Here is a 57,671-nt window from a genome sequence, read left to right as displayed (position 1 = left end):
GGTTTGAAGAATACTCTTGACTGACGTTTCTACCTGTTCATTCTGCTGAGCCGAACGGTGAATGACGCCATTTAAGAACCGAGAAAAATTTTTGTCTTGATGTGAAATGATGTTCATATTGCGTTAAGACAGCCTTTTTTTATAGCACTTTCCTCTTGCATCGTCATCACCTCTCACATAACACTCCACATGACAGAGAACAATCATCTGCCGCAGGAGACTGTGGAATCGTGAAATACGCTATGGTCGACTTTTTTTGAGTCGCTCAATCAGTTCAGTGATCGCCGCATGCTTCATTTTGAGACTTGCCCGATTCACAATCACCCGTGCAGATGACCATGCGATGACTTCAGTTTCCACAAGGTTATGGGCCCTGAGAGTCCGGCCAGTTGAAACGAGATCGACAATGCGCTCGGTCAATCCGACAAGGGGCGCTAATTCAATGGAACCATAGAGTTTAATGATTTCAATTGGGATTCCCAATTGATTGAAATGCTTTTCCGTAATATTGGGGTACTTAGTCGCAACACGGAGCTTTGACGATAAACGATTGGGAAAGGTCTTCCCTTTCGGCATGGCCACAACAAGCTTACAGGTCCCCATCCGTAAATCAAGAGGTTCATACACATCCGGCTTTTGCTCAAGTAACACATCTTTTCCGACCACCCCAACATCAGCAGCTCCATATTCCACATAGGTTGGCACATCACTCGGCCTGACGATGAGTAAGGTATGACCGTCCTCCGGACAATCCCAGACTAACCGACGATCATCAATATTACGATTATGTCCCTTATACCCAGCCTGACGAAAGAGGTCTAAGGTGGGCGTCAGTAATGTCCCCTTTGAAAGGGCAATGGTAACCATATCGCTCATCATCCCTCCGACACACGTTGCACATTAGCACCTAACCCTTGCAGCTTCTGCTCAAACCTCTCGTATCCTCGATCTAAATGATAGACGCGCGAGACGGTGGTTTCACCCTCAGCCGCTAAACCAGCAAGTATCAGTCCGGCACTGGCTCGGAGATCAGAAGCCATGACTGGCGCACCGGTGAGAACAGGCGTGCCTTGAATGACCGCATGGTGTCCATCAACCTCAATCGTGGCTCCCATTCGATGCAATTCCGGCACATGCAAAAACCGTCCCTCAAATACGGTTTCAGACACGACGCTTGTTCCGCTTGAGACACACATCAACGCCATAACCTGAGCTTGTAAGTCCGTTGGAAATCCAGGATAGACTAACGTTTTAATTTCTAGCGGTCGTAATTGTTGTGGTGCCGTCAATCGCACTCCATGTTGCTCTTCGTGAACAACACACCCAGCTTCTTGCAGTTTACTGAGAACCGCACTTAAATGCCCTGGGATACATTGATCGACTAACACATCGCCTTGCGTAACAGCTCCAGCCATTAAATACGTCCCGGCTTCGACCCGATCAGGAATGACAGAATACTCGGCACCATGAAGTCCTGTGACACCTTCAATCGTGATGGCATCGGTGCCAGCACCAAAAATTTTTGCGCCCCGCTTGACGAGAAAATCAGCTAAATCAACAATCTCTGGTTCTTTGGCTGCATTATGGAGCACCGTGGTTCCATCAGCGAGGCAGGCCGCCATCAAAAGGTTTTCTGTTCCCGTGACAGTCGGAAAATCTAATTCAATCCGTCCACCCTTAAGCTTTGACGCTTTAGCATGAATATAGCCATGCTCAACATAGACATCCGCACCCAAGGTCACTAACCCCTTCAAATGCAGATTGACCGGCCTCGTGCCAATTGCACACCCGCCTGGAAGCGAAACTGTCGCCTCGCCAAACCTGGCGAGCAATGGCCCTAGGACCAAGACAGAGGCTCGCATGGTTTTCACTAAATCGTAGGGAGCCTCGGTAGCATGAACATCCGTTGCATTGAGAGTCACACAGGACCCTTCAGATTTGCAGCTAACCCCAAGAAGGTGAAGGAGCTTGACCATCGTCGACACATCCTTCACTTGAGGAAGGTTGGAGACGACACAGTCACCACCACTTAATAAGGTAGAAGCCAAGATTGGCAGAGCGGCATTTTTCGCGCCACCAATCGTCACCTCTCCCTTTAAACAGCGCCCACCTGAAATAACGACTTGATCCAAAGCTTTTGACGAAAGGCGTTACCCTGTTCGCTCTAAACAGACGACTCGTTGAATTCCCAACGAGTCATGAATAATTTCATGGACACGAAAGCGTCCCCCCGCACAGGCTTCGTCACAGAGACGACTGGCTTGGCCTTGACCGACTTCGACCACGAGATGCCCATCGGGAGCTAAAATGTTTTCGGCTTCAGGAAGCAAGCGCCGATAGACGGCAAGACCATCAGCACCCCCATCTAAGGCAAGCTTCGGTTCAAAATCACGAACATCACGGGAGAGGGAGGCCAACTCCGTTTCGCTAATATACGGGAGATTGGCTACAATCGCCGTCACTTTACCTAGGAAGCTAGCTGATGACAAGGGGGCCAAGAGATCGCCAACACAAAATCTTACCTGGCCATTTTGGCCATGAAATTCGGCATTGCGCACGGCTATATGTAGCGCTTGAAGAGAGCGATCTACTGCCACAATCATGGCATAAGGGCACTCTGCGCTCAACGCAATAGCCAGACAACCCGAACCGGTACCGACATCGACAATGATTGGACAAGAAAAGGCTTCGAGACGTACCATCATCGCCTGAACCAACAACTCCGTCTCCGGCCGCGGAATCAGGACATGGTTTGAAACCATAAACTCCATCCCCCAAAACTCTTGAGTTCCCAAGATATATTGAAGCGGTTCACCAGTTGACCGTCGCTCGATACTTTTCCACGCTCGACGTTGATCGTCATTAGTCAGAAGGCAATCCGGTGATGTATGAATCATCAAGCGTGTCACACCAATTGTCTGCTCAAGAATCCATGCCGCTTCATTGAGGGAATTGGTCACGCCACATGCAGAAAGCCTATGCACCGCCTCTCGATATAATTGCGAATACGACATGAGTCGACTCATGACACAAAGGTTCAGCCTTCTAAAGATAGTGAGGGTTCGAATATTGTCTAAAGATTTGGGATAGCAACCACACGAGTGTGCGGTAATGCTTACTGAACGCTTAATGCGTCAATAAGATCATCAAGGTCTCCCTCAAGCACACGTTCGAGCTTGTGAAGAGAGAGGCCGATACGATGATCAGTGACGCGATTTTGCGGAAAGTTGTATGTTCGAATTTTCTCACTACGATCCCCTGTCCCGACCTGAGAACGACGGTTTTCAGCAATGGACGCATCCTGTTTTTCACGTTCGGCATCGCCAATACGCGTGCGAAGAGTTCGCATCGCCTTATTACGATTTTTCAGCTGCGATCGTTCATCCTGACAGGTCACCACTACGCCAGTGGGAATATGCGTGATCCGTATAGCGGAATAGGTCGTATTAACGCTTTGTCCTCCGGCTCCAGACGAACAATACGTGTCAATCCGTAAGTCTTTGGGGTCAATGTGGACATCCACTTCCTCAACTTCAGGCATCACTGCTACCGTCGCTGTCGACGTGTGAATACGACCATTTGCCTCAGTTGTCGGCACTCGCTGCACTCGATGGACACCACTTTCATGCTTAAAGAACCCATAAGCGCCTTTCCCTTCCACTAAGAGCGAGGCATCTTTGTATCCACCAATTCCGGTTTCATGTGCCTCCACCAATTCAGCGTGCAAACCTTTGGCCTCAGAAAATTTCACATACATCCTAAGCAGTTCCCCAGCAAATAACGCGGCCTCACTCCCACCGGCTCCTGCACGAATTTCGATAAATGTATTTTTGTCGGCTCCCGCATCACGAGGACGCATCAACTCTTGAGCCTGTTGCTCCATGTCCTCACGACGCGCCTGAAGCGCCGTTAATTCCTCTTCAGCGAGCGTACGGAGCTCAACATCCTGACCAACGTCTTCAAGCATTCGCTGTGTATTGGTGATTTCTGTAAGAACTGATTGGTAGGAGAGATATAAATGAGCGGTTTCCTCAATTTCAGACCGTTCTTTATTGAGAGAAACAAGCAGCGACGGTTGGCTCAGAATGGCGGGGTCAGCAAATTGATCATTGAGCGTTTCATATCGATTGGCAATCGTTTCCCACTTTGTTAAGAACGACCCTTCGGACGTGTCCAGTTTTCCTTGTTCTGCCATGGGAGGAGTATTTCTAGAGACACCAAAACGTTTGCCCTTACACTACACTGAGTTCAGCTGATGTCAGTCTCGTCTTGAGAAATTAATTAAGACTTTGTTTTGGAAGCCTTTGGATTCTTTGCATACTTTTTCTTAAACCGTTCCACACGCCCTTCAGCATCTACAATTTTCTGTGTGCCGGTAAAAAATGGGTGACAACTTGAGCAGATGTCAACTTTCAAATCTCCAACCGTCGTGCGTGTCTCAAACTTCATTCCACACGCACAACTCACTGTCGCCATTTCATACGTCGGATGAATATCTTTTTTCATGGTGCCCTCCGAATTAATCTGATGTTGTGTTTTCCCGTTTGGCACGTATATAGAATTGCTCTAGTACACGATAATTCCAGGTTTAATTACCCTTTGATTATGGCTCATTTGCCGGATAAGGGCTTTGGCATACAGCGTTGCCATTATAGGTGTACTAGTATGCAAGAGTTACGGGTTTGGATTCAATACCCAGGAAAAACTCTCTAAAACGTCTTACCGATTCATCGACTGCAAGAACTCTTGATTGTTTTTGGTGCCTCCGATTTTATCCATCAAAAACTCCATCGCCTCCATGGTCCCCAAGGGACTCAGCACTTTCCGAAGAATCCACATCTTATTGAGACGATCTCGATCAACCAAGAGTTCTTCTTTTCGCGTACCAGATTGATTAATATCAATGGCCGGGAACAACCGTTTATCTGCAAGACGACGATCAAGGTGGACTTCCATATTTCCGGTTCCCTTGAACTCTTCGAAAATGACATCATCCATACGGCTTCCCGTATCGACCAACGAGGTGGCTAAAATGGTCAGACTCCCACCGTGCTCAATGTTTCTTGCTGCTCCAAAAAACCGCTTTGGACGTTGAAGCGCATTCGAATCTAATCCACCGGACAGCACCTTACCGCTGGGAGGAGCAATTGTATTGTATGCCCGAGCCAGCCGTGTAATGCTATCGAGAAGAATCACGACATCACGTTTATGCTCGACAAGTCTTTTAGCTTTTTCCATCACAATTTCGGCAACTTGAGCATGACGCTGAGCCGGTTCATCAAAGGTTGAGCTAATCACTTCAGCGGATTTCACTTGCCGCTGCCAATCGGTAACTTCCTCAGGACGTTCATCAATCAACAACACAATGAGCGTAATTTCTGAATGATTACTCAAGATCGCCCGGGCCATTGCCTGAAGAAGCATGGTTTTCCCGGTTCGTGGAGCGGCAACAATCAGACCGCGCTGTCCTTTTCCAATGGGCGTTGTCAGCTCCAACACTCGTGTACAGTACTCTTCCTGATCAAATTCAAGGTTAATCCGTTCTTCTGGGTAGAGTGGAGTTAAGTTATCAAACAGAATTTTGTCTCGTTGAACTTCAGGATCGTCATAATTAATCTTCTCGACTTTCAGGAGGGCAAAATACCGCTCGCCCTCCTTCGGAGGTCGAATCTGGCCTGAGACGATATCGCCTGTTCGTAAATTAAATCGACGAATTTGAGATGGCGAGATATAAATATCATCAGGACCAGGCAAATAGTTTGAGTCCGGAGCACGAAGAAACCCGAAACCATCAGAAAGGGTCTCAAGGACACCTTCCCCAAAAATCACTCCGTTTTTCTCTGTTTGCCCCTGAAGGATGGAGAATATTAGCTCTTGCTTTCGAAGATTCGGCGCCCCATCTATTTTCAGTTCACGGGCAAGATCATTGAGTTCACCAATTGATTTCTGCTTCAGTTCAGCCAAGTGCATAATATTCTCCATTAAGGGTCAAGTTTCTGGACATTCATCATTCAGACTATCCCATGAGCTTAAGGTGACATTAATAAAAAGAATAAAAACGCTATGTCATAGTGTGGACAATACAACAGAAAGAAGGACACGTGTTGGGATCAATTCTTCTGGTTACGTATGTCTAGGTGTATTGGAAGACTAATTAGAGAAACTGAGAGGCCACTATCTGAATCCTGACTAAGAACTTGTTTTTCAGCCCAGAGCTTTGAATGAACGTTGGTAGATCCGGGTAGCTACGCAGGCAGAAATGATTTCCAAAGAGTCGGGAAGGTGTATTCAATTTTGTATCTTACGGATGATCATAATGTCAATAGTCTTTGTCGGTAAATTTTTGCTTAAACTTAAATCAAAATAAAGGTAATGATAAAAACAAAGAAGATACAAGCAGTTACAAGCAAACCTCTGAACGATTCCACCAGGCCTGCAAAAAGAATGCAGCGATAAAGATCGGAGGCGTGATTGCGCCCGGATACAGGTTGTGATAAATGAAGGATAAAGCTCAACACAGACTCATACCCGTTTTTCATCATGCACAATCAAGAAGATCCACAAGAAAACGAACGAATTTTCACACTCGATGAGGCCAATGAACTTATCCCTCAGCTCGAACAGCTCTGGGCGCTGATTAAACAAGGGAAAACCGTTCTTGTTCAGACTCGGGACGAAATTAAAAAAGCCAGCGCCAACGCTCACCTAGGCGGAGGCAGTATCGCCGGCCCCAAATATATTCAAGCACTCAAAGACATTAATGAAAGCCTACACACCATTCATGAGTTAGGAATCATTGTCAAAGACGTCGACTTAGGATTATGTGACTTTCCTTACCTTCTTGATGGAAAAATCGTGTATCTGTGCTGGAAACTCGGAGAGGATAGAATCACGTGGTGGCACGAAATCAGTAGCGGCTATTCCGGTCGTCAGGTCTTACCAGAGAGCACGAGTTGATAATATTGACCATACACAAGATTGGCATCCCTGCATATCTACGAGATCAAGACCACATTCAGTCGACATTCGCTTGATGAATTTCCCTATAGCTGATTCAGTTATACCGAAACGGTAAAGCGCCAAAATGTTGAAATCCAATACGTGAGATAACACGTCAATCATTATCAGTAAATTCAAGCGGGTATAACCTCCCGATGTTTGAAGTAGTGCCCACGCTGAGCTACTGGGATACCTGAACCGAAAATTCTTTGGATTCGCTATAGGCACCACCTTCAAGAAAACACTCGCTTATGAAATTTGCCATTATTGGCCATGATGGGCCTGAAGGACCAACGAAGCGCCCTATTTATCGGCCTTCCCATTTACAGCGACTCAAAACATTAGACAAGCAAGGACGCCTGATTCTCGCCGGCCCTTTTGCCGACCAATCAGGTAGCCTCATGGTCATCGATGCTGACTCTCTAGCAGAAGCCGAAGCCTTTGCTCAAGAAGACCCGTACACCATCCACGGCGTCTTTCAGCATGTGGAGGTTCATCCGTTCACACAAGTACTTCCTGAATCATCACCTGATACATAGCCTGTACGTATTGTGAACAGCCGCAACTCAACAATTACTCGTCACTCCGGTTTGCCTTACAATGTGTTTCCGGCAAGTCGCAGAATAGCCTTCCATTCAAGGGCGCGTACCGGTTGCACCGATAACCGAGAGCCTTTTCGAAGAAGTTCCATTTGACGCAATTCAGGAACGTCCCTCAAGAAAGAAAGCGGGAGCTCGGAAGAAAATTTCTTCACAAACTTGACATCAACCATAAACCACCTGGATGCATCTGGTGTGCTTTTCGCATCATAATACCGGCTCTTCGAATCAAACGCATAATGATCTGGATACGACTCTTTGACAATTTCAACGAGACCCGCAATGGCAGGAGGATCGGCATTACTGTGGTAGAACAACGCCTGTTCACCGCGTTTCATCGCACATAAAAAGTTTCGAGCTTGGTAGTTTCGTACACCTTCCCAGCAAGTCGTTTGACGTGGGGATGAGGCGAGGTCATCGACAGAAAAGGTCCGTGGTTCGGATTTTAATAACCAATATTGAGACATGAGACTTGGAGTTTTCGTGCGATGCGGATTTGAAGTATTTGCCCTGAACGCATCAATGTACCTGGCGAGGTATAGGATGTCCATAGCCGTGAATACGATCAAGATGATCAGCCCGATATGGTAAGGATATTCCACCAGCTCATCCAACTCAGCATCGACTAATGATTGATCAACTCGTACAATTCGCCGAATCATGGATATCGAAGGAAGCCTGGGTAGGTCTTTTTGCATTTTCGGTTATTGCCTTTATCGGCACTCTTCTCGCTATCCCAGCGATCCTCATTCGGATGCCTCCTGATTATTTCCAAAACCATCACCACAAACCCTGGTTTGCGAATCATCATCCTGTGGTACGAATTCTCGGCCTCTTCGTCAAAAATATTATCGGGATGATTTTTCTTCTTGCGGGAATTGCCATGTTGGTCTTACCAGGACAAGGGCTACTCACGATGCTTCTCGGCATTCTCTTTATCGATTTCCCGGGCAAACATCGACTGGAGAAAAAACTCGTTCAACATCCAACCATTTTGAAGACCATCAATGCGCTCCGGAAAAAGGTCGACAAGCCACCGTTTACATTTGACTGAATCCGTGGAATCCGAACACGGCGCACAATCACCCATGCCAGTCCCAACAATTTACTCCCTGCGAATCCATTGCTAGGATATCCTTCGATGCGTACGCTCCAGACATTCGGCTGGATGAGCCTTGCGATCCTTTGTGCGATCGCATTCGGACATGTGGTCGGCTTCGTCAACCCATCAGAAAAAGTTAATGGTCTGTGGTTAGTCGTGGCCGCTTCGTGTTTTTATGTATTGGCCTACCGATTCTATGGACGGTTTTTGGCTCAACGGGTCATGAACCTTGACAACCAACGACGCACGCCTGCCCATCGTCTTGAAGACGGCACCAACTTCTATCCAGCCAATAAATATATTCTCTTTGGTCATCACTTTGCTGCAATTGCAGGAGCCGGGCCACTTCTTGGGCCTGTGCTAGCGGCCCAATTTGGGTACATTCCAGGCTTTCTTTGGATTGTCGTTGGTGCAGTACTGGCCGGAGCCGTACAAGACTTTGTCATTCTCGTCGCCTCCATGCGCCGAAACGGCCGTTCGCTTCCAGAAATTGCTCATGCCGAAATAGGATCGGTTACCGGAATGGCAACAGCCATTGCCGTACTCTTTATCGTCATCGTGGCGCTAGCTGGATTGGGACTTGCTGTTGTCAATGCGTTATATGAGAATGCTTGGGGAGTCTTTACCATTACGATGACAATTCCGATTGCCTTCGTCATGGGTATGTACTTGCAGAAAGTTCGTCCAGGCCGAATCGGAGAAATGTCGCTGATCGGCGTTGGCTTACTGACAATAGCCATCATTGCTGGAAGAGCTGTGGCCCTGTCTGATTGGGCTGACTGGTTCCTTCTTGACCGAAATACCCTCGTTTGGGGCTTGGCTATGTATGGCTTTTTCGCCTCGGTGCTTCCTGTCTGGATGCTCTTAGTGCCTCGTGATTACCTTTCAACGTTTATGAAACTGGGGGTTATCGCCCTGCTCGGTGCCGGTGTCATCGTGCTCGCGCCGGTCATTGAAATGCCACGCACCACTGAATTTATTCATGGAAATGGTCCGATCATCCCAGGTACGCTGTTTCCGTTCTTGTTCATCACGATTGCCTGCGGTGCCATTTCCGGGTTCCATTCCTTAGTATCTTCCGGCACAACCCCGAAGCTCATCAGCCAAGAATCTCAGGCCATCGTAGGATACGGCGCGATGTTACTGGAAAGTTTTGTGGGGGTCATCGCGCTCATCGCAGCTTGCCTCCTTATCCCAGGAGATTACTTTGTCATCAATACTCATCTTTCCATCGAAACGCTCGCATCTATGGGATTTCCTGTCTCAAAGATTCATGAGCTTTCTCACATGGTCGAGGTGGATGTTTCTGGCAGGCCTGGTGGTGCCGTATCGCTTGCCGTCGGGATGGCTTCGATTTTTTCAGCCCTTCCAGGCATGTCCGGGCTCATGGCTTACTGGTATCAATTTGCTCTTTTGTTTGAAGCTCTCTTTATCTTAACCACGATTGATGCAGGGACCAGAGTCGCACGATACCTTGTGCAGGAACTTGGAGGACATGCCTACGAACCGCTCAAGCAGATTAACTGGTGGCCTGGAGTCATTGGATGTAGCGGACTTGTCGTCGGAGCTTGGGGGTATTTAATCGGCACTGGATCCATCTCGACTATTTGGCCCATGTTCGGAGCGGCCAATCAGTTGCTGGGGATGTTAGCTCTGTGCATCGCCACGACCGTCTTAATCAAGATGAACAAAGCTCAGTATCTTTGGGTCACCGTCATGCCAATGATCTTTGTGGGAATCATTACCTTGGCCGGATGTTACGAGCTGTTCCACCTTTTCCTCCAGCGAGCATTGACTGGCCCAAGCACACAGGTCTTCACCATGTGGGTAAACACCACTCTCGTGGGAGTTGTTGCGACGTTGGCAATCGTCGTCCTCATCGATAGCGTTATGAAGTGGTATGGGTACCTCATTTTAAAACGGCCGTACACGAACAGTGAAGTGACGGAGGGCGAAGGTATTCAGCTGCCAGCGGGACGCTGCTGTTAGACCATGTGAGGAAAAGAACGTATAACGTATCGCGTGCCTGCGCGCTGTTGCGCTTTCAGCCTTCGTAGCCACTTCGGCGAAGTAGGCCCGGCGCGCAAGCGTGAAGCGTATCTCGTAAAAAACAGAAACACTTTTCCCTCGAAATACGAGCAACGAGCAACTATTCAGGAAAATGCCACTGGTAGGCGTCATTGAGCATTCACAGAAAGGAACGGTATGGCTAATCAATACTCATTTGATATCGTCTCAAAAATTGACATGCAGGAAATGAAGAACGCGGTTGACCAAACAGACAAAGAAATCAGCCAGCGATTTGATTTCAAAGGATCAAAAACAGAGTTGACCCTGAAAGAGAAAGAGCGAGAACTGGAAATTGTCTCCGATGACGAATACAAGCTCAATGCGGTCATTGATATTTTGAAAGGCAAATGTATTAAAAGAAATATTTCTTTAAAAGGTCTCGCATTTGGCAAAATGGAGGATGCCTTAGGAAGTACCGTCCGCCAAAAGGTTGGGATTCAGAGCGGAATTCCTGAGGATAAGGCGAAAATTATTACGAAAGCCATTAAAGAACAAAAGTTAAAAGCTCAAGCACAAATCCAAGGAGACCAAATTCGCGTTCAAAGCAAGAGTAAAGACGAACTCCAAACGGTGATGAGCTTTCTTAGACAGGAAGACTTTGAAATTGAACTCACATTTGAAAATTATCGCTAAGCTTTTTCGTTACCTTCTTGAGCGATCAGTCCGAGAGACATCCGCTCGTGAAGTCTTGAAGTGCGTCATCTAAGGCCTGTTGTGCGCTATTCGCGCGAAGAAGATCCAGCGCCTCCTCAAGCGTTCCCTGACCCTGGCCTATGGGAACCTTCAGGCGATCCATCCGTTCGGTGGCGGTCTTTTCCACTTGAAAGGTGACGAGTTCTTGTGCGACATCAATGACCCCAAGTTCGACCAAGGCCACATTGAATGTCGTCGTTCCCGGCATTTGCGTCATCATCCGGCTTTCTCCGAAGGTGCCCACATGTGTCGATTCCGTGCTTGAAAATAACGCAACAATCAATGCATCGATATGATGTGGCTTGGCCGCGTTGAGAAGAGCTGAAAACTCGTCCCCTTCTTGGATTCCATCTCTTGGAATACGTTTCACTTCAGAAACACCACAATGTTGTCCAAGATAAACCTGTATTCTCTGTGAAAGCTTGGATAGCAGAGGCAACGAAATAGGGGGAGCCGCCTCTCGACCAGTGGCATCAGAATGGATGGCTAGCCCAAATATCCGATCTTTTGACCAGAGACCTACCGGTTTCGAGCTCAGGGCCATTCTGTCTACAGACAGCCCAAGAACCGCTGGCATTCGCGGCCTTAGAGTCGAAACACACCCACATATACTTATCACAAGAACACCAATAATGACTCCAAGACCAAGTTGTTTTTGATAATGTCTCATGACGACGGCTGCTTCCTCCACGCCTCTTGAAAATGCATCAGTGCTTGCTTCATCGCATCATGGGCCGAAACGGCACGAAGTGAGTCATACGCGGTCTCTTCTGTCGGATAGATTGGCGGTTGGGTCACATCACGACGAACCACAGGGTAGACATTAGATTCAAGCGGCACGTTGAGACGTTCAAGGACTGACCAAGCAGAACCATTCGCATGAACAACGGGTAGGCCGGTCGTGCCATCGATTAAAGCCAACTCAACAAGCGCGTAGTTTTCAGCGCGAACGCCAACAAGAAGCCCTCCCCGAGCTCCTGAACCCTGTAGAGTGCCCTGTAACGGGAAACGATCGGAGACCTCTTTTTCAGTACTCGAAAGCACGGCAAAAAGGAGATAGTCCAACCTTTCCTGTTGGGCAAGACGAACAAACTGGGAAACATTCTCCCCCTGCGTGAGGTGATCAGAGTCAATCACGCTCACAACGGTGAGGGGAAACTGTTCGTCAAGATTCGCTTTTAAACGATGAGTAAACCTGTCAAACTCGCCATCAGAAAGTGCAGGAGCTGACTGTGGTGCCGTCGTATCATTCACGGCCAAGAGACCGGCTTTTAAACGACCGGCAGGGATAGAATCTGTTGGAAAATTTGACCATCGTTTATTGTCGACACCGAAATAGACTGGAAGCCGTTCGGGTAAAGACTGCGTCATACAACTACTTACGATCAGGGAAGTTACCGCAAGGCTCATAATGAGAATAGCGTGCATGGTGCTCCTTTCTTGTGGATGATCGAACAGGCAACGATAATCAATTTGAGAATATTGAATATTGTCCATCTCCACATCGAATGACGTCAAGAAAGTTCACTCTTCGACCCAAGAGTATATTGCATCTCCCGAGGTCATAGGGTAGGTTACCAGTATGTCGAGTCCAACGCAGAAATGGTTGCATATGTTTTTCTGGGTCTTATTCGTGGGATCGCTCACCGCATGCGATAAGATCTCCATCCCTCGCCTGTCGTTCGATGAAAAACCCGAGTCCAAGCTCCCCATATCCGTTATCTATCGATTTGATCCCTCGCTGGTCCAACATACCCAAGTCGTTGATGCCTGCGGCTTGCCCCATACGATCAAATCCGGCGAAATCATTACTAAAACCTTTCTCAAGGTGGGACAAGAACATTTTGCATCGGTTGGCACTCAGCCCACAGTCTCAGCTGGCTCCACCAACTCGCTAAACGAAATCACCATTGACCTAAAGTTTGTTCAGATGAATTTTGAACCAGTCGGCCGTTCAGGCGAAGAAGATCGGTATCATGCCAATGTTGGGCTCCAGCTCCAAGCCGTCTATCAAGACTCCCAGGGCAAGGCCTTAGCTCAAACCCCGCTTGACTACAAAGATAAAGTCAACATGTGGACTCCAGCACTCACCAGCCAAACACAGTCATGCGTAACCGGACAGTTTGATGCCGTGGTAGAAGACGCCGCTGCAACCTTAGCGAAAGAAATGGCCAACGTGCTTCCTCGTCTCTATGGTCAATCTCCACAGGCACCTGTCGCGGGAGGAGGAAGCAACACCGCACAGGTTCCCTCACAACCAATATCCAAACAACACCCTTCTCTTTCATTCAGGACCAAGCTCCAGGATGCGAACGATAACTTAGTCCTCGAGGGTGGAGAGAACGTGATTCTTCAAATTGAAACGACGAATGTCAGTTCAACACCATTGCCATCCGCCTATGTCGAATTACGTGGGAGTCAAGCCATAGTCAATGCATTTTCAACAGTCACGACATTACCTATATCGATTGGCCCACTACAGGCCGGAGAAAGTAAAACGACAGAAGTACGCGGCCGCATGCCCGCGACCGTTGAACAAGAAAAGGGGGAGCTGGAAGTATCGATTTCATTGTCCCATGGCATTCCGCCCGGCGCGCATACTATTCTTGCCGCGATTCAACCCGGGACCTCTTCATTTCAACAGACGCCACAAAAAAGCATGCTCCCATCTCCTGAGGACGGAAACAGCAAGAATCCCCCAGAGACCACGCCAGAAGAGATTTCCAATTACGCTCTTGTGGTTGGACTCAATGAGTATCGAGATCCATGGCCACAGGCCAACCAGGTTTCAGCACAACAGATACAACGTCTGGCCGGCGTTCTTGGCGAAACAGGATCTTTCACCGAAGATCGCATCAAGGTTCTAAATGGAAGCCATGCCACTCGCACCGACATAGAAGAAACCTTATTCACCTGGGCAAAGCATCAGCTGACTTCCGATACCATCTTCTTCTTCTATTTCGCTGGTCATGCTCTAGTCGATCCGGAGAAGGGAGAGGTGTACCTCGTTCCGTATGAAGGCTCACTCACCGCTTCAAAAAAACACCTAATCTCACTACGAAGCCTTCAACGTGTCCTAGGCAAACTCAAGGTCAAGCTTTCGCTCTTATTCTTGGATACGCCCGTTGCTCAATATTTAGATGACACAGGAACCGCCGTCGGATTGAACGGGGCAACCCCACCCAATTGGCGTGCGTCCATTTCCTCTATGGATTCATCCCGACCCCTGATCATTCAAATTCGACGACTTGCGGAAGAGAAAATTAAACAAGAACCAACTCAGCTGCTGGCCGGATTGCGAGGGAAAGCAGATCACAATCAAGACGGCACGGTTACGCTTGGAGAGTTTCTTAAGAATTTAGAAAGTATAGCAGAAGTAATTTACACCGAATCTCAAGCCTTGCCCCACCTCAACACTCCGCTGGCTCAATAATTTTATCGAGACACGACACATCGACACACTTCACGAATCACACTCACATTTGACCTTACAAGAATCAGTGCAGACACAAAAGCACTTGAATGGTTGAGTCGATGGACGGGCATTTTATTCTCCATACATGACAAACGGTTGTCATCCGCATTGTACGACTCATATCGTTTCCACTCTTTTCCAATCTCGTAGGCCGCTATATCAAAACATATCGTCATTCGCACATCATCACATTCTTTCAGTCAGTTCAACATCCGTTCTCCTTTCAATACAGGAAAGACGAAATTTATCTAAAAAGATACTGAACGTATCGTGTTGAATCGTTTTTGAGTTTTAGTTGGGCCTTGTCTTTCCCTCTCACTATCAATTCTCTTACAAGCAAATCTCCTGTAAAAACCCTCATATTTCAGTTAGTTTTTATGTATTCTCACATGCAGTTCGTGCCTGGCATTAATTCTGCTTTATTAGAATTTCATTGACATACTTCATTCATACAAGGAGTTCTGACATGACACAACACACATTTCTTCAAAAAGAATTTGATCATAGACATATATTTCTCTTTAACATCTTCGGGCATCAATCCAACAGCAACTCTGCACGACATCGTCCCCTCATGTATTTCAAAATGATTGGGATGACCAAGTTGCCCTTGTGTCTGCTGTTCACTCTTTGTCTCTGTACTAGCGTATTAGGTGCCACTAATGACGCCCTGTTCACCCAATCCGGTGACTCACAGAGAGGGAGCATCACTCACGAGGGCAACCAACTCCAGACCTCTCTTTCTCAATACGGACGTGAGAATCACACCACAATCGAACAAGTCGGCGACGCGCACCATGCAACAGTCCTTCAACGTGGGCTTCATCACATGACCGATATTTCACAAATTGGCGAAGGACATGTTGCCACACTCTCTCAGGAGGGTGGAGCGAATCGGCTCAGCCTGAATCAAGACGGTGATGCGCACGAAGTTGATATTCGACAAGGCCCGTTATCACATGAAGGCCACATCACCGTTGAACAATTCGGCACGGCCCATGTGGCGTCAGCCCACCAAGATGGTGCATACAACACAATGACCCAACATCAAGAAGGATATGCCAATATCCTCGCCGCCTCTCAATTGGGCGACGACAATCAGATCAAGCAAGAACAAGAGGGGAGCGGGAACGAAGCTTCTGCCCGACAGCACGGCTATGGAAATACGATATCGCAAACACAGATTGGGAATAACAATACCGCAGAAGCCGAACAATTCGGTCAAGACAACTCAATTACCCACACGCAGATTGGTGATGGACTAGCCTATTCCATCACGCAAGAAGGTCAAGGGCTTGCCATTACTGTCACACAAGACTCCACCGGGACGGTAGCCATGAGTCCGTAGCACTCCAGGGAAAGGGTGCGGCTCGTCCGGCGCGCAGGACGGGAAATTTCATTCCCATGTGATTTCATCAATTCATTTACATTCATCAAGGAGGGTTTTATGTCACGCACATTCAACAGATATACACCATTCGCCGGGATCAGCACCGCCGTTCTCTTCGCGTTGCTGACCACAGGGGCATGGGCATCGGTACCCAATAACGTGGCGGAAATGATTCAAGATGGAGACGACAATACTGCGACAATTGTCCAGGCTCCAGATCCAGACGGTATACGCTTAGAAGCCTACATCAATCAGGCTGGCGACTATAATTATGCGACCATTACTCAAAACGACTCGTCAGCATACAATGTGGCGACGATTGATCAAAGTGGCGATGGGAATTCGGCTGATCTATCTCAAAGCTGGTACTCCGTATACAATGAGGCCACTGTGAATCAAGGCGGCGATTACAATACTGCCTGGGTTTCTCAAAACGACAGTTCTGTGGCCAATTATGCCACGATCGATCAAAGTGGTGATGGAAACTCAGCAGGGGTTTCTCAAAGTTGGGACTCAGAATACAATCACGCGTCGGTCGATCAAAGCGGCGATTACAATAACACCTGGATTTCGCAAAACGATAGCTCACAAGGCAACACTGCCACCGTGAATCAAAGCGGCGACGAGAACTCAGCCGAAGTTTCACAAAGTTATGGGGCAGGATACAATGACGCCACCGTGGATCAAAGCGGAGACTACAATATCGCTTCCATTGACCAAGACGGCAGTCTCTACAATGTCGCCGAGGTCGACCAAAGTGGAAACTCCAATGATGCCACCGTCATTCAGCGGGAAGAGTCTGAGGGGAACTATGCCATGATTGATCAAAGCGGCGATGGCAACTCTGCGACGGTATCTCAAGACTATCACTCATTCTACAACCACGCCACGATCGATCAAAGTGGCGATTACAACTCTGCAACCATCGAACAGAATTATGATTCCGCAGACAACTATGCGTCTGTTGATCAAAGTGGCAATGATAATTCAGCCGAAATTTTCCAGAGCGACTACGCACAATACAATGAAGCCACAGTGAATCAAAGCGGGAATTACAATTCTGCCACCATTCTTCAAAATGAAAGTATGGACAATGTGGCGCACGTCGATCAATCCGGCGACGGAAATCTGGCGTTTGTGAACATGGTTGGCCATGAATACGACGCGGTAACCGTTATGCAAGCTGGAAACGGAAACGTCGCACAATACAATCCTTAATCATCCATGAACAAAGGCTTCATACGATGATCAGCAATAGACAGAACTGGAAATGGAGCGCCTACCCTGCGGGGTGGGCGCTCGGCCTAGGACTTTGGCTCTTCTTGTATTCGGTTCCGGCAGGGGGAACACACTTCTCTCTCGACTCAACAGATAAGGATCAACAGATGTATTCCAATCGCCAAACTATTATTCAGAACGGTGTTCATAATAAAAAAACCATTAGGCAGCGAGGCGAACACCTAGACTTGAGATTAGAACAACACGGAGACCGCAACGATTCGGATCTCCAGCAAGACGGCACAGACAACAAGGCCACTTCGATTCAACGAGGAGATGAGAATACGAGTCGCATTCGCCAACGGGGTGCTGGCAATAAAGCGACGATTATTCAACGAGGCTCAAGGAGATAACCCCTCATGGTTCGATTTATCAATCATCGGCAAAACTTACTCATACAACATCTATTGTGGATTTTCGCTCTGATGCTGTGCGGCATATATCTCGTGACTCCGCAAGCCACCCTTGGGTCGACACAAGTCTCTTCGGAAGAATCCGAAGATTCATTTTTAGGAATATCCGGATTAATTGTTGATGAAACTCGAACCGTGGTTGGTCGAAATTTTTACGAGGCATTTACGGCACAATGGACGAACCTTTCATCGACGACTCAAAATATTGTCATTAGTGAATTAGCCGATCCGCGTTTTGGCAGCATCATTTCAGTCCAAATCGGAGAAAAAATCGTCTTTCGACGTCTCTTGCCCCCTCGATTAGGGGACCTGGAAGAAGCCGTCAGCATGGCAATTACGAACCTCCGTCAAACCTTGACTGATCAAGAGCGCGTTCAACAGGAACTTGAAATGTATTAGTGGCCAAATACGCCGTAGGACACAGTACAAACACAACAGCGACGGAGCAGGATAGAACAAGGAGACAAATACTATGTTGAACAAGATGATACTCACGGTGATTACCCTTCAATTGGCTGGCTTAGCCTGGATCAGTACCCCAATCAACGCCTCTGAACTTCGGCATCAATTTACCAATCCTAATTTTGGCGGCAACCCATTTAATGCTCAGCCCCTCTTGAATTCTGCCGTGTTACAAAACGATTTTGAAAATACCGAAACCAATGACACAAGTACCTTAGAAGATTTTCAGTCTCGGTTAGATCGAGCCATCTTGAATCGTCTCTCTCGAGAAGTTGTCGCAGAAGTCTTTGGTGAAGAAAGCGATTTATCGGCAGGATCGTTTAATACAGGAAACTTTGAAGTCCAAATATCGGAAGACTTGGATGGCGTAACGATTGGAATCGTCGACACTCTCACAGGAGATGCCACGAACATCCAAGTCCCATTTTTTTAATAATGAGGAGAACCGTTCTCATGAGACGCTATCATTATTCTGGAAGTGCCTTTTTTCTCATCATCGCCAGCAGCTTTTTATTACAGGCCTGTTCAACGTTATTCCAACCACTAACCAGCGGAAAAGCTGAAGTGGGATATGAGTCTCAAGTCTTTCAGCAATTGGCCTCCCTTCCACCACCGACAGAACCGATTGTCGTGGTGGTTTATAAATTTCGTGATCATACCGGGCAATATAAGTCCAGTGACGCCGTGCTTCAATACTCCACAGCCGTGACACAAGGGGCGACTTCTCTCTTAATCAAAGCCCTGATGGATGCTGGTAACGGGAAATGGTTTACGGTGCTGGAACGGGAAGGACTCTCCAATCTTCTCAATGAACGAAAGATCATTCGCCAAACCCGCAAACAGTATGTCAATGGCGGAGAGCAACTCCCCCCACTTCCACCCTTACTCTATGCGCCCATTCTTCTCGATGGCGGTATTGTGGCCTATGAATCTAATCTCTTAAGTGGAGGGATGGGAGCCAGATATTTTGGAGCCGGAGGGTTTACCGAGTTTCGCCGTGATACCGTGACCGTGGATCTACGAGCGGTTTCTGTCAAACGTGGCACGATTCTCAATACCCTTCAGACAAGGAAAACAATTCTTTCTGCAAAGTTGGAAGGCGGGCTATTTCGCTTCGTCGATCCACTACGATTATTGGAAATCGAAGCTGGCATTGCCAGCAATGAAGCCCCGCAAATGGCGGTACGGGAAGCCATTGAACTCGCGGTCTACGGGTTGATCCTGGAAGGTATCAAAGATCAAATTTGGACCTTCAAAGACCCGGAAGCCGGAGCTCCAATCCTCGCTTCGTATTTGGATGAGAAGCATGAACAGATCGATTCGGACCTTGATAACGGATAACGTACGCTTGACGAAGAATTTGAGGAGAAACACGACGAATAAATAATCCTCAATATGACCACGCATAAGTACCCAGTAATAGTCTCAAGATGATCTTCATAAAGAATGTTCACGTGAAGGCATAAACCTCAGAAGATCAAAAGCGCTGAACGGTCTCTCTCTTTTCCAGAAACATGACAAAAAAAACCCTGCCGGAGTGGTCCGGCAGGGTTAGGATAACGGGGAGGAAGATATTCCCCTCTGTTGTTAATGATTAGAAGTTGACCCAGAGTTGCGTGTAGCCCCAATTCTGGTCAGCCGTTCCAAAACCATTCTTCTTATTATAATCACCGGTGAAGAAATGACCATACCCTAATTGCCATCCAACCTTATTGTTTTGGAAGAACAGCGTATAGACCACATCAATTTCACCACCCAATGACTTTTCATTGTTGGTACCTGGGGTGGTTTTGAAAATTCCTTGTCCAGCACTATACCAATTGTCCTTCTCTTCGGCCAATCGCATATAGTGACCAGCAATTTCAAAGTGGCTGTTTGCGGTCGGTCGCATTTGCAAGTTACCACCAAAGGTCATCATATTCTGCCAGGACATTAAATCCATGTACCCAAAGTGAATGTGATTGGTTGGATACAATTGGCTAAACGTGTCAGCACCACCAAACCCGCTTGTATTGGCATTCTTGTCACCAGATGCCCAGTTGAATTCAGCGCCAATGCGAGGTTGCATGGGAACTGGCAACGTCACACCGGCATCAGCATGGAACGCACCGGCATTGATGGTTCTGTTAAACCCGGCCCCAAACGTGTTTCCCCCCGTTGGACCAATTCGTCCAAACTGATAGTACCCTTCAACGGTCGCATCAACGATACCAGCATTGCCGGCTATTCGGGCTCCGACAGTATGTCGGCTTTGGTTGCCACGCTGTCCACCGGCACCATTAGCAGCCGTCGCACCACCTTCTTCATAGATCCAAGCTGGTTCAATAGCAATACCGGATACTTTCATTGGAATTCGCGCGAAGAGGATGTTTCCATCTCCACCGTATCCGCCGCCGTTCGTAGAAGCACCGCAACCACCAGAATTTTGGGTACAATTACCTTCTGCAACGACCAACCACCCTAATTCCACAGGCACTTTGGCATGGTTATACCGAAGCGTGACACCATCGAATGCAAAGCCGACATTATTCCAATCAAAGTGACCGAAAATACGATGGTTACCCCATACGACGAGCTGACGTCCGGCTTTCATCGACAAATTGGGCACCAAAAAATTTCGTACTAACATGTACCCTTGACGAAGAAACAGATCAGCACCTGTGTGACCTGGGTTGATCGCACCAGCCTCATTGGTTTCTAAGGAACCAAAGTTATTTGAGACCTGCGGTTGTACAAAAAACACGACGTCCGGGGATAAATCATAATTGAACCCCAGACGAATCAATTGCTGCGTAAAGAATCTGTTATCTTTCGTGGCAACACCTGTCGAGTTCGTCCCGAAACCAGAATTCGTTCTGAATTCCGGACGCACCCGCATGTCACCAGAAATCGTTAAGTTCTGCAAATCAAACGCCGGACTCTGCGGGGGATCAAAGGCATGATACGGCTCCAAATCCGGAATGGCACGAGGGACTGCCGGAACATTGGTGTTTTTGTCGACTGCCGGAGTCGTCTTGGCCGCAAAGGCTGGGACAGCCGACATGGACACGATCAGGCACCCTGCCGTGAACCACTTGGAAAAACGATAAAAATCGCTCATTGCACTCCTCCTGTTAGTTGAGTCCCCGACCGACCAGGGACGAACAGTTGTTCGTAGCAAGAACCCATCTCCTTGCACACGAACACAATTACCTTCTTCCTCTTGACTCTCTTCGCTATATACGAACGAACGTATCTAAAATTGATTGGTTTCTTGGTTGTCAGGATTGATTGGAAAATGCATCAAAATATACATCTGCCAAATGTTACGCCTCTGCTAAAAACATACCAGTATCGTAATATTCATATAACATGTTGAAAGTTATGTGAATCTAACGTTCAATCTGTTCTCATGCTGATCTTGAAAGTATTTCAATAAAGAGACGTGACGTTGCAAAAACACAACAAAAGGAAGGTAAAGTACGAAATGCTGCCTTGATACGGCCTTAACTAATTTTGATTTGAAACGGAGATGACCAAGGAGAAAGAGTAATGAACAGGATAATAAAGTCTTTATAATGGCAAAATAATATGTGGCTCTCCCTTTCCAAATTCTTAAATTAGTTTATTACCTCCTTGCGTCTCTGTTGCTGAATCTGTCGCTCCTTTAATCGATTCTTCTGCTTCTTTTACTGATGCTTCTAAATCTTGTTCAACGGCCTTAAACTCCTGCTGTATCATATTGATTTCAGGTTCAACTGACTGACGGAGATCTTCCGTAGTTTCCTTGAAACCTTTGACGGCTCGACCAACTTGCTTGCCGATTTCTGGGAGTTCTTTAGGACCAAAGAGGAGAAACGCAATCACGAGAATGATCAGAATCTCCATGGCTCCTAGACCAAACATCGTTCTTGCTCGTTATGCGTGGGGAGTGGCGTGTAAAGATTGAAAGAGTTGAAGACCTTTCACACTCCACGCCTTTTCCTCACGAATATTATCCTTGTCTCGCTTGTTCTGGTTGGGGTGATGGAACGGTCTCTGCCTGGGGCTGCGTCGGTGGCGAGACCGGTTGAGCTGTTTGCTGCGATGTAACTTGCTCTGGTTGCGGGGGAACATCTTGGGCCATGTTGGGTTGATCCGGGTTAGGCGTCACATCGAACGCATCTGCTTCATTGACAGACTTTTTAAATCCCTTAATAGCCTTCCCTAATCCTTCCCCAAGCTGTGGAATTTTCCCTGCGCCAAACACAATCAGCACAATGATCAGAATAAGCAATAATTCCATCCAGCCAAAGGACCCAATCATAAAGAAACCTTTCGTTGCACCCGCTGTTTCATAGATCTCATACTTTTCATTGAATCCGACTAGTATACAAGAGCAACAGAGAAAAATCTACACTAATTCACAGCAGCGCCTATGAAGACGCTGAGAGGAAAAAATGCGTATAGTCTACTAATTGAGGAGGAGATTGCAAAATCATTTTGATTCCCTCACGGTCATATCCTAACTTCTCAAGTGCTGGCTGTGCATCTTGTATTTCTGATTCCGTGATATAGGCGATCATATCAGGAAGACCGTCTGACTTCAGGTTAGACAGAACCTCATGTAGCTTGCCCTTTTCATCCGAGGGCATCGCATCGCGAAGAGGAAATTCAATGCGCCGCGTATAGGGGCTGGAATAGCCGGCATTAATCGCTTCAAGAGTCCGAACAACATGGGCATCGAATTCCCATGAATTTGAGTTTGGAAGATTGGGATGGGCGGCCAGCAGATCCATCAGCGTCAACACATTAGTGTTTAAACTCTTTCCGACAAATTCCCGCTGCGATTCCAGAACCAGGCTCTTGGCTCCAAGATGACGGCCAATCTCTTCCAGCAAGGCAAAATTGACCATAAAGCTGAACTGTCCACCATGAACGGAATAGCAGGGCTTTTCTGGATCGTTCAGCACATGAGCGTCAAACGTTCCAGCATCAAAACTGCTAAATCCAATGGCATCAGAAGCCAAGAGACGCATTGCCTCCTTGATTGTCGCCGCGGCACCGGTATTCACCGGGACCAGGACTTCCTCGTCAATGTTTTTCAAAAACTCTGAAATTGTTCGACGAAAGGCTAACGATTTGGCTTCAATTTCATGGTATTCACGCTCCCACACCAAGTCCTCCAAAAAGCTAGGAAACGTCTGTAGCCCTTCAATATCTTTGTGATCGAAGGCTTGGACAAATCTTGACCAATCGGTGATCTCTGCGAGCTTCGATTCGCTGACATTGGGACGAAGATGCTCTTCATGCAAATTACTGGCTTTTCGATACATTAATTTTGTCGGAAGCTCACTCCACAATTCATTACAGATAATCCGATCTACTGTGCAGTCTTGGAAGGATTGCAAGTCATCAACATCTCCACGCGTGACCGTCACTCTCTCTTTATGACGGGCCAGATCCGGATTACTTCTTGCTTCATTGAGCACCACGTCATTTTTATCAATGAGGTGATACTGGATAAATGGATACAACTGCTGGTCTGTATCCAGCGCTCGCAGACGATCTAAAAAACAAGCTGCAAGATTTCCATTCCCGCATCCCCATTCCATGAGAATCAGCGAGGATTTCGAACTTGGCGTTGAATCTCCAGTTGAAGATTGCTTTGCACGTTGCAACACACGGCGATAATAATCTTCTGCCAACGCATAGCCGAGACGATAATCAGCGGAAGCAAATGTTTGGTAAAGCTCGCGAAGCCGTGAGCCTCTCAGCCCATAAAACACATCATTAATATGCACTTGCCATTCATCAACCGGACGAAAGTCTCCAATGATTTGAGGAAGAGCATCAGGATCAAACGTGGAAGACGCAGCCATAGCAATATGATTCCTTCATGTAACGTAAGTTATTGAATTTGCTAAAGAAAGAGATTTTAACAGACTGCCAGACCCCCTGCAAGGCGCATTGCGAGATTCTTGACAGGTTCTCGTCACAAAGAGTAGAGAGTACCAGTCAGTCATCAATGTTTTGGCATCATCCTGCAATTCACTGGCGAGCAACAATCTCAGCATGCGGCTACTTCTTCGACCAGCCATCAGGACTTCGGTCGTTGCATCTATTTTTTGGTGGCTCTGTTCTACCGCAGTTTTCTGTCCTCTTTACGCTGAATCAGCTGATCCCGCCCCCCCTCCTGTTTTTCAACCCGATGAAACACAGCATGGTTTTTCGAAATATGAAAGCATCCCCCATCACCCACCTGCATCATTAGAACAATCTCCAGATCAAGAATCAGATCTCAACAAAGCTCTGGACCAGCCTCCAGGCGGACTCTTTTATCGAATAGAATTCGCCAAGGGATTTGAAGAGGCGCAGGGTCTCCGAAAAGGTCATACGATTGTATCCGTGGAGCCCACGAAGGTGTTTCCTCCAGAGAGTCCATTTGTGTTTCTGGTGTTTCACGTGCATCAACACTATGCACCATATCAGGTCATTGGCCGTCTTTACCCAGAACATATCGAGGGCCAAGATTCATCTGCCCTGATCGAGGAAGATGCCATATACCTCGCCACAGAGGATGACGGCGGGTACCTTCAATTTGACCGACCAGCAAAGCATTGGCCAGTTGGGACTTATCGTGTTGAAATCTATGTAGGCTTCGAAGTGAATCCCATTAACATGATGGGGACGATGAGATTTTCAGTGGCTACACATTCGACTCCGTAATCAAACTACACTCATAAGCCGCTAGCGCAAAGTTCAACTTTCTTCGTCGGGCTTGACAGGTCATAGGGGTTTTAGTATCGTGATGAGCAGTTTACCCTAAGCATATTTTTCCGCTCGATCCTGGCAAATCAGTCGTTTGCCCAACCCTTGTCATTAACGCATCGCCTCATCATCATGGAGCGATTATGAGGAACTTTATTTAAATGAGAAAAACAGGCTGGACACTCTTAATGTTCGTCCTTGTCGGTGGACTATTCGGTGGTATCTTAGGAGAGATTTTTCGAGTTGCGACTCCGCCAGGCACCGTTCAAAACATTTTTGCCAGAGCATTATCTCCAGGACTTGACCCACCAGTCACGGTCGACCTCGTGCTAATCAAGGTCACGTTCGGATTCCTTCTCAAAATGAACTTCTTCACCTTCGTGGGTGCCGTCCTTGGATTTTATCTTTATAAAAATCTCTAGATTGTGAGCCTCTAATCCCACAACCATATTGTTCGACTGCACTCCAAATTAAGACACACATCAACATGTTTTAGACCACGAACTATCGCTCCTAAGGACACCTGCAATCACAACCTTCCTGAACCCTGAGCATCCCTTACCCGGCAATGCCTCTACCACCAGCATGATACCCGCTCAACTACCGTGCCCTAGGGTACCTCTAATCCCCACAACAATATTGTTCGGCTCCACTCCAAATTAAAACACGCGACAAGAGGCTTTAAACCATGAACTATCGCTTCCAAGGGCACATGCAATCAACACCCCCATTAGCCCACCCTCAATCTTCACATCAGCAGAAAGGGACTCACAAGTCCAACGCGACACCCGTACGAACAACAAAAAACACCCAACGATCGCGAGCCCTATCTCTCTATTTGCAATTCCTTTTGCCGAAGACTCCGAATCTTGTCACGCAGCTTTGCCGCCTTCTCATACTCTAAGTTTTTGGCCGCGGCCTTCATCTCTTTCTCTAACGTACCAATCGCCTTATCAATCCCCCCTTCGGTTTGATACACCTCTTCCTCTTCCGCGGCAAGCGTGAGTTCAGGGTAATCCGCTTCAGCAATTTGTGATTCCAAATCATGGATACGTTTGCTAATGGTTACAGGTGTAATGCTATGCGCCACATTATACGCACTCTGGATTTCTCTCCGTCGCGCCGTTTCACTCAACGCTACTTGCATGGAGTTCGTCACACCATCTCCATAAAGAATCACCTTACCGTGACTATTGCGGGCGGCACGTCCCGCCGTCTGGATCAGAGCCCGCTGTCCTCGTAAAAATCCTTCTTTATCGGCATCCAGAACCCCTACAAGACTGACTTCTGGCAGATCCAAGCCTTCTCGAAGCAAGTTAATGCCGACAAGCACATCAAACACACCCCGTCGAAGATCTCGAATAATCTCAGCGCGTTCGAGTGTTTTGATATCCGAATGGAGATACCGAACTTTTAGTCCCACGTCGTGATAATACTCGGTCAGATCTTCAGCCATTCGCTTCGTCAACGTGGTTACCAAAACGCGATGGCCTTTCTCGATGACATCACGAATTTCCTTCAGCAGATCCTCAACCTGTCCTTTAGCCGGCTTCACTTCCATGATAGGGTCCATCAGCCCTGTCGGACGGATGATTTGCTCCACCACAGCCTTCCCGGCCCGTTTCAATTCATAAGGACCGGGGGTGGCTGACACATACACGACTTGATGCATGCACTGTTCGAATTCGGGAAATTTGAGGGGACGGTTATCGAGCGCTGAAGGTAAACGAAACCCATAATTCACTAAGTTTTGCTTTCGAGAATGGTCGCCCTCATACATGCCACCAAACTGTGGGATCGTCACATGGGCCTCATCGACAATCAGCAGGAAGTCTTTCGGAAAGTAATCCAGTAATGTGGGCGGCGGTTCTCCCGGAGCCCGCCCACTCAAATGCCGAGAATAGTTTTCAATCCCATGGCAATAACCCATCATGCGAATCATCTCTAAATCATATTTCGTCCGTTGCTCGATTCGCTGAGCTTCCAATAGTTGATTGTTTCGCTGAAAATAGGCGACACGCTCTTCGAGTTCCTCTTCGATGCTCTGGATCGCCCGTTCATGTCGATCCGGCGCAATCACATAATGGGTTTTAGGGTAAATCGGAACCTTCGGGATGCGTCGCAACGATTGTCCCGTGAGCGGATCAATTTCATAAATGGCCTCAATTTCATCGCCAAACATTTCCACGCGAATGGTATTGGAATCTGAGGCAGCTGGAAAAATTTCGACCACATCTCCACGGGCACGGAATGTCCCACGCTGCAACTCTAAATCGTTTCTGGAATATTGAATCTCTACAAGCTTGGCCAACATCGCATCGCGGCGAATTTCCATTCCTTCTTCCAAATACAACAACATGTCATGATAGACCTCGGGCGATCCAAGTCCATAGATACAAGACACGGATGCAATGATAATAATGTCATTGCGCTCCAAGAGTGACGTGGTCGCGGCATGTCGCATTTGATCAATCGTGTCATTGATTGACGCATCTTTGGCAATATAAGTATCGGTTGTCGGAATATAGGCTTCCGGCTGGTAATAGTCGTAATAGCTCACAAAATATTCAATGGCATTATCCGGGAAAAAGCCTTTGAACTCTTGATACAGCTGTGCGGCCAACGTTTTATTATGGACTACCACCAAGGTTGGACGTTGAATATTGACAATAACATTGGCCATCGTAAAGGTTTTGCCGGACCCGGTCACGCCGAGCAAGACTTGATGCGCTAGGCCTCGTTGAACCCCCTGAGAAAGAGACGCAATCGCCTTGCCTTGATCCCCTTTAGGTGAATAGTCTGACTGTAAGGAAAAGATCTGTTCGTGCTTCATGTCGCCAATGTACCATGAGTGAAGAAAAGCAGGCATGGCCCCTGGTCGAAACGCTCAGTAGGAACACTTTTGCCCCCACCCTCATTGCTAAAAACCTTAAAACTGCTATATCATACACGACATAACATACGTCACCCCTCGACTCACAATTTAATACCTTACAAAGGCCCAAGTAATAAGGAGAAATTGTTCATGAAACACTCCATGTTCAGTGGGATTCTCCTCAGTGTAATCTGCCTCGCAAGCTTCTCGACATCTAGCCATGCCGCGTCATATAAGATCTCCTGGACGGGCGACAATGGCCATGCCATGACAGGGAAGTTTAAACATGCCGATAGCCTGACGGGGGTGATTAACGGCACACACTTAGACAGCTTCTCAATCGAAGGCTTTCAAAACAACGCCTCGTTAGGCCATTGGGATATGACCTCTGGAGAAAGCACATCTGCGTTTAGAGAGAGCGCATCTGCGTTCAATTTTAATTTTGACACCAATACTGGAACGTTTCTGACAGGCGGACGAAGCGACACACCATCCGGACAACTCTGGAATATCCCAAGCGATGGCGGTTTCGGGTTCTTTAGTGGAAATAGCTCGCAGGGCGTCTATGTAAATGGCGAGCATGTGGGCACATCTCAAATCTTCATCGGCTCGACAGTTACCACTGTTGGCCTTGTTCCCTCCACACTTCGCGCGGACCGCATTCCTAGTGGGCCAAACTTTAATAATCCCGGAGGGACCGTGGTCAATCCAGAGCCTTCAACGATACTGCTGTTTGGAACAGGTATTGGTGGGCTGCTAGCCTATCGCCTTCGAAAACAACGAAAATCTACCCTGTCATCATAAAGTACTCGTCAACAAATTCCGATCAGGTTTTTTTTCACGTCTCAAATATCAACGGCCAGCTCAAGAATCCTTGAGCTGGCCGTGTGATATAGCCATCTTCGTGGCGGCCATAGATTCACTCAATGGGAATGTTGAAACAAGCCGCCAGCGGCGTTCTCGCCCTTTTGCCGTGCTCACGTATTGCCAGTACGCTCCGGGCGTCACCTAATCGTTTATGTAAGAGGGAGACTCTCTGCAACAAAAAATGAGTGTCATAGTGGTACTACCTCAAAGATAACCGTGCCGAGGGCTGGGCCTTGCTGGCTTGGCTCGCATTTCCCTGTCGTGGTTGCGCATGGCCCTGTCACTCGCAGATTGAAGTGTTCGTGAGAGCGCAACAGGCCAAAGATGAGCCAAGACTTTTTTGAACATTCCCTCATAAATTATGATTCTAAGCTTGTTATGGAAAGCTCTTTAGACTAAGAAGGAAAGTATTCAACAGCCTCTCAATCATACCCTCAATTTCTCCCAAAACAGGCACCTACCCTTTGGTCAAAACAAGCCTGAAATCTCGCCTTTCTCATTCACACCAATCGCATTGGCGGAAGGCACACGGGGAAGCCCGGGCATGGTCATAATATCTCCAGTCAAGACCACGATAAATTCCGCCCCAAGAGACAGGCGTATTTCGCGAACGGGAATCGTGAATCCAACTGGCGCGCCTTTTCTGGCGGGGTCCGTTGAAAAACTATACTGCGTTTTGGCAATACACACTGGAAAATGACCGTAACCCGATCTTTCGAGTTCAGCAAATCGATCTAAGACGGGCTTGGGAAACTCGACAGTATCAGCTCTGTACACTTCCTGTGCGATCATTCGAACTTTATCGGCCAGCGGCAAGGTATCTGGATAGAGTACATGAAAGTCCGCATCGTTTTGATCCAACATGCGTACTACTTCCTCCGCTAATTCCAGAGCCCCCTCCCCGCCCTTTGCCCAATGTTCGGCCAGAACCACTTTGACCCCTAAGCTTGCACAGTCTTTCTTGACTAATTCAATTTCAGCCTTCGTGTCGGAGGTATACTGGTTAATGGCCACGACAGACGGCACCCCGAACTTTTTTACGTTCTCTAAATGTCGTAAGAGGTTAGGAAGACCTTGTTGCAATGTTTTAAGATCTTCTTGCTCAAGCCGTTTCGCATCGGCTCCTCCATGAAGTTTCAACGCCTTAATCGTCGCGACGACAACTGCACAGGCCGGTCGTAACCCTGAACGTCGACATTTAATATTAAAGAATTTTTCCGCACCTAAGTCTGCGCCAAATCCCGCTTCGGTCACGATGTAATCTGCGAGTTTTAATGCGGTTTGCGTCGCCACAACCGAATTACAACCATGCGCGATATTCCCAAATGGCCCACCATGGACCAAGGCCGGGTTCTGTTCCAGCGTTTGAACCAGATTGGGATTGATCGCGTCTCTCAACAATGCCGTCATCGCACCCTGGGCATGCAAATCTTTCGCAAAGACCATGTCCTTGTTCGCGGTTCGCCCAATCTTAATATTGCCTAAGCGTCGCTGGAGATCATTGAGATCGGAAGCTAGTCCAAGAATCGCCATCACTTCAGAGGCTGCGGTAATATCAAATCGCGCCTCTCGGACAAAACCATTGGCTGCTCCTCCAAGTCCTGTTGCCACCAGACGCAATGATCGATCATTCATATCCATGACTCGCCGCCAAGTGAGACGCCGGGCGTCGAGTTGCGGGGCATGGCCCCAATAGAGGTGGTTGTCCGCCATTGCCGCTAATAAATTATGCGCAGCGGTAATCGCATGAAAATCCCCAGTAAAGTGCAGATTAATATCGGTCATGGGGACGACCTGTGCATATCCCCCACCGCAAGCGCCGCCTTTCATCCCGAAACAAGGCCCCACACTTGGTTCACGAATGGCAACCATTGCATTCTTTCCAATTTTATTGAGCCCATCAACCAGACCGACCGCCGTTGTCGTCTTTCCCTCACCCGCCGTTGTCGGAGACATGGCCGTCATCAAAATCAATTTCCCTTCGGGACGATCGTGAAACGATTTAAGGACAGAAAGCGGGATCTTGGCCTTATAGCGTCCATAAGGTTCGAGTTGTTCCTGTGAAAGACCCAAACGAGTTCTGGCAAGATCCACAATCGGCGCCAACACCGCCTGATTGGCAATAGCAATATTGCTCATCGTCATAATAACCTTCTCCCACAAGTTAAGATTTGCAACGATCGATCATACCAACGACGATGTTCGCAATACTATGGGATAGACTCATGACGACTGAAACGCGTTTCATGATCAATACTAGACATTACTTCCTTGCCATCATAGGATAAACCCATACTGGGCAACAGTGGATTGTAAGCATGGGTACTGTGCCAGCATACAATTTGGCCCCAACCAACGAACTTCTTCTTGCTTCTTCACGTTCTTGTGGCGTCGGACTTCTCACCGTAAAAGGAGGCCTATGACACGGATCTTTCACATGACGTTCTGTGTCGCACTGGTATATCTCGGCAGTATTCTCCCAGTGTTCGCACAAGAGTTTGAAGTCGGCGAGCCCATCACGCTTCAAGCGACGAAACCCGTCGGAGTCCCGCTGCATCGGGAACATCCACCAAACTACTGGAAACATGTGCCCACCAAAACACAAGTGACACTTGAGGACATCGCTCCGGACGGCCAATGGCTGATCATACGTCTACCCTCTGGGGAGCGGGCCTGGGTCAGCATTAAGTATATTCGAGCCAGCACTCTACAAAACCCTGCACGTCACCCAAACGAGACAAAAAGCATCCACACGCAATCAGTTTCACAATCACCATCATCAAAAGAGGATGAAGCGAAAGTTTGGAATTCACGTGACGGGTGCGAACGAGTGGTGCGGAACGGAGGACGGATGGCTCAAGCATCTTCTGAAACGTTACGCCTCGCCACATGGAATCTTCGATGGTTTCCCATTGGGCAACCTAAGGACCAACAGCATACATCTGCCAAACCCACTGATATTGATTGGCTGATCTGCACCCTTGTGTGGATGCAACTTGACATCTTAACCGTCCAAGAAAGCCTCGCAACGTCTCTCGCGGATCATGCATGGGACACTGTGACGCGAATACTCACGAAGAAAACAGGTGGGAAATGGAAATGGTATCGACAACCTTGTGGCCGACCCAACGACCATCACATTGGGCTCTTATGGAATGACTCTCACGTTGAACTTTCCCAATTTGAAAGTCTGTGGCAATTTAATTCGAAAGCCAACTCTCCGAAGAAAGCCTGTACGTTTGGACTCCGTCCCGGACAATACGTTCGCGTCAAGTCTCGCAACACCCGCGGGGCCGACTTTCATCTCATTGGACTTCATCTCAAATCAGGTCCGACCGTCTTGGCTGCAGAAGAACGTCATAAGGCCTTGAATCGCATTGACCGCACAGTCGCCCCGCTTCTCAAACAAGATCAGGATGTGGTGATTCTTGGAGACTTCAATACGATGGGGTCTGGGGACCGGCAATCACAGACATCCGAACTGAAATTCGTTCGCCGGAAAGTCGCCAATGAAAGCCCGGGCTTTGAGGATCTTGCACTGACTCCTCATTGCTCACAATACTTCCGCGGACATGGCGGCTGGCTTGATCATGTGCTTGCCACGAAAGGCATGCAGGAAATCAAGGGGACAAACGCCCGCGTGACAGGGTATTGCGGTGTCGCACAATGCCAAAAAATTAAAGGGGCTTACCCAGCCGCCTATCAACGTTTGTCCGACCATTGTCCTGTCGTCATCGAGATCACAAATCACGATGAGGATTGAAGCGAATCCAAATAATTTTCAGTTGAATTGATGATTACAGGTCGCCTAGATGGCGTATCGCTAACACTCTCGGCAAGCTTCCCTAACTTTTCCGCGTTCGTTTTTCTGCTTCGATAAAAATCCTTTTCACACGTGGATGCGCATCTTTGATTTTCCAGTCAATCATCTCGATCGTCGATTCTACTTGTTCCGAAGAAAGCCCATCGTGAAAGGCCACGCTCACGTTCACAAGTATAAATTCAGGTCCCATGTGCATGGTGAGCACTTCATTCACATGCGTAATTTCAGTATACGCTCCGGCAAGCTGCCGAATACTCTGAACCACTTCACGGTTTGCACTTTCACCAATTAACAACCCCTTCGTCTCATAGGCTAACCAGACGGCCGTTCCCCCCAAAATCAACCCGATAATGACTGTGGCCACACCATCTAAATATGTCAGACCTGTCACCTGTCCCAACCAAATCCCGAAGAACGCGACAACGAGACCGAGAACAGCTGCCGTATCTTCAAACAACACCATGAAGATCGTCGGATCCTTCCCACGCTGTACCGCTTGCATGTACGACCATTTTCCTTTGGCTTGAGAAAACGCTTTAAATGCAAAAAACCATGCACCGCCTTCAAAGATCAACGCCAGGCTCAACACGATGTAATTAATCATCGGGTTTTCAACCGGCTCAGGATGAAAGATGTGTAAGACTCCCTCATAGAGTGAGATTCCCGACCCCAACGCAAAAATTAATATGGCGACAACAAAACTCCAAAAGTAGACCTCTTTCCCATGGCCAAATGGAAATTTATCGTCAGCAGGCTTCTTGGCTTTATGCAGTCCGTAGAGCAACAAGCCTTGGTTTCCGGTATCCACCAATGAATGTATGCCTTCGGCCAACATGGCCGAACTCCCCGTCAGGGCCGATGCGGCAAACTTGGTGACCGCGATTAACGCATTACCGATTAATGCAGCATAGATGACTGTTTTCGAACCAGAGGCCATAGGTCACACATAATCGATTTCAGCATGATAAAATAGAACGGCAGTGACACCAATCCTTCATGTCATCTTTCGTTGCAGGACGATAAACTAGGATTAGTCTTATTCCTAGAGTGTTCGATCCTCACAATTTTGAGTACACATGGACGATCTCAGATGACACGCTGTACCTGGGCAACGAAGGATTTACTCATTGCGTACCACGATAGTGAATGGGGCGTTCCTCTTCATGATGACCAGCAACTGTTTGAATTCCTCATTCTCGAAGGCATGCAGGCCGGCTTAAGCTGGCACACGATCTTGCAAAAACGCCTGGCCTTCCGTTTGGCATTTAATAATTTTGAGGCCAAAAAAATATCCAGATACAGCCCTCAAAAAGTTACCCAACTGCTGCACAACGCCGACATCATCCGCAACCGTCTTAAAATAACAGCCGCTCTGAGCAATGCCAAATCTTATCTACGCATTCAAAAGACCTTCGAAAGTTTTGATCAATACATTTGGCAATTTGTCGATGGGAAACCCATTCAGAATCACTGGACGCATCACCAAAAAGTCCCTTGCCGTTCGACGATTTCCGATGCGATGAGCAAAGACCTCAAGCAACGCGGGTTTTCATTTGTAGGATCAACCATTTGTTATGCCTTTATGCAAGCCATCGGCATGGTCAATGATCACACGACGGATTGCTTTCGGTTCTCACAACTCCAACCGCATCACGCCCCTGACACTCCCGACTCAAAACCCTAAAATACTTTACTCAGCACACAAAGTATTGTATGCTGAGTTCTATCCTAACCATACCAGTTGTGATTCAGCTTTCCTGCCGGCATCATTCGTGTGTAATGTGATCCCCTCTTTTTTACAACCTGCAGCGTGGTTTTCTTGATACCGTGGTGTGGAAAAACCTCCGACGCGTTAGGAGGCACGTTCATGGCAACACAAGCCGGCACTTCACAAAAATCGACTATTTTTAAAAAGAGCAAAAAAAGGATTTGAAGAATGGTTTGTTCGGGTCACGTGCAATGTTCCGGGGTCCAGGGTATACGGACCATTCCCCGCGGAGCAAGACGCGGAACGATTTCGAGAAGGTGCAGAATTCGAACTGCGGAAATTACTAGACTTTCAATTACCTATTCTGTCTGGAAGCTCGTGCTTAAGCACCAGATACAAAGGCCAGTACGATAATTTTTGCTACTACTCCTTTTCTTTTTTAAACTCTTTCGTTTTTTTTCAAGCAGAAGTGGGTAACGATGGACCCGCTGTGTTCTTGTTTTTTATTAGTGAGCTGTCGATCATTCCTGCACAAACTATTTGGGAAGATATCTGTTTTTAGCATACCAGCGTGCAGCCCAGATACCCACCAACCATACACCTATAGGTACCCCAATCCATAGTAGCTCGCTCGCTAAAACCTGCATACCCCGTTCACTGAAAAACCTGACGATACCAATGGGTGAGACCTTCACCGGAGTCCATGGGAAAAAGTAGCGGCTGCTATCAAATGGTGCCCAAAAAGCCACGCCAAGACCACCGTCCGTTAGAGCATCTAAAAATCCATGTGAAGCCGTGACAAGAGAAAAATGCACGACTAATTTATTACCTGCTGCAGACCCAAAGATCTCCGGAAACCCAAGTCGGACAACTCCAAAACCTACGACAACAGCAAAGAAGAGTGAATGTGTCAGCCCTCGATGTCCTAAGACGTGCTCATAGGGAATACCAACAGCAAATGCCAAAACATCAATGTCAGGAACAATACTACAGAAGATCGTCAAGGTCCAAAACCGTTTGACATTGACTGTCCAGCGATGTGAACGCCCTATGGCATAGGCAACAAGAGCATGGGAAAAGGCAGAAGCCATGAGCACTCACTCCACGAGAAGATGAAAGAAGTCTGTTAGGAGAGTTTCAAGGCGCGGTCAATAGCGGGATCAGCCAGGCTCTCCGCAATCAAATGGACTCCGGAGAAACTATGATTTTGACTATGCTCGCCAGGCACGGCGACGGTATAGGCCCCGGCGGCTATCGCAGCCCGACAACCGATTTCACTATCTTCCAGGACAAGAAGCTGAGTGGAATTTACGTCAAACTGTTGAGCCGCCTTTTCATAAATTTCTGGATCTGGCTTACCTTTCATGATCGCTTCGGCTGTTAAGAGAAATTGAAACCGATCAGCAATGCCGATAAGCGCAAGTACACGATTGACAAACAGGAGTCGACTGCTCGTCGTGACAGCTTTCGGTATCATGTTTTTTTCTAACTTATCCAACAATGGCAACAGACCCGGCATCGGAGCCAGTCTATCTTCTAGTAGTCCTGAAAAAATTTCGTCAGTTTCTTCTTGTAACTGAGCAACAGTCGCATCTAACTGATGCCAATCAATCATGACCTGTAACGCCACGGAACTTTGACGTCCCATCATGTTATCAAGCAGCTCTCGAGTCACCTGCTTGCCGCGTCGCGCCAACAACACTCCGCCAACCTCGGTGTAGAGTTCTTCCGTATTCACCATCAGTCCATCAAGATCAAACGCCACAGCGGCGATTGCCGGTGAACCATTTTGAGCAGTCATAGAGGTACTCCTTGAATTTCAAGTACAAAATCGCGTTTACAGAAAACGTGTATAAACAATAAGGAGCTCACCGACGAAGGAGAGAAGACAGACGTACAAAGTTCGGTAGCTCAAAGCTCATATTGCCTGTATGATAGGTCTAACTTTTTCATGACAAGAAAACAAAGATTCAAAACGTTTGCAAGTAAATGTCATTCGTCATCATAGAAATTTCCCCTTGTCTCTCATTTCTGCGCTAATGATGATGGTCATTCATCGCCACCCTATCAATAACATATCACGGGTTGCCCGATTATGGGATATCAATTTTGTTCCGTTACTGCTAACGTGCGTCCTACTCTGTTCGGGAAGTATTCCCACAGCCTCTGCGCACACCGATGCCGCACAAACAATTCCTCGGCCATATCACGGCACCTCGGCTTCAGACGATCCCGACTATACACGGCATTCACGCTACCTCACCATGCAAGATGGAGTGAAGATTGCGATCACGGTCTATCAACCCAGCAGTATCAAAAGCCGCACTCGCCACCCAACCATTTTGCACCAAACCCGCTACTGGCGATCCATCGAATACCGTTGGCCCTTATCTCTGTTTAAAGAAAATCTACCGCGCGGGTTAATGGGGACTTACGCGACACGCTTTCTCTCCAACGGGTATGTCTGGATTGATGTAGACGTGCGAGGTTCCGGCGCGTCGTTCGGATCCCGACCCTATGCTTATTCGCAAAAAGAAATTCAAGATGGATCAGAAATCGTCGATTGGATCATACAGCAACCATGGTCGAATGGTCGCGTCGGAGCGCTCGGCATTTCCTATGCAGGTGCTGCAGCAGAAATGCTTCTCGTCAACAAACATCCTGCCGTCAAAGCCGTGGCCCCACTTTTTTCTGGATATGACCTGTATCCTGAAATCGCCTTTCCTGGCGGTATTCATTTGAGTTGGTTCACCAAAACATGGACCTACATCAATAATCAGCTTGACCAGAATCAGTTGCCGTTTAGTAGCTGGATGACCCAAGCGCTGGTTCATGGAGTTAGTCCAGTCGATGACGACAGTGATCGCTCGCTCCTTCAAATGGCGCTCACGGAACACCAAGCAAACTGGAGTCCACACAAAGAAGCGCTTGGTCTCATCTTCCGCGATGATATTCCTTTGTCACATGACATCCCCAGCATCGATCACCTGAGTACGCAGCACTACGCCAACGATATTGCTGACTCTGGCGCAGCGATTTACAGCTACAGCGGATGGTTTGATGGAGGCTATCAACTCGCAGCCATCAAACGACACCTTCGACACAACACACCACTCAACAAACTCATCATCGGCCCCTGGGACCATGGTGGAAAAAGTAATATCAGTCCGTATAATGTCGCACCTGCAGAATTTGATCATCAAGGAGAGCTATTAAAGTTTTTTGATTACCACCTACAAAACGTCAACACCGGAATTCAGGAGGAAGCTCCTATCCATTATTTCACGATGGGCGAAGAACAGTGGAATGCCAGTGAGACATGGCCACCTGAGGCAAGAAACGTTCAGTATTATTTGGAATCAGACCACCAACTCACAACGAACCTTCCCAACCATGACACAATAAAGGATCAGTATGTCGTGAAACCCTCTGTTGGAACGGGACACCAGAGCCGGTGGGATACATTGATTGGTCAATCACTGCCAACCCCTTACGCTGATCGAACTCAGGAAATCGACCAATTATTGCTCTATACATCAGCTCCACTGGAACATAATATCGAGGTGACTGGACATCCGACGGTCACCATATATCTCAGCACAACGAAAACTGATGCAACAATTTTTGCGTATCTCGAGGATATAGATGAAGTAGGAGAAGTGACATATGTCACAGAAGGCCAGTTACGGGCCCTGCATCGAAAAGTCGCTAATTCCCCCAAGTACTACCCTAAGGGTATTCCGTACCGAACGTTTACTCGCCAGAACGCTTCGCCGCTTGTATCTGGTGAAGTCGCCAAGCTTTCCTTCGCTCTTCTTCCTACGTCCTATCAATTTAAACAAGGCCATCAAATCCGCCTTGCGATCGCTGGTGTGGATAAGGACCATTTCTCAGTCTTGTCCGGGAAGAATCCTACTTTTACGATTTATCGCTCTAGCTCATACCCCACACATCTTGTTCTTCCTGTTGTTGATTAATTACTAACCATTCTTGGGACATCAATTCTACTCTTCTTCAGTTTTTAAAGTTAGGAATGTCGTTTTTAGTCAAAGGGCAGTTCATATAGAAGAACACGGCTAAAAACTCGGAGAGGTGCGGCCGCCGAATAATCAATGCGGTTATCTGAATTTCAGAAGAGAGTCTATTAACTGTGAATTTTGACCGTTGTGCGACTTAACTCTACGAAATCAAATTCTCGTAACACGGTCTTCAAGTGAGGTAAATTTGAAGAAAGAGTTGAAGAAGGTTATTGATATTGCCTGTTGAAATTAAGAGGAGTTTGGGAGGCATTTTTTTTAAAAGAAACGTCGTCACGAAATCGCTTTTTCAATGACACCCTGTTTGACACGACTCTATCTCTAAATCCGTTCAAAAGATATCCGTTCCACTACACTTCCACACGTATGAAGTGATGTTTCGTACTGTCTTGGCTGGTACCTGTTCGATTGTTTTTGGGCCACGCAATGATCGTAGCCACCTAGGCACCTGTAATTCTATTTTCATGTATCATACGTGCTCAAAAGAATAAATGAACCGTCATGAGAAACGGAAGTGTTGAGCTATCGTAGCCTAGGGTTCTCATTTCAAATTACTTGGTTTCGCTATATCCCCTGATAATGGGGAAAAGGTTGTGCATAACCTTGGAATGAGATCACTGGAAGCAGATACCGAGATTGCTTTCACCTATCTGCCTAATTAATAGGCATTGTGTCGGGTGTTAAAGAACCCCCAAGATCTACGGTCGTGATGTTCCTCAAGGTTAATCACGTAAGGGAAAGAAATGTATCTCGTCGCTCGTAGGAGAAAAAACGTATCTCGTATCTCGTCGTTCGTATTCCGTAGGAAGAGTTTTCTGGCTTTTCTGTTACGCTTCACATTCTTTCACGAGCAACGAGTATCGAGAACTCGTCCAGAGAATTTTTAACCGCTAGGAAAAGTATTTGTGATGCTGGAGAAGCTGGTGAGGTGATTTACCCAAGTAGCGACCAGGTAAAATACCCACCGAATCCGATAGCGAGAAGGGCCGCACTGACTTTCATATTGTGATGCCATGTCCCTGGCACAAACACAAATGGAAGGCTAATGATTGTACTCATAAGCAGCATGCCCCCAATTGAGCCGAGACCAAACACGGCGATATAATTCATTCCCATTGTCATGGAAGGCATCGTGGTCATCACCGCTAAACTGAGTGCCGCACTTCCAGCCACGCCATGCACAAACCCTACCGTTAAGGCTTTCACTCGCGAGCCCAAAATGTGATGTTGATGGGCTTGCTGATCTTGCCCATGAAGATGAACATGGGAATGCGTCGCTCCATCATGACGATGTTCATGCACATGCACCGTCCAGGGTTGCCAGCATCGCCAAAGAAGGTGCAGACCGAGAACGAAGATCATGACGCCGACGGCCGCTTCCAGTCCGGTCTCAAGCTGTTCAGGAATGGTCCACTTGAAGCGTAACACCAACGCACCGACCAACCCCAATGCACACGTATGACCAACACCCCAGATGACCCCCAACAGTGCCGATCGCCGAAGATTTTTCGATTCGGCTGCTAACGTGCCCACGGCAACAAGATGATCAGGATCAAGGGCATGCGCAACACCTAAGGCCAGACCCAGTAACAATGATGTGAGAAGTACCTGATCCATAATCTCAATCTAATCAATGGGCATGAGGTGTGATGACCAGCACGCCATCTCGAATGGTTACGAGTACGGCCGACACACGAGAATCGGCATGGACGACTCGATTTAACTCTTGAATGGCTGCCGTGGAGTCATCAACTGGCGGTGATTGCACAACATCTCCATTCCACAACACATTATCGATCAAGATTACGCCTCGCTCAGTTACCAAGTCCAGTGCTCGTTGATAGTAGTTCACATAGTTGATCTTATCTGCATCGATAAAAATAAGATCGAACGGACCAGTCATGGTCTGGAGCGTATCGAACGCCGCGCCAATTTTGATATCGATTTTCTGTCCATGTGAGCTTTCGGCAAAGTATTTTTGGGCAAGCGCCGTCGACTTCACATCGATGTCACAAGTGATCACTGATCCATCCGAGGGCAACACCTCAGCAAAACAGAGAGCACTATAGCCTGTGAATGTCCCGATTTCGAGGATCCGTTTAGCCTGCACCAGACACGTCATCATTTTCAAGAACCCGCCCTCTAACGGGCCAACCACCATTTGCGGGAGATCCATCGTCCGATAGGTCTCTTCGCGTAAACGCCGGCACACATCCGACTCGACCATCGAATGCGCCTCGGCATAGGCTTCAATTTCTGGTAATACTAGTGACTTCATAAAATGAACGCTTTCATATTGTTCGTCATGTCAGGAGCTTAACATACTTCTAGAACTCCTTTGCAGTCTTCCTATGTTTGACATTGCCAAAACAGCATCCCTGTCGTACAGTTGCTTCAACGTTTCGACCACTCACCAATAACAAGGAGCCACTCCTGTGGGTTCAGACGCTTCGCTTGACTCCCTCAAAACCAAATTACTCACAATCCATCATCTCAAAAACGCCTCGGCCGTGCTCTCCTGGGATCAGGAAACCTACATGCCATCTGGCGGAGGGCCTGCCAGGGCGGAGCAAATCGCCACGCTTCAAACCCTTGCACATGAAGCCTTCATATCTCCAGAAACTGAAAAACTTTTGGGTACTTGGGTCGATATCCCTACAGGACAACTTCTCGAAAAAGCACGCACGACGTTAGCAAAGTCTTCACAAGCCCTCATCAAAGAAATCTGGCGTGACTTCAATCACGCGAGCAAACTTCCATCGGCCTTTGTCAATACACTCGAACGTGAATGTTCTTTGGCTCAACAAGTGTGGACCGAAGCTCGTAAAAAGAATGACTTTTCGTTGTTCCTACCCAATCTCCGCACGGTCGTCACACTCAAGCTCGAAGAAACCCAATATCTCGGATATTCAGACTCCCCATACGATGCCTTACTTGATGAATTTGAACCCGGCTCTACTGTCGAACAGCTAAAACCTCTGGTTGGGACCCTTCGGCCTCGTCTCGTCTCACTGCTTCAACATGTCCTCAACTCCTCGATTAAGCCAAAGACATCCCTCTTGACTCAATCATTTGCTCACGCGGCACAACTTGAATTTGGGGAAACCGTGCTCAGAAAGATGGGCTATGAATTCGATCGAGGCCGCTTGGATCAATCCGCCCATCCCTTTACCACCTCGTTTCATCCCAATGACGTGCGTGTGACCACACGCGTGTTTGAACAAGACTTTCAATCCTGTTTGTTTAGCTGCATCCACGAGGGTGGACATGGCCTATATGAACAAGGCCTCTTGCCTGAGCATTACGGCACGCCGCTGGGTGAAGCCGTTTCATTAGGCATTCACGAAAGTCAGTCACGATTGTGGGAAAATGCCGTCGGCCGTTCGCGGCCTTTTTGGAAACATTTCTTTCCGCTTGCACAAAGTGTGTTCCCCGAACAATTCGGCAATACGGCATTTGATGAATTCTATCTGGCGATTAACCACGTCCAACCTTCCCTCGTTCGTGTGGAAGCTGACGAATTGACTTATAACTTGCATATCATGGTGCGATTCGAAATAGAGCTTGATCTCATTGAAGGACGAACCCGCGTGGAGGATCTTCCTGAAGTGTGGAATCAAAAAATGCAGGACTATCTTGGAATCACACCCGACCGTAATACCAACGGCGTCCTCCAAGATGTTCATTGGTCCTTCGGCGCATTTGGATACTTTCCAACGTACACCTTGGGCAATCTGTACGCATCGATGTTCTATGAACAGGCCAAGCAAGAAATTCCCAACCTAGAACGTGGCATAGCAGAAGGCAACTTGCTTCCACTTAAAGAATGGCTCAACCAGAAAATTCACCGTTGGGGTCGACAGTATTCGCCTGAAGAACTCGTTCGCCGTGTGACAGGGCAAGACCTTAGCCCAGAACCATTTCTCAACTATCTGGAACACAAATTCGGCGACCTCTATGACTTTTCTATCAAGCCGGAAACATAGTGGTTTTAGCATCCACAGATCTCTCAACGTTTAGACATGGTTTCCGACCAAATCTCTACCCTCCCGTGCGCAAGAATGCATAATAACCATATGTATTGAGATAGGAATTCACCCTCTTTATGACCTCAGACATCGGCAGCGAATTTCTTCAACAGATCCCACCATATACCCCAGAAGACTAATTGAATCTCTCGGGCACGAAACATAGGCTACCCTCCAGGACATGGTGCAACTGTGAGGGGATAACGCCAAGGACGGGGAATCTCCTTCTTTCATTTATTGATCAGAGTGGAACCATCCGCTCTCATACATAAAAGGAGGCTTCAATGCCATTCACATTACTACTCAAGCGGGTATTTGTTTTTTCTTTACTTTGCTCAACGCTTCTCTTCGGCACGACGATGAGCTTTGCGGGGCAAATGTCCATTAATCTCAACAGCGCCACTTCGGCTCAGCTTGAAACGCTTCCCGGTATTGGGCCTGAGTTAGCAGAACGGATTATGGACTACAAAAAAGAGAACGGGGATTTTAAGAATATTCAGGATTTAGCCAAAGTGAAGGGCATTGGGGAAAAGAAGTTGGCAATGCTCAAAGACTCGATCACAGTGGAAAAATCTTCAAAAAAGAAATAAAAATTTCGCATACAGAACATACGTCAAACGTGAGGCGAAACGCATCGTTGTACACTCGGGCTTTCGTCTCACGTTTCACACCTTCCAAGAGACAGAAAGCCGTGATGGTCCTTTCCGAATGTCACCACCATTAAGCCCCGAGCCCTTTATTGAGGCGAGCAAGTTCCGCAGATGAAACCGTAAACGTACCTGTGACTTCAATACGCGATGGAACAAGCATGATGGTATGAAACGAAATGTCACGAATAGCTATTTTTTGTTCGAGTTCATCGGTGGAACTAATTTCAATCGCTTCAACTGATTCCATGACCTGGCCATTGTCTTGAGGCCCATACGTTGCAACCACTTCCTGTAGAATTTCCATGATCTGTTCATTCACTTCAGATTCTTTCACAGCTTGATCGATCAGCTCCACAACCTGCTGGGCTTGATCGGTCAGACTAAAATTTTCCAACCGTTCTTTCTTCCGTAAAAACAACAGATCATTGTCCACCTCTTTGCTAAATGCTCCGTAGGCAAACCGCATAAATTCATAATGCAGCCCCTTAAACCCTTTTCCAAACATTTGTAATTCGCTTAGGAACATCAGTTGTTGAAACTTGACATCACTCATAAACCCATGAGGCTCAGCTAAATTGAGTAAATACAGCAACAGTCCTCGATCCACAGTAATCTCAGAAGGCTTTCGCATGAATTTCCATATCCCTTGCAACTATGATCTAACCGAATGAATGATACGATGGTTGCATTATGATCGTTTCTAGTCACTTCCCTGTACAACCCTCGAAATATCGACGGTTATCGCTTTATGGTTACTAAAATTTCAAGAACGGCGTCTTAGACAGGAATGTTGCATAGTTCATTAGCCGTATAAAGGCACATCTCTCACTTGAGTCAATAAGCTGCCTAAAGATTGGGATTATAGCTATCCTTGGATACGAACGTTGACTAGACCACTAGCTTATGAAGGTACATATTTCGCTTGAATCAATAGGGTGTCTATCGTGGGGATCATAGGTAGCCTTGGCCACGGTAGCTCTGTACCCATTTGCCATTTCTGCTTTATTCAAGGTCTGACGCTCCAGACCTTCTTAATCTACATCAATTACATGTGGCCAAGCCAGTGATCTACAAGTTTGAGGGCCAAGGACATGAATTCACAGGGTCAGTATGAATAAACGCAAACAATGAGATGTCAACGAACTTGACCATGCGATCATTTTGAGTTTAAATAAGCCTCTTTTCAAAAAGGTTTTTTCACTATGGCCAAGAATACCAAAGAGCTGCAGCTGCTCAAAGATCATTTAACAAAAAACAATCTCAAGCTCACCCGTCAACGTGAAAACATTTTAAGTAATTTCTTAAAGATGGAACACGTGACGGCAGAACAAATGTATCGCCTCTTATCGAAGAAAGACCCTCACATCGGACTCGCCACCGTGTATCGAACACTCAAACTGTTTTGCGACATGGGTGTCGCGCAAGAACAACATTTTGGCTCGCAAACCCAATTTGACAATATTGCTCATAAAGGTCATCACGATCATCTCATCTGCACGGCTTGCGAAAAAATTATCGAATTTGAAAACTGCCAGATTGAAGAACTTCAGGAAGAAGTCGCGGCGAAAAATGGGTTTTCTATCAAGACCCATCGCCTTGAACTCTATTGCGACCCCATCCGTTTATCCAGTGGGAATTGTAAAAATTGTAGCCGTCCATTAACCGCACAAGCACCCTACCAGGTTGACAGCACTCATCACTAAAGGATCTTTACCATGATGTATCTCTCAGTTTTGTCACGCTCGCGAACTGTTCAAATATATAGCGCAATCCTGATTCTCGTTTCCTGGTTGATTATTTTTCCAACCATCAGCGTGGCTGCCGATCAACTTGTTGTGTATTCCGGACGTGCAGAACGCCTCATTAAACCAGTACTCGATACTTTTCAAGATAAAACCGGCATACAGGTACAACTGCTAACGGGAAGCAGCACGCAATTGGTCAACCGCATTCAAGCAGAGGGTACGCACACGCAAGCCGATGTGTTTATCACGAACGATGCTGGTACCCTTGAACGAGCGCGAGAACTTCATCTGTTGAAACCCATCAAAATTGAAGGCATCGAACACATCATTCCTCCTGCATTTCGAGCTCCAGATAACAGTTGGATTGGATTATCAGGCAGGATTTGGGTCATTGTCTACAATACCAATATGATTCAGCCTGACCAGATCACATCCATTCTTGATATCGCAAACCCAAAATGGAAAGGGAAACTTGCCATCCCGACCGCGAACAGTGAGTACCTGCAAGCTGGAGTCTCCGTGATTAGCGCCGTCAAAGGAGACGAGCGTACCGAATCATTCTTGAAGGGCATTCGAGATAATGCCGGAAACTCTACCTATGCCCATAACGGACAAATCGTAGATGCCGTGGCTAAAGGCAAAGTCGCCATGGGGCTCGTGAATCATTACTATATCTATCGCTATCTTGCGGAAAATCCTGATGCCCCAATTGCCCCGCTCTTGACTGATCAAAAAACCGGCGAGATGGGCCTGATCATGAATGCTACTGGCATCGGGGTTGTGACACAGTCAAAACGTATTGCAGAAGCCAAAAAATTAATCCAATTCCTGATTTCACAACCTGGACAACAGATGTTTGCCGATCGTAATAAGGAATACCCGATCCATCACGAGGTCAAAACTGACCCAGCTCTTCCTCCACGAAACAGTTTTCATGTTGCTCAGGTACCTCTGGCCCAGCTCGCAAAACTTCGCGAACCCACTATGTTGTTGATCGAACGCTCCGGCCTTCGCTAATTGCAATGACATGACCGCGATTTTCCGGCGACAGGCAGGTTTCTCTCCCCTGCCTCTCTTCGCCTTCCTCATCGCAACCATACTCGCCTTTCCATTATTGTATGTCACCTATTCGGCCTTCTCAGCCAAGAGCGCGGTGTGGGAACGGCTATGGGCGACTCGAATCCCGGAGTTGTTCTTCAATACAGTGTCGCTCGCCGTTGGAGTGGGAATCGCAACGTTACTCCTTGGGGTATCGCTTGCCTGGCTTGTCACGCGGTATGAATTTACGGGTCGGCGAATGTGGGAGTGGGGCTTGGTTCTTCCACTCGCAATCCCCTCATACGTCCTAGCCTATATCTACACATATGTCTTAGAAACCGGGGGAAGTCTTGAGCAAAGCTGGCAATGGCTCATGGGGCCAGATGCACGGATTTTCTCTCCCTACAGCTACGGCGGAGCATGGCTGGTGATGACGCTGAATACCTTTCCCTATGTCTACCTACTCGCGCGCGCAGCCTTGCAAAACTTTAACCTTTCCTTCGAAGAAGCCGCACAAGCTTCAGGTGCCACACGGTGGCAAACCATGTTTCGCGTATCACTTCCACTCATTCGCCCATCTCTCGTTGCAGGACTCTTTCTTGTCACCTTGTATGTGGTCTCTGATTTTGGAGCCGTCTCGCTCCTGCGTTTTCAAACGTTTACTTATTCCATCTACCAACAAATGACCGGAAGATATGACTATGGAGCCGCATCCATCTTAAGTCTTCTTCTTGTGCTCTTTGCCTTTATCTTTCTGATCGCAGAACGATGGTTTCGTCAACAAAGCCGGTTTTTTCAAACAGGCGGGCATATTCGAACTCGACCGGCTACACCATGCGGCCCACTCCAAACTCTGGGCATCACGGCTTTTATTTTCTGTATTTTCAGTGCAGCGTTTGGCGTCCCAATTCTCTTACTCGTGCAATGGACTTGGCAGGCTTGGGTTGAAGGAAGCATGGCCAGTGGTTTTCTAACCTATACTTGGAATAGTACCGTGCTCTCAGGTATGGCCGCCACGATCGCCGTCGTTATCGGGACTCCCCTCGCCTACCTGGCATGCCGACATCCCACGAAAATCAATCTTCTGTATCTTCAAGGAGCGTATACTGGATACGTATTACCAGGTCCTGTTGCCGCGTTGGCTCTTCTAACGCTTTTTACTCAACACCTGCCTTATCTCTACGGTACCGCGGTCATCTTGCTTCTCGCCTATCTCATCCACTTCCTGCCAGCCGGGCTTCAGGCCATGGAGTCAGCCATCCAACAAGTCAATCCGAATATCGAAGAAGCGTCAAGAAGTTTGGGGCGACGCGCCTTTAATACCTTTCGACACGTCACGTTTCCACTGGTTCGTGGAGGTTTTACGGTCGCGTGGATCTTGATGTTTCTTAAAGCCATGAAGGAACTTCCCGCCACATTGCTATTGAGACCTGTGGGATTTGATACCTTAGCCGTCAGAATATGGCTAGAAGCCAGTGAAGAACTCTATCAACTTGCCGCACCCCCAGCTCTCCTCATCGTGATCATTTCAATTCCCGTGGCTTTACTCCTCATGAAGAAGAACTGGCAGACTGCCTAAAACCAGAGTAGAATACTAGGATACCTGTAATAAAGGTCTATGCCTGCAACTGAATTATGCCATGTAAAGGACTAACTACGGCTTAGATAATACAGAACGATCGTATCCTAGAATATCTTTTACTTGTAAGAAAAATGGTTGCCTGTAACTAGGATACCCGAATAAATGACCAGCAGCATACAGTACCACCGCATTCTAGAATACCTATAATAAACGCGTTGGACTGCACCTGAATAATCTAAATCGAAGACAAACAGCAACTTGCATAACTCATAAAGCCACCGTATTCTATTTACAGGTTATGTCACATCAGTTACTGATAATCAGTTATTTAGATTGATTAAATTTCAATTGAATATCCTTTATAACAGCTATTTTCGAATAGCAATTCCACATTCTTTCTTGCAATGACAACATCACACACACACCCTGCTGATACGCGAAACACGGTCCTCGATCTACGCGAGGTGACCTGTGTCTATCAACCAGAGAAACCTGCGGTTCAACATATTTCCATTACGGCACACGAGGGAGAGATTATTTGCCTGTTAGGACCATCAGGATGCGGAAAAACGACAACGCTTCGAGCGATTGCCGGATTTGAAAAAGTCACGGCTGGCGAAATTTATCTCAACGAACAACTCGTCTCGTCACCAAACACCCATGTTCCAACAGAACGTCGACGTGTCGGGATGGTCTTTCAAGACTATGCCCTCTTTCCGCATTTGCGGGTGTACGATAATGTATCATTTGGATTACAGACCTGGTCCAAAGTCGAACGTGAGGCACGTACAAAAACCATGCTGGAACTTGTCGGCCTGATAGGATTTGAACATCGGTATCCCCACGAATTATCAGGAGGGCAACAACAACGGGTGGCATTAGCGAGAGCCTTGGCACCCAACCCGGTTATCTTGCTCTTAGATGAACCGTTCAGCAATTTAGACCCTGACATGACGATCAAAATGCGAAAAGAACTCTACCGGTTACTGCGGCAAACCAACACGACGGCCGTTCTTGTCACGCATGATCATCAAGAAGCTTTTGCCATGGCCGATCGAGTCGCTGTACTCCAAGACGGCACACTGGTCCAGTATGATTCCCCTGAAGCGATCTATCACCTTCCCACGACCCAATTTGTCGCTGAATTCGTTGGTAAAGCTGACTTCATTCCTGGTATCGTAAAACAGAGTCAGGTTGAGACGGAAATTGGGGATTTTCCGAATCAACGAAATTACTGCGGTAATCCTAAAGTGTTTGTGATGATTCGGCCCGACGATGTCAAGATCACTGCCAACCCCACCGGCCATGCCCGAATCATCAGCCGCCAATTTCGAGGATCACAACATCTCTACGCAATCCAGTTGGCCTCAGGGCATATCGTTCATAGTGTGCAACCATCTGACCATTCTCATCCAATTGACCTGAAGGTTTCATTAGAAGTAATCGCAACCCATACAGTATTATTTGAACATCCAACTGAATCAACAAGCTAAAGGAGGGACAGGTATGACACATTGGACAATCAAACGCGCGTTACTCGTATCCGTTATCTGGCCGAGCTGTCTTACGCTCATGCTGTTGAGCTCATCGGTTTATGCAAGTGGAAAAGGCTACGAAAGCCACCATACAGGACAAGCAAATCCTCATACCAGCATGGGCATGAACGATCATGGCTCTCTACATCAAAAGGCCAATTATTCAGGACATGGCACTGGACATCATGGAAGTTCAAGCAAAAGTCATGGCATGAGCAGCGGACATGGACCATATGGCAAAGGATACGGTGGCGGACATGGGAAACGAGGATATGGGAAGCATGGCGGAGCCCATCAAAGTGCCAGTGAATTCATCCAGCATGTGCTGAAATACAAAGAAGGTATGGCGATTACCGATGAGCAGGAAGCCAAGTTACATGACATCCAAACAACCTACAAGAAAACCCGAATCAAAAAGAAAGCCGAAGTCGAACTGGCCAACTTAGATTTACACGAACTGCTGAAGAAAGATGATTCGAACCTCTCGGATATTGAATCAAAACTTAAAGATATGCATAACGTGAAAGCCGATCTGTATATGGCCTCTATCAAGGCCCGCCGCGATGCAAAAGCCGTATTGACCGACGAACAACGAAACCGCATGAAAGCCGTACACGATCGCATGCAAGCCTACTCCTCAGACGGTATGGGGAAAAAGGGGCATCCAGGCGGGTACAAGCATCACGGAAAAGATAAAGACAAATCTGGCTATTGAACAAACACCTAACGAGACAGTCGTTCCAGATAGAGAAAAGGCCCCTTATGGGGCCTTTTTAATATTACGCGTAAAATTTTTAGATGTGGCATGGTGTTCATGGATTATTATAGCACATCCAAATAAGTTCCAGTGGTGTGCTCAGGCCATGAACGTACAACACACTACTCGTCATATCTGTTCAACCTTCACTGAGAAGTCCTATGGTCATTCAATATGGTGATCATAGATGGCCTCAGTGGATACGATCGTTCCCAAGACCAAGCTTTACTGATGGGCAATCAAAATTAGCGACTTAGTAATCCTTTTAGTGTCGGCATTAAAGGTATCCAAATAACCCACCGTAATCACCCAGGTCAACCATTGGAAGTTAATTGAATCGGATATAAAGTCACTAATTTCTAACCTGAGTTTCGATTTTCAATCGATCTGTCAGCCCAGAAGACATTGTTACCTTTCCGTCCGCATCCACAATAACCCCCTCGACTTCCGGCAACCGCTCAATCAAAGCCATGCCCTTTTCTGGGCCCATGATAAAAATTCCCGTATCGAGTCCATCTGCCATGACGCCTTGCGATGCGATGACGGTGACGCTCTGCGCCAAACGTGCAGGATGAAGTGTTTGAGGATCGAGAATATGATGATAGCGAATGCCATTCAGCTCGAAGTATCGTTGATAGTCACCAGCAGTTGACACGGCCTCATTTTCCAACTCAATCGTGGCTAACACGGCTCCCTGCTCTTTTCGTGGATGTTGGATGCCAAATAAAAATTTCTGACCATCTGGCATACGTCCAAACGTTTTGATATCTCCTGATATGGCCACGACTCCCGCCGTGGCCCCAGCGGATGTCATCACCTCCGCTGCAAGATCTGCAGCAAAACCTTTCCCAATTCCTCCAACATCAACCTGCATACCGGAACGGCCAAGTGAAACCGTTCTGGCCTGTTGATTGAGCCGAAGTTGCGACAAATCAATAAGTGACTGTACCGCTTCCAATTCTTGCGACGTCGGCACTCTCCCGTTCTCATTTACATTCCAGAGATCCACGGCAGGACCAATGGCAATATTGAAACTCCCTCCTGTTAAGCGGTCCATTTCTAACGAATATTCCAAGAGGTTTATGGTCTCAACACTCACCTTCATTGAATGTTGGCCGGCTGCCGCATTGACCCGAGAAAGTTCACTTTCGGGAATCCAGGTGCTCAATAGTTCTTCCAAGCGACGAATTTCTTTTAATCCGGCATCCACAGCCTGCTGAGCGATGGCATGATCAGAAGCCACACCAGTCACAAACACAAGCGTTCCCATCAAATATTGGCTTCGCTTGACCAATGCACTCTGTGCAACACTCGCATTCCCTAGAACGAATAGGACCAAGAGCAAGACGACTCTCACGATGAACATTCGGCGTGACAACACCGTCATAAGAAAACGGACCTCCCTCACATGTGCACATAGGGTTTCGACTCAACCCTATTGGCGATAAAAGTATTTCAACTTTGGATTCGGTGCCACAGCATATAATCGAGCTTGGTTCTCAACCAGCTTCGGAAACGCGTTGACGACTGACTTCCCCTTCATCGCCGGATAATTCTCAAACACCTCATCCCAATTCAAACTGCCGTCAGAGACATCGAATGTGATCATACGTTGAGTTCGCGGAGTATCGACGTTCAATTGCCATGTTCCTAAATACGTGACGTCATTCGCCGCAATATTAAAGGTCCCGCTCAAATAAGACTGAGCCGTAAAAGGCCCTTCAGTAACTTGAAGACGAGTCATTTCATAGCGCCCAGGGCTGAGCGATACCGCAAATGTTTGAGACGTCGGATTAATCTTGATACGAGTCCAATCCTGCGTTGGCACATGGACGACATCCACGAACCGAACACGTGCAGGGAATTGTCGTGGATTCGGTCCAATTTCGTTCACCTCAATTCGCCCAAATACAATGGAAGGCTCGCCTTCTTCACTCATTTCAGCCTGACCCTCAACTGTGGCACACGACGGAAGAAGAAGACCATAAACCGCTATTATTAAAGGAACAGTCCATAGTTTCCATCTATTGCCGCACATGGTCAAGGGAAATGAAAACATGACATTCTCCTACTTTTTACCATTGGCTATCCATGTATCAAATAATGGCTCCCATCTCTGACTCTATAAAACGATATCTACACAATTTCATTTATATAAACAACGACTTGTATCAGACAAGACGAGGGTTGACAAACTCTTGCGCACTTAGATATTAATAATGGTTATCAATTTCAAATTATATAGTACTCATAATCAATTTCGCATTGTAACAGTTTTCACATTTATCGCGAGTTATGAAGGTAAGTCCAAAGTCACCAGAGGGAACCGCATTTAGCCAAGAGCTCTCAGAAGCTCGTTGTGAGTGCGGGCAATTGGTGGCAAAACTTGGCAGTCAGGGTGTTGAACTGAAGTGCAAACGGTGCAAACGTCTTGTTTCTATATCTTTTTCTGACCTTGCTGATTCTGAAGTCACCGTTCAACTCTGCTCAGCCCCACCAACGCTTCAAACCCCATTATAAGCGATTGCGAAGAGACTGACGAACAACAACCTGCGGACCATCGAGTCCCATCACTCAATAACCTCAGAGGACCCTGTGAGTCCCCAGCTGTTTACATCGGAGGACGTGCAATGAAATCAACGTTGACGTTGGGGGCTCTAGGAGTCGCCGTCATGCTGTTGGGACCGTATGGGTTTATGGACAAGGCCAATGCCGCCGACCGTTTCGAGTCAAAATCCTCGACACCGGTGAGCGCCTTATCCGCAGAAGACATTAATCAAATCGTCGATCAGCGCGTGGAAGACATTTTAAACAACCGAGTGCAGCCCCCTCCGCCAGAAGACTTTAGTCAACCCCCAGGACTCGGGGAAACCACACAAACTCCCCAAAGATCGAAAACCCAAATTCAGCAGCAAGGAGTGGACTGGGTGACAGGTGGTTCTGTTCTTCAAGGTGGTCGAACCATCTATGCTAAACCATTTATCCGCGCGCCAAAAACGATCATCGGTGGATATATGGACTTTACTATTTCAGATTGTAATCATGCCGGCTCTCGGGATTGCTCAGAAGGCCTTGAATTTGACCAGGAGCGCTTTGTCCCATTCTTCTATTCCCAGATCACCGATCGTCTGAGCATCGGTGCTGAAGTCGAAATTGAACATGGCGGACCTCAAGGCAATCAAGGCGACGGCGATGTCAAAATCGAATTCGCTACGATGGACTACCGGTTTACCGATTGGCTCAACCTTCGCGGTGGAATTTTATTAATTCCTCTTGGACGGTTTAACCTCGTTCATGACTCTCCACTCAACGATCTTCCTCTTCGGCCAATGGTCAGCCGACTCATCATTCCGTCCACCTTTGCTGAATCCGGCATTGGGATCTTTGGTACGGTCTATCCTACCCAATTAGCCAAGGTCGACTATGAATTCTACGTCACACAAGGATTTGACGGAGGAAGCAGCCAGGGCAACATTGGAGGAACCTTCGGAGAAGGAGGGTATCGAGGAAATCGTGGAAGCTTTCAAACGGACAACAACCAGAACAAGGCCATTGTCAGCCGCATATCGGTGAGTCCGATTCTCGGAATTGAGGTCGCCGGATCGGTCCATCACGGCAAATGGGATGATGAGGGAAGACACAACATGACTATCGTGGCCGTTGATGGATTACTTCAACGCGGACCATTTGAAGTGCTTGGCGAAGCGGCCTGGACACACGTTCAAGGAGGCAATCGCACACCGGATACGGCCGCAGGTATTCCTCCACAAAAAATGGCTGGCTATTATGTCCAGGGCAATTACCACTTTATGCCGAACGTGTTGAAACAAGCGGCTCCGTCCTTCTTTTCCGATGCGTCAACCTTTACGGGGGTGATCCGTTGGGGGCAAGTGGATACGAATACTCAAAACTCTAACAATGTGAATGATGTGAGTCGACTGACCTTCGGCGTGAATTTCCGTCCCGTTGAAGACGCAGTCATCAAGTTAGCCTATACCCTCAACGATCACGAAGATGATCCAGGACAACGAAACGGCTGGCAATTTAGTATGGCGACCTATTTCTAAGTGAGTGCTGATCGCTCTATGAGTGAAAAGGTACACAATGTCTAAACTGTTTTTAGTCATGTTATTTCTGCTATTTCTCACGTCTGGGTGCGTTGGCTGGACCAGCGCACCCAGCGTAGAGACAAACTGTTCACTTGAACAAACATGGAGTGTAGCCCTTGCCAGCTTGCAAGAATTTGAACTTCGCAGTATCGATCAAAAAACTCGAGTTATCGAAACCGAGTGGATCAAGGTACAAACAAGTCGGCTTAGCGGACTCATGAATCGAAATCTCAATGAAGAACGGGCTCGGTTCGTCTTGACCATTCAACCTGAAAATACAGGACAAAGCACGGTCACGGTCAAACAAATTCGAGAGTTTTGGTCACCCCAAGGAGTGCAATCGAGGTCTTGGAGACAAATTCCAGCAAACGAAGATCAAGAACGACAACTTGCAGCACGGATTCAAGCTAAACTGAAGAGGGCACCATGTTAACTATTCATCGTCGATCGACCATCATCACTGCATGTTATGTGGGACTTATTCTATTCGTATTTTCTGGCATGATTGCCACAACCGCTCACGCCAAACAACAGCTTGAACGAATTTGGGACCATGAATTGAACCGATGGCTAAACGCCGAAGAACTCGGGCATTTGGAGGTATATTTCACCGAGGAAGAAGCGGCAAAAGTCATGTTTCCTGATTCAGACAACATTCGCAAAGCCACCCTATCATTGAACCCCGAACAAAAAAAATTAGTCGAAGAACAGATTGGATGGAAATTTCCTGAAACCTCCTTTACGACCTATATCGGGGAAACGGGTGGAAAGGCTGATGGATATGCCATGGTCCAAAACACGATCGGCAAACACCGCCCAATCACGTACATGGTTTCCGTCGATACTGAGGGGGAAGTCACAAACTTTGAAGTCCTAGTGTATCGGGAAGCCCGAGGTAACGAAATTGCGACCAAACGATTCAATTATCAATATCAGGGTAAGGACTTACGGGATCCTATTCGAATCAATCGCGATATCATCAATATCTCCGGCGCAACCATGTCCGTGCGTTCAGCCAGTGCCGGAGTCAAGCGAGTCCTTGTCCTTGTCAATGAATTTTATTTAAAACCGCTAGGATTGGGAACCAACACACTCGTCGCGGGAAATGCAGAAAAAGGCTTCCTTGAATCCATTTTAGGATTTTGAATGACAAGTGATACGGCATGCGGAATTTTAATACACGGTTTCGCCTCCGCGACACCGATCGACAAATACGACTGGTCTACACCTGGTTTCTTCTCATCATGTTGGCCGGGTTTATCTTTACCTTTGTCTGGGCCCATAGCATGACAGATCTGTCCCCAAAGGGCATCGCCCAGCATTATCGCGGCTCTGATGCCAACTTTGGCGAACCCATGTCATTTGGCCAGCTAGCCGAGACTACCCACTTTCATTTATTCACAATGCCCGTCGTCTTCTTGATCATGGTACATGTCCTCTACCTCACGATGGCCAGCTCGATCACTAAAGTTGTCACGACATGGATCTCATTTTTGGGAGTGACATTAGATCTTGTTTCACCATGGCTGATTACCTATGTGTCACCAGTCTATGTCCTGACTTTACTAGGCGGTGACATTTTGATGACTATCGGCTTCTTAATTATGTTTGTCATTCCCATGCGCGAAATGTGGTTTCACAAGAACGCATTGACGTATAGCAGCGACTACGACGACTAAAATGACGTTTTCGTAATTCAAGACAACATTCCAAACAGGCCAGAGACCTTGAGTCCAGAGCCCATGAGAGTGACGAACCTCTCGTGGGCTCTTTTTATTCGTGCTAGGGGCGGGACCCATCATCCGCTTCAGATAGCGGGGGACTGTCCTCCTGGTCCCTCCGCCCCTCTGCATGTACGAGAGTACCGACGTCCAGAAAATGGACATGGAATTTCATTGCGTTCCTAGGAAATTTTTTCCCGACAGTAGATTATGTTCTTTTTATATGCAGGTCTTTTATTCAAATTGACGGAGGATTAACAATGAAATCCCAAGTCGACAGATACCAAGCGTTGCAATACGCATTTATGATGGCGTCACTGATGCTGGGGCTGGGGGTCGTAACGAATCCAGCCAATACGTTTGCCCAAGAAATCGAAGAAGCCGATCCAGCAGAAATTACAGCCGGCGAACGCCTGTTTGTCGAAACGCGGTTTGCTCAATTTTTTAAAACATTTCTGGATGATGGTGGCGATACGAACGATTCTCTTCCAACAGGGGACCCCGCTCTCGATAGAACCGTGAATGCAAGTTTGACATCTCAACAATTAGCTAACGGTCCATTCGCCGGTCAATCCATGAACTGTCGAAGTTGCCATTTTGTTGATGAACTTGGCGTCGAAGAGCCCTTAGAGGGATATTCAATGCGCACATACTCCGATTTCGCTCGGCGCAGTCCTATCCCTGCCCGAGAAGATGGAAAAACGACCGCTGTACGAAATGCACCCGCACTGGTCAATGCGTCATTAGCTCGCAAAAATTTTCTCCTACATCTTGATGGTGAATTTACAACCGTGGCTGACCTGGTCGAAGGGACATTGACCGGTCGTAACTATGGCTGGGTACCTGGAGAAAAAGCCGAAGCCATCGCCCATGTGGCCAGAATCGTACGAGAAGATAAGGGAACAGGTGACTTGGCTCAAGAATTCGGAGGACTCTCCTATTCGGTACTTCTCAAAGGAACAGATCCAGTCATTCCAAAAGACTTCATCCTCCCGGACGAATTTCGGGCAGACGTGCTGAATGCCACGGATGAAGAAATCTTTCAAGCAGTAGCAAAACTCATCGCCGCCTACACTGAAGATTTACGTTTCTCTCAAGACGAGGATGGCAATTTCAATCTTTCGCCTTACGATGTATTTCTCGAAATCAATGGGTTACCACGGCAGACCAAGAAATGGGAATCGGACCTCAGGTACAGCACACAATTGCTTCGAAAGATACTAAGATTAGAAGAGAAATGGCAGTTACAGTTTATCACTAAAAATCCAAATACACCCGATGGTGGATTCGAATTTCACGACCAGTCGTTTGCCTTTGGCGAGCAAGAATTACAAGGGCTCAAGATATTTTTTACCCAGAAAAATCATCGGTTTCAACCAAGTGACCGGGCTCAAGGCAAAATAGGGAACTGCATAGCCTGTCATACAGCGCCAAATTTTACAGATTTCAAATTTCACAATACGGGCATTGCACAGGCAGAGTATGACGGAATCCATGGCACTGGAGCCTTTGCCCAGCTCAACATTCCAGACCTGTGGCAACGTTATCGTCACCATAACGAGTACTTGCCCGCCACCGAACAGCACCCGCAAGCCAAGGAACCATTTCGAACGATTCCTACGACAGAAAACATTCAATACACGGATTTGGGGATCTGGAATATTTTCATGAATCCTGACTTCCCTAAATCTCAGGAACGAATCTGGATCACTCTTTGTAAGGAATCGCTCAGTGAGAGTTTTCGAGTGAGAAACATTATTCGATTCTGTCGGCCCAGCCGACTTCTGCCGAAAGCGATCGCCCGATTCAAAACGCCGGGCCTCCGCGATCTGAGTCATTCGGCACCGTTCAGTCATACGGGTCAAGTTGACACGCTGGAGGATGTCGTACGCGGCTACATCACGAATTCCGAAATGCGACGGCAGGGAACCCTTCGAAATGGTGATCAACGACTAAAGAATATTGCGCTGACGGAACAGGATATTG

55 protein-coding genes (2 of these 55 only partly in view) are annotated in these 57,671 nt (G+C 47.4%); 31 read left to right on the top strand and 24 right to left on the bottom strand.

What is annotated here, in order from left to right; genetic code table 11:
• From hisD to rho, 7 genes are all read right to left on the bottom strand, one after another.
• Positions 1–117, bottom strand: partial view of a histidinol dehydrogenase gene (hisD, locus tag ACWQXP_RS19575; RefSeq protein ID WP_454064525.1) — the 5' portion only. Its footprint begins 1,167 nt before the window's first position; the window shows 117 of its 1,284 coding nt (coding positions 1–117); it begins with the start codon at positions 115–117; the stop codon falls past the left edge of the window.
• A gap of 123 nt (positions 118–240) precedes the next feature.
• On the bottom strand, positions 241–876 hold the full coding sequence (gene hisG / locus ACWQXP_RS19570) for an ATP phosphoribosyltransferase (RefSeq protein WP_454064746.1): 636 nt from the start codon (positions 874–876) through the stop codon (positions 241–243).
• Positions 876–2,132 carry a UDP-N-acetylglucosamine 1-carboxyvinyltransferase gene (gene murA, locus ACWQXP_RS19565; protein ID WP_454064524.1) on the bottom strand — a complete coding sequence of 419 codons (1,257 nt, stop codon included), beginning with the start codon at positions 2,130–2,132 and terminating at the stop codon, positions 876–878. The genes hisG and murA overlap by 1 nt, the downstream gene beginning before the upstream one ends.
• 18 nt (positions 2,133–2,150) lie before the next feature.
• On the bottom strand, positions 2,151–3,014 hold the full coding sequence (prmC, locus tag ACWQXP_RS19560; RefSeq protein WP_454064523.1) for a peptide chain release factor N(5)-glutamine methyltransferase: 864 nt from the start codon (positions 3,012–3,014) through the stop codon (positions 2,151–2,153).
• A gap of 101 nt (positions 3,015–3,115) precedes the next feature.
• Complete coding sequence (gene prfA / locus ACWQXP_RS19555; RefSeq protein ID WP_454064522.1) at positions 3,116–4,195, bottom strand: peptide chain release factor 1; 1,080 nt, start codon at positions 4,193–4,195, stop codon at positions 3,116–3,118.
• An 86-nt stretch (positions 4,196–4,281) separates the two neighbouring features.
• Entirely contained in the window at positions 4,282–4,506 is a 225-nt protein-coding gene (rpmE, locus tag ACWQXP_RS19550) for a 50S ribosomal protein L31 (RefSeq protein ID WP_454064521.1), read from the bottom strand.
• 213 nt (positions 4,507–4,719) lie between these two features.
• The gene (rho, locus tag ACWQXP_RS19545) at positions 4,720–5,970 is read right to left on the bottom strand and encodes a transcription termination factor Rho (protein ID WP_454064520.1); all 1,251 of its coding nucleotides are present in this window, start codon (positions 5,968–5,970) and stop codon (positions 4,720–4,722) included.
• 570 nt (positions 5,971–6,540) lie between these two features.
• On the opposite strand from rho, the gene ACWQXP_RS19540 reads away from it, so the two are divergent.
• Entirely contained in the window at positions 6,541–6,957 is a 417-nt protein-coding gene (locus tag ACWQXP_RS19540; protein WP_454064519.1) for a DUF2203 domain-containing protein, read from the top strand.
• 293 nt (positions 6,958–7,250) lie between these two features.
• Positions 7,251–7,538 (top strand): YciI family protein, encoded by a 288-nt coding sequence (locus ACWQXP_RS19535; RefSeq protein WP_454064518.1) that lies wholly within the window; start codon positions 7,251–7,253, stop codon positions 7,536–7,538.
• Positions 7,539–7,594: 56 nt separating this feature from the next.
• Here ACWQXP_RS19535 and ACWQXP_RS19530 read toward each other — a convergent pair whose 3' ends face one another.
• Positions 7,595–8,260, bottom strand: coding sequence for an EVE domain-containing protein (locus tag ACWQXP_RS19530; RefSeq protein WP_454064517.1), 666 nt, complete (start codon positions 8,258–8,260; stop codon positions 7,595–7,597).
• On the opposite strand from ACWQXP_RS19530, the gene ACWQXP_RS19525 reads away from it, so the two are divergent.
• The 3 genes from ACWQXP_RS19525 (at position 8,227) to ACWQXP_RS19515 (ending at position 11,403) form a co-directional block, all read left to right on the top strand.
• The gene (locus ACWQXP_RS19525) at positions 8,227–8,652 is read left to right on the top strand and encodes a PGPGW domain-containing protein (RefSeq protein ID WP_454064516.1); all 426 of its coding nucleotides are present in this window, start codon (positions 8,227–8,229) and stop codon (positions 8,650–8,652) included. The two genes, ACWQXP_RS19530 and ACWQXP_RS19525, sit on opposite strands and share 34 nt — an antisense overlap.
• A gap of 87 nt (positions 8,653–8,739) precedes the next feature.
• A complete protein-coding gene (locus ACWQXP_RS19520) occupies positions 8,740–10,689 on the top strand; it encodes a carbon starvation CstA family protein (protein ID WP_454064515.1) in 1,950 nt (649 codons plus the stop codon).
• A 216-nt stretch (positions 10,690–10,905) separates the two neighbouring features.
• Entirely contained in the window at positions 10,906–11,403 is a 498-nt protein-coding gene (locus ACWQXP_RS19515; protein ID WP_454064514.1) for a YajQ family cyclic di-GMP-binding protein, read from the top strand.
• A 25-nt stretch (positions 11,404–11,428) separates the two neighbouring features.
• On the opposite strand, the gene ACWQXP_RS19510 is transcribed toward ACWQXP_RS19515, so the two are convergent.
• Entirely contained in the window at positions 11,429–12,133 is a 705-nt protein-coding gene (locus ACWQXP_RS19510) for a hypothetical protein (RefSeq protein WP_454064513.1), read from the bottom strand.
• Entirely contained in the window at positions 12,130–12,891 is a 762-nt protein-coding gene (locus ACWQXP_RS19505; protein ID WP_454064512.1) for a hypothetical protein, read from the bottom strand. The genes ACWQXP_RS19510 and ACWQXP_RS19505 overlap by 4 nt, the downstream gene beginning before the upstream one ends.
• Before the next feature lie 154 nt (positions 12,892–13,045).
• Here ACWQXP_RS19505 and ACWQXP_RS19500 point away from each other — a divergent pair, with 154 nt between their 5' ends.
• The 7 genes from ACWQXP_RS19500 to ACWQXP_RS19470 all read left to right on the top strand — a co-directional run bounded on the left by ACWQXP_RS19500 (position 13,046) and on the right by ACWQXP_RS19470 (position 19,822).
• Positions 13,046–14,896, top strand: coding sequence for a caspase family protein (locus tag ACWQXP_RS19500; RefSeq protein ID WP_454064511.1), 1,851 nt, complete (start codon positions 13,046–13,048; stop codon positions 14,894–14,896).
• 508 nt (positions 14,897–15,404) lie between these two features.
• A complete protein-coding gene (locus ACWQXP_RS19495; protein ID WP_454064510.1) occupies positions 15,405–16,286 on the top strand; it encodes a hypothetical protein in 882 nt (293 codons plus the stop codon).
• A gap of 99 nt (positions 16,287–16,385) precedes the next feature.
• Complete coding sequence (locus ACWQXP_RS19490) at positions 16,386–17,546, top strand: hypothetical protein (protein WP_454064509.1); 1,161 nt, start codon at positions 16,386–16,388, stop codon at positions 17,544–17,546.
• 26 nt (positions 17,547–17,572) lie between these two features.
• Positions 17,573–17,959 (top strand): hypothetical protein, encoded by a 387-nt coding sequence (locus ACWQXP_RS19485; protein ID WP_454064508.1) that lies wholly within the window; start codon positions 17,573–17,575, stop codon positions 17,957–17,959.
• A gap of 6 nt (positions 17,960–17,965) precedes the next feature.
• Positions 17,966–18,418: a CsgE family curli-type amyloid fiber assembly protein gene (locus ACWQXP_RS19480; protein ID WP_454064507.1), complete on the top strand. Its 453-nt coding sequence runs from the start codon at positions 17,966–17,968 to the stop codon at positions 18,416–18,418.
• Positions 18,419–18,491: 73 nt separating this feature from the next.
• Positions 18,492–18,914, top strand: a complete 423-nt coding sequence (locus tag ACWQXP_RS19475) for a curli assembly protein CsgF (protein ID WP_454064506.1) — start codon at positions 18,492–18,494, stop codon at positions 18,912–18,914.
• Positions 18,915–18,934: 20 nt separating this feature from the next.
• Positions 18,935–19,822, top strand: a complete 888-nt coding sequence (locus ACWQXP_RS19470; RefSeq protein WP_454064505.1) for a CsgG/HfaB family protein — start codon at positions 18,935–18,937, stop codon at positions 19,820–19,822.
• Between the two features lie 253 nt (positions 19,823–20,075).
• Here the strand turns inward: ACWQXP_RS19470 and ACWQXP_RS19465 are convergent, their stop codons facing one another.
• The 4 genes from ACWQXP_RS19465 to ACWQXP_RS19450 form a co-directional block, all read right to left on the bottom strand.
• Complete coding sequence (locus tag ACWQXP_RS19465; protein ID WP_454064504.1) at positions 20,076–21,581, bottom strand: alginate export family protein; 1,506 nt, start codon at positions 21,579–21,581, stop codon at positions 20,076–20,078.
• A gap of 494 nt (positions 21,582–22,075) precedes the next feature.
• Positions 22,076–22,366: a twin-arginine translocase TatA/TatE family subunit gene (tatA, locus tag ACWQXP_RS19460; protein WP_454064503.1), complete on the bottom strand. Its 291-nt coding sequence runs from the start codon at positions 22,364–22,366 to the stop codon at positions 22,076–22,078.
• 88 nt (positions 22,367–22,454) lie between these two features.
• On the bottom strand, positions 22,455–22,766 hold the full coding sequence (gene tatA, locus ACWQXP_RS19455; RefSeq protein ID WP_454064502.1) for a twin-arginine translocase TatA/TatE family subunit: 312 nt from the start codon (positions 22,764–22,766) through the stop codon (positions 22,455–22,457).
• Positions 22,767–22,875: 109 nt separating this feature from the next.
• Entirely contained in the window at positions 22,876–24,321 is a 1,446-nt protein-coding gene (locus tag ACWQXP_RS19450; RefSeq protein WP_454064501.1) for an SAM-dependent methyltransferase, read from the bottom strand.
• A gap of 193 nt (positions 24,322–24,514) precedes the next feature.
• Here ACWQXP_RS19450 and ACWQXP_RS19445 point away from each other — a divergent pair, with 193 nt between their 5' ends.
• Positions 24,515–25,168: a hypothetical protein gene (locus ACWQXP_RS19445; protein ID WP_454064500.1), complete on the top strand. Its 654-nt coding sequence runs from the start codon at positions 24,515–24,517 to the stop codon at positions 25,166–25,168.
• Positions 25,169–25,371: 203 nt separating this feature from the next.
• Positions 25,372–25,632: a DUF4321 domain-containing protein gene (locus ACWQXP_RS19440; RefSeq protein ID WP_454064499.1), complete on the top strand. Its 261-nt coding sequence runs from the start codon at positions 25,372–25,374 to the stop codon at positions 25,630–25,632.
• A gap of 404 nt (positions 25,633–26,036) precedes the next feature.
• Here ACWQXP_RS19440 and uvrB read toward each other — a convergent pair whose 3' ends face one another.
• Positions 26,037–28,043 (bottom strand): excinuclease ABC subunit UvrB, encoded by a 2,007-nt coding sequence (gene uvrB / locus ACWQXP_RS19435; RefSeq protein ID WP_454064498.1) that lies wholly within the window; start codon positions 28,041–28,043, stop codon positions 26,037–26,039.
• 192 nt (positions 28,044–28,235) lie between these two features.
• Between uvrB and ACWQXP_RS19430 the strand changes: the two genes are divergently transcribed.
• Complete coding sequence (locus ACWQXP_RS19430) at positions 28,236–28,889, top strand: PEP-CTERM sorting domain-containing protein (protein WP_454064497.1); 654 nt, start codon at positions 28,236–28,238, stop codon at positions 28,887–28,889.
• Positions 28,890–29,420: 531 nt separating this feature from the next.
• On the opposite strand, the gene ACWQXP_RS19425 is transcribed toward ACWQXP_RS19430, so the two are convergent.
• Positions 29,421–31,091, bottom strand: a complete 1,671-nt coding sequence (locus ACWQXP_RS19425) for a formate--tetrahydrofolate ligase (protein ID WP_454064496.1) — start codon at positions 31,089–31,091, stop codon at positions 29,421–29,423.
• 280 nt (positions 31,092–31,371) lie between these two features.
• Between ACWQXP_RS19425 and ACWQXP_RS19420 the strand changes: the two genes are divergently transcribed.
• Positions 31,372–32,715 (top strand): endonuclease/exonuclease/phosphatase family protein, encoded by a 1,344-nt coding sequence (locus tag ACWQXP_RS19420; protein WP_454064495.1) that lies wholly within the window; start codon positions 31,372–31,374, stop codon positions 32,713–32,715.
• A gap of 82 nt (positions 32,716–32,797) precedes the next feature.
• Here ACWQXP_RS19420 and ACWQXP_RS19415 read toward each other — a convergent pair whose 3' ends face one another.
• A complete protein-coding gene (locus ACWQXP_RS19415) occupies positions 32,798–33,712 on the bottom strand; it encodes a cation diffusion facilitator family transporter (protein ID WP_454064494.1) in 915 nt (304 codons plus the stop codon).
• 153 nt (positions 33,713–33,865) lie between these two features.
• On the opposite strand from ACWQXP_RS19415, the gene ACWQXP_RS19410 reads away from it, so the two are divergent.
• Complete coding sequence (locus tag ACWQXP_RS19410) at positions 33,866–34,459, top strand: DNA-3-methyladenine glycosylase I (RefSeq protein WP_454064493.1); 594 nt, start codon at positions 33,866–33,868, stop codon at positions 34,457–34,459.
• Between the two features lie 560 nt (positions 34,460–35,019).
• Here ACWQXP_RS19410 and ACWQXP_RS19405 read toward each other — a convergent pair.
• Entirely contained in the window at positions 35,020–35,574 is a 555-nt protein-coding gene (locus tag ACWQXP_RS19405; protein WP_454064492.1) for a metal-dependent hydrolase, read from the bottom strand.
• Positions 35,575–35,609: 35 nt separating this feature from the next.
• A complete protein-coding gene (locus ACWQXP_RS19400; protein ID WP_454064491.1) occupies positions 35,610–36,284 on the bottom strand; it encodes an HAD family hydrolase in 675 nt (224 codons plus the stop codon).
• Positions 36,285–36,501: 217 nt separating this feature from the next.
• Between ACWQXP_RS19400 and ACWQXP_RS19395 the strand changes: the two genes are divergently transcribed.
• On the top strand, positions 36,502–38,460 hold the full coding sequence (locus ACWQXP_RS19395; protein ID WP_454064490.1) for a CocE/NonD family hydrolase: 1,959 nt from the start codon (positions 36,502–36,504) through the stop codon (positions 38,458–38,460).
• 993 nt (positions 38,461–39,453) lie between these two features.
• Here the strand turns inward: ACWQXP_RS19395 and ACWQXP_RS19390 are convergent.
• Both ACWQXP_RS19390 and ACWQXP_RS19385 read right to left on the bottom strand, forming a co-directional pair.
• Complete coding sequence (locus ACWQXP_RS19390) at positions 39,454–40,137, bottom strand: HoxN/HupN/NixA family nickel/cobalt transporter (RefSeq protein WP_454064489.1); 684 nt, start codon at positions 40,135–40,137, stop codon at positions 39,454–39,456.
• A 13-nt stretch (positions 40,138–40,150) separates the two neighbouring features.
• A complete protein-coding gene (locus ACWQXP_RS19385; RefSeq protein ID WP_454064488.1) occupies positions 40,151–40,798 on the bottom strand; it encodes an O-methyltransferase in 648 nt (215 codons plus the stop codon).
• 157 nt (positions 40,799–40,955) lie between these two features.
• Here ACWQXP_RS19385 and ACWQXP_RS19380 point away from each other — a divergent pair, with 157 nt between their 5' ends.
• Together ACWQXP_RS19380 and ACWQXP_RS19375 are read left to right on the top strand one after the other, a co-directional pair.
• Positions 40,956–42,506, top strand: a complete 1,551-nt coding sequence (locus tag ACWQXP_RS19380; protein WP_454064487.1) for a carboxypeptidase M32 — start codon at positions 40,956–40,958, stop codon at positions 42,504–42,506.
• Between the two features lie 326 nt (positions 42,507–42,832).
• Positions 42,833–43,138 carry a ComEA family DNA-binding protein gene (locus ACWQXP_RS19375; RefSeq protein ID WP_454064486.1) on the top strand — a complete coding sequence of 102 codons (306 nt, stop codon included), beginning with the start codon at positions 42,833–42,835 and terminating at the stop codon, positions 43,136–43,138.
• A 130-nt stretch (positions 43,139–43,268) separates the two neighbouring features.
• On the opposite strand, the gene ACWQXP_RS19370 is transcribed toward ACWQXP_RS19375, so the two are convergent.
• On the bottom strand, positions 43,269–43,829 hold the full coding sequence (locus ACWQXP_RS19370) for a hypothetical protein (RefSeq protein ID WP_454064485.1): 561 nt from the start codon (positions 43,827–43,829) through the stop codon (positions 43,269–43,271).
• A gap of 571 nt (positions 43,830–44,400) precedes the next feature.
• Here ACWQXP_RS19370 and ACWQXP_RS19365 point away from each other — a divergent pair.
• The 5 genes from ACWQXP_RS19365 (at position 44,401) to ACWQXP_RS19345 (ending at position 49,813) form a co-directional block, all read left to right on the top strand.
• Positions 44,401–44,901, top strand: a complete 501-nt coding sequence (locus ACWQXP_RS19365; RefSeq protein WP_454064484.1) for a Fur family transcriptional regulator — start codon at positions 44,401–44,403, stop codon at positions 44,899–44,901.
• 12 nt (positions 44,902–44,913) lie between these two features.
• The gene (locus ACWQXP_RS19360; RefSeq protein ID WP_454064483.1) at positions 44,914–45,960 is read left to right on the top strand and encodes an extracellular solute-binding protein; all 1,047 of its coding nucleotides are present in this window, start codon (positions 44,914–44,916) and stop codon (positions 45,958–45,960) included.
• A gap of 10 nt (positions 45,961–45,970) precedes the next feature.
• Positions 45,971–47,560, top strand: a complete 1,590-nt coding sequence (locus ACWQXP_RS19355) for an ABC transporter permease (RefSeq protein WP_454064482.1) — start codon at positions 45,971–45,973, stop codon at positions 47,558–47,560.
• 407 nt (positions 47,561–47,967) lie between these two features.
• Complete coding sequence (locus tag ACWQXP_RS19350; RefSeq protein ID WP_454064481.1) at positions 47,968–49,056, top strand: ABC transporter ATP-binding protein; 1,089 nt, start codon at positions 47,968–47,970, stop codon at positions 49,054–49,056.
• Positions 49,057–49,069: 13 nt separating this feature from the next.
• A complete protein-coding gene (locus ACWQXP_RS19345) occupies positions 49,070–49,813 on the top strand; it encodes a Spy/CpxP family protein refolding chaperone (RefSeq protein WP_454064480.1) in 744 nt (247 codons plus the stop codon).
• 394 nt (positions 49,814–50,207) lie between these two features.
• On the opposite strand, the gene ACWQXP_RS19340 is transcribed toward ACWQXP_RS19345, so the two are convergent.
• The gene (locus ACWQXP_RS19340; protein WP_454064479.1) at positions 50,208–51,242 is read right to left on the bottom strand and encodes an FAD:protein FMN transferase; all 1,035 of its coding nucleotides are present in this window, start codon (positions 51,240–51,242) and stop codon (positions 50,208–50,210) included.
• Between the two features lie 48 nt (positions 51,243–51,290).
• Positions 51,291–51,914, bottom strand: a complete 624-nt coding sequence (locus tag ACWQXP_RS19335) for a hypothetical protein (RefSeq protein ID WP_454064478.1) — start codon at positions 51,912–51,914, stop codon at positions 51,291–51,293.
• Between the two features lie 236 nt (positions 51,915–52,150).
• Between ACWQXP_RS19335 and ACWQXP_RS19330 the strand changes: the two genes are divergently transcribed.
• The 6 genes from ACWQXP_RS19330 to ACWQXP_RS19305 form a co-directional block, all read left to right on the top strand.
• Positions 52,151–52,375 (top strand): hypothetical protein, encoded by a 225-nt coding sequence (locus ACWQXP_RS19330; protein WP_454064477.1) that lies wholly within the window; start codon positions 52,151–52,153, stop codon positions 52,373–52,375.
• Between the two features lie 110 nt (positions 52,376–52,485).
• Positions 52,486–53,922, top strand: a complete 1,437-nt coding sequence (locus ACWQXP_RS19325) for a hypothetical protein (protein WP_454064476.1) — start codon at positions 52,486–52,488, stop codon at positions 53,920–53,922.
• A 37-nt stretch (positions 53,923–53,959) separates the two neighbouring features.
• Positions 53,960–54,397, top strand: coding sequence for a hypothetical protein (locus ACWQXP_RS19320; RefSeq protein WP_454064475.1), 438 nt, complete (start codon positions 53,960–53,962; stop codon positions 54,395–54,397).
• Entirely contained in the window at positions 54,391–55,110 is a 720-nt protein-coding gene (locus tag ACWQXP_RS19315; RefSeq protein ID WP_454064474.1) for an FMN-binding protein, read from the top strand. Before ACWQXP_RS19320 ends, ACWQXP_RS19315 begins: the two co-directional genes overlap by 7 nt.
• 17 nt (positions 55,111–55,127) lie before the next feature.
• Positions 55,128–55,643 carry a hypothetical protein gene (locus ACWQXP_RS19310; RefSeq protein WP_454064473.1) on the top strand — a complete coding sequence of 172 codons (516 nt, stop codon included), beginning with the start codon at positions 55,128–55,130 and terminating at the stop codon, positions 55,641–55,643.
• Between the two features lie 302 nt (positions 55,644–55,945).
• A protein-coding gene (locus tag ACWQXP_RS19305; protein WP_454064472.1) for a hypothetical protein crosses the window boundary here: on the top strand, positions 55,946–57,671 show its 5' portion. The gene runs 47 nt beyond the window's last position; only the first 1,726 of its 1,773 coding nucleotides appear in the window; its start codon is at positions 55,946–55,948; its stop codon lies beyond the right edge, outside the window.

It is taken from the genome of Candidatus Nitrospira salsa (assembly GCF_965152625.1).
The sequence above is the reverse complement of the archived record's forward strand: the minus strand, read 5'-3'. Positions and strand labels throughout refer to the sequence as shown.

Coding starts and splice junctions, on each gene's coding strand:
- ACWQXP_RS19320 (WP_454064475.1), top strand. CDS start 53,960: ATGTCTAAACTGTTTTTAGTCATGTTATTTCTGCTATTTCTCACGTCT.
- ACWQXP_RS19445 (WP_454064500.1), top strand. CDS start 24,515: ATGCGGCTACTTCTTCGACCAGCCATCAGGACTTCGGTCGTTGCATCT.
- ACWQXP_RS19370 (WP_454064485.1), bottom strand. CDS start 43,829: ATGCGAAAGCCTTCTGAGATTACTGTGGATCGAGGACTGTTGCTGTAT.
- ACWQXP_RS19405 (WP_454064492.1), bottom strand. CDS start 35,574: ATGGCTTCTGCCTTTTCCCATGCTCTTGTTGCCTATGCCATAGGGCGT.
- tatA (WP_454064503.1), bottom strand. CDS start 22,366: ATGTTTGGTCTAGGAGCCATGGAGATTCTGATCATTCTCGTGATTGCG.
- ACWQXP_RS19355 (WP_454064482.1), top strand. CDS start 45,971: ATGACCGCGATTTTCCGGCGACAGGCAGGTTTCTCTCCCCTGCCTCTC.
- ACWQXP_RS19350 (WP_454064481.1), top strand. CDS start 47,968: ATGACAACATCACACACACACCCTGCTGATACGCGAAACACGGTCCTC.
- ACWQXP_RS19475 (WP_454064506.1), top strand. CDS start 18,492: ATGTTGAACAAGATGATACTCACGGTGATTACCCTTCAATTGGCTGGC.
- ACWQXP_RS19440 (WP_454064499.1), top strand. CDS start 25,372: ATGAGAAAAACAGGCTGGACACTCTTAATGTTCGTCCTTGTCGGTGGA.
- ACWQXP_RS19310 (WP_454064473.1), top strand. CDS start 55,128: ATGCGGAATTTTAATACACGGTTTCGCCTCCGCGACACCGATCGACAA.
- ACWQXP_RS19500 (WP_454064511.1), top strand. CDS start 13,046: ATGTCGAGTCCAACGCAGAAATGGTTGCATATGTTTTTCTGGGTCTTA.
- ACWQXP_RS19485 (WP_454064508.1), top strand. CDS start 17,573: ATGATCAGCAATAGACAGAACTGGAAATGGAGCGCCTACCCTGCGGGG.
- ACWQXP_RS19450 (WP_454064501.1), bottom strand. CDS start 24,321: ATGGCTGCGTCTTCCACGTTTGATCCTGATGCTCTTCCTCAAATCATT.
- rho (WP_454064520.1), bottom strand. CDS start 5,970: ATGCACTTGGCTGAACTGAAGCAGAAATCAATTGGTGAACTCAATGAT.
- ACWQXP_RS19415 (WP_454064494.1), bottom strand. CDS start 33,712: ATGGCCTCTGGTTCGAAAACAGTCATCTATGCTGCATTAATCGGTAAT.
- ACWQXP_RS19360 (WP_454064483.1), top strand. CDS start 44,914: ATGATGTATCTCTCAGTTTTGTCACGCTCGCGAACTGTTCAAATATAT.
- ACWQXP_RS19470 (WP_454064505.1), top strand. CDS start 18,935: ATGAGACGCTATCATTATTCTGGAAGTGCCTTTTTTCTCATCATCGCC.
- ACWQXP_RS19510 (WP_454064513.1), bottom strand. CDS start 12,133: ATGAGACATTATCAAAAACAACTTGGTCTTGGAGTCATTATTGGTGTT.
- ACWQXP_RS19495 (WP_454064510.1), top strand. CDS start 15,405: ATGACACAACACACATTTCTTCAAAAAGAATTTGATCATAGACATATA.
- ACWQXP_RS19515 (WP_454064514.1), top strand. CDS start 10,906: ATGGCTAATCAATACTCATTTGATATCGTCTCAAAAATTGACATGCAG.
- ACWQXP_RS19530 (WP_454064517.1), bottom strand. CDS start 8,260: ATGATTCGGCGAATTGTACGAGTTGATCAATCATTAGTCGATGCTGAG.
- ACWQXP_RS19425 (WP_454064496.1), bottom strand. CDS start 31,091: ATGAGCAATATTGCTATTGCCAATCAGGCGGTGTTGGCGCCGATTGTG.
- ACWQXP_RS19330 (WP_454064477.1), top strand. CDS start 52,151: ATGAAGGTAAGTCCAAAGTCACCAGAGGGAACCGCATTTAGCCAAGAG.
- ACWQXP_RS19400 (WP_454064491.1), bottom strand. CDS start 36,284: ATGACTGCTCAAAATGGTTCACCGGCAATCGCCGCTGTGGCGTTTGAT.
- ACWQXP_RS19430 (WP_454064497.1), top strand. CDS start 28,236: ATGAAACACTCCATGTTCAGTGGGATTCTCCTCAGTGTAATCTGCCTC.
- prmC (WP_454064523.1), bottom strand. CDS start 3,014: ATGTCGTATTCGCAATTATATCGAGAGGCGGTGCATAGGCTTTCTGCA.
- ACWQXP_RS19375 (WP_454064486.1), top strand. CDS start 42,833: ATGCCATTCACATTACTACTCAAGCGGGTATTTGTTTTTTCTTTACTT.
- ACWQXP_RS19490 (WP_454064509.1), top strand. CDS start 16,386: ATGTCACGCACATTCAACAGATATACACCATTCGCCGGGATCAGCACC.
- ACWQXP_RS19525 (WP_454064516.1), top strand. CDS start 8,227: ATGATTGATCAACTCGTACAATTCGCCGAATCATGGATATCGAAGGAA.
- ACWQXP_RS19390 (WP_454064489.1), bottom strand. CDS start 40,137: ATGGATCAGGTACTTCTCACATCATTGTTACTGGGTCTGGCCTTAGGT.
- ACWQXP_RS19340 (WP_454064479.1), bottom strand. CDS start 51,242: ATGACGGTGTTGTCACGCCGAATGTTCATCGTGAGAGTCGTCTTGCTC.
- rpmE (WP_454064521.1), bottom strand. CDS start 4,506: ATGAAAAAAGATATTCATCCGACGTATGAAATGGCGACAGTGAGTTGT.
- ACWQXP_RS19325 (WP_454064476.1), top strand. CDS start 52,486: ATGAAATCAACGTTGACGTTGGGGGCTCTAGGAGTCGCCGTCATGCTG.
- ACWQXP_RS19385 (WP_454064488.1), bottom strand. CDS start 40,798: ATGAAGTCACTAGTATTACCAGAAATTGAAGCCTATGCCGAGGCGCAT.
- ACWQXP_RS19315 (WP_454064474.1), top strand. CDS start 54,391: ATGTTAACTATTCATCGTCGATCGACCATCATCACTGCATGTTATGTG.
- ACWQXP_RS19520 (WP_454064515.1), top strand. CDS start 8,740: ATGCGTACGCTCCAGACATTCGGCTGGATGAGCCTTGCGATCCTTTGT.
- ACWQXP_RS19335 (WP_454064478.1), bottom strand. CDS start 51,914: ATGTTTTCATTTCCCTTGACCATGTGCGGCAATAGATGGAAACTATGG.
- ACWQXP_RS19480 (WP_454064507.1), top strand. CDS start 17,966: ATGGTTCGATTTATCAATCATCGGCAAAACTTACTCATACAACATCTA.
- ACWQXP_RS19420 (WP_454064495.1), top strand. CDS start 31,372: ATGACACGGATCTTTCACATGACGTTCTGTGTCGCACTGGTATATCTC.
- ACWQXP_RS19345 (WP_454064480.1), top strand. CDS start 49,070: ATGACACATTGGACAATCAAACGCGCGTTACTCGTATCCGTTATCTGG.
- ACWQXP_RS19535 (WP_454064518.1), top strand. CDS start 7,251: ATGAAATTTGCCATTATTGGCCATGATGGGCCTGAAGGACCAACGAAG.
- ACWQXP_RS19410 (WP_454064493.1), top strand. CDS start 33,866: ATGACACGCTGTACCTGGGCAACGAAGGATTTACTCATTGCGTACCAC.
- tatA (WP_454064502.1), bottom strand. CDS start 22,766: ATGATTGGGTCCTTTGGCTGGATGGAATTATTGCTTATTCTGATCATT.
- hisG (WP_454064746.1), bottom strand. CDS start 876: ATGAGCGATATGGTTACCATTGCCCTTTCAAAGGGGACATTACTGACG.
- uvrB (WP_454064498.1), bottom strand. CDS start 28,043: ATGAAGCACGAACAGATCTTTTCCTTACAGTCAGACTATTCACCTAAA.
- ACWQXP_RS19365 (WP_454064484.1), top strand. CDS start 44,401: ATGGCCAAGAATACCAAAGAGCTGCAGCTGCTCAAAGATCATTTAACA.
- prfA (WP_454064522.1), bottom strand. CDS start 4,195: ATGGCAGAACAAGGAAAACTGGACACGTCCGAAGGGTCGTTCTTAACA.
- ACWQXP_RS19505 (WP_454064512.1), bottom strand. CDS start 12,891: ATGCACGCTATTCTCATTATGAGCCTTGCGGTAACTTCCCTGATCGTA.
- ACWQXP_RS19465 (WP_454064504.1), bottom strand. CDS start 21,581: ATGAGCGATTTTTATCGTTTTTCCAAGTGGTTCACGGCAGGGTGCCTG.
- ACWQXP_RS19540 (WP_454064519.1), top strand. CDS start 6,541: ATGCACAATCAAGAAGATCCACAAGAAAACGAACGAATTTTCACACTC.